Source organism: Arcobacter sp. YIC-80, assembly GCF_044841725.1.
GTDB lineage: Bacteria > Campylobacterota > Campylobacteria > Campylobacterales > Arcobacteraceae > Arcobacter_B.
The window spans coordinates 115,343-173,013 of sequence record NZ_JBJBSI010000007.1 but is presented as its reverse complement, the minus strand read 5'-3'; the positions used below and the strand labels follow the sequence as shown (position 1 = coordinate 173,013).

At 27.3% G+C, this 57,671-nt stretch carries 53 protein-coding genes (2 of these 53 running past the window's edge); 46 read left to right on the top strand and 7 right to left on the bottom strand.

What is annotated here, in order from left to right; translation table 11 throughout:
- The 3 genes in view from ACH5BK_RS10810 to ACH5BK_RS10800 are tightly spaced (at most 55 nt apart) and all read right to left on the bottom strand, a layout consistent with a single transcriptional unit that may run on beyond the window.
- On the bottom strand, positions 1-235 hold the beginning of the coding sequence (locus ACH5BK_RS10810; protein ID WP_404303645.1) for a serine hydroxymethyltransferase. The gene continues 1,028 nt to the left of window position 1, outside the view; only the first 235 of its 1,263 coding nucleotides appear in the window; the start codon lies at positions 233-235; the stop codon falls past the left edge of the window.
- Between the two features lie 55 nt (positions 236-290).
- A complete protein-coding gene (lysS, locus tag ACH5BK_RS10805) occupies positions 291-1,814 on the bottom strand; it encodes a lysine--tRNA ligase (protein ID WP_404307262.1) in 1,524 nt (507 codons plus the stop codon).
- A 9-nt stretch (positions 1,815-1,823) separates the two neighbouring features.
- Positions 1,824-2,615, bottom strand: a complete 792-nt coding sequence (locus tag ACH5BK_RS10800; RefSeq protein ID WP_404307258.1) for a CvpA family protein — start codon at positions 2,613-2,615, stop codon at positions 1,824-1,826.
- A 102-nt stretch (positions 2,616-2,717) separates the two neighbouring features.
- Here ACH5BK_RS10800 and ispG point away from each other — a divergent pair, with 102 nt between their 5' ends.
- The 41 genes from ispG to ACH5BK_RS10595 all read left to right on the top strand — a co-directional run bounded on the left by ispG (position 2,718) and on the right by ACH5BK_RS10595 (position 48,445).
- Positions 2,718-3,779 (top strand): flavodoxin-dependent (E)-4-hydroxy-3-methylbut-2-enyl-diphosphate synthase, encoded by a 1,062-nt coding sequence (ispG, locus tag ACH5BK_RS10795; RefSeq protein ID WP_404307256.1) that lies wholly within the window; start codon positions 2,718-2,720, stop codon positions 3,777-3,779.
- A complete protein-coding gene (locus tag ACH5BK_RS10790) occupies positions 3,779-5,224 on the top strand; it encodes a replicative DNA helicase (protein WP_404307254.1) in 1,446 nt (481 codons plus the stop codon). The genes ispG and ACH5BK_RS10790 overlap by 1 nt, the downstream gene beginning before the upstream one ends.
- 76 nt (positions 5,225-5,300) lie before the next feature.
- Positions 5,301-5,711 (top strand): prepilin-type N-terminal cleavage/methylation domain-containing protein, encoded by a 411-nt coding sequence (locus ACH5BK_RS10785; RefSeq protein WP_404307252.1) that lies wholly within the window; start codon positions 5,301-5,303, stop codon positions 5,709-5,711.
- A 141-nt stretch (positions 5,712-5,852) separates the two neighbouring features.
- Positions 5,853-8,573, top strand: a complete 2,721-nt coding sequence (locus ACH5BK_RS10780; RefSeq protein ID WP_404307250.1) for an SLBB domain-containing protein — start codon at positions 5,853-5,855, stop codon at positions 8,571-8,573.
- Position 8,574: 1 nt separating this feature from the next.
- Positions 8,575-9,522, top strand: a complete 948-nt coding sequence (locus ACH5BK_RS10775) for a Wzz/FepE/Etk N-terminal domain-containing protein (protein WP_404307248.1) — start codon at positions 8,575-8,577, stop codon at positions 9,520-9,522.
- Entirely contained in the window at positions 9,503-11,641 is a 2,139-nt protein-coding gene (locus tag ACH5BK_RS10770) for a YjbH domain-containing protein (protein WP_404307246.1), read from the top strand. Before ACH5BK_RS10775 ends, ACH5BK_RS10770 begins: the two co-directional genes overlap by 20 nt.
- A 66-nt stretch (positions 11,642-11,707) precedes the next feature.
- Positions 11,708-12,022, top strand: coding sequence for a hypothetical protein (locus ACH5BK_RS10765; protein ID WP_404307244.1), 315 nt, complete (start codon positions 11,708-11,710; stop codon positions 12,020-12,022).
- Between the two features lie 154 nt (positions 12,023-12,176).
- Positions 12,177-13,556: a phosphomannomutase/phosphoglucomutase gene (locus ACH5BK_RS10760; RefSeq protein ID WP_404307242.1), complete on the top strand. Its 1,380-nt coding sequence runs from the start codon at positions 12,177-12,179 to the stop codon at positions 13,554-13,556.
- Between the two features lie 2 nt (positions 13,557-13,558).
- Positions 13,559-14,392, top strand: coding sequence for a UTP--glucose-1-phosphate uridylyltransferase GalU (galU, locus tag ACH5BK_RS10755; protein WP_404307240.1), 834 nt, complete (start codon positions 13,559-13,561; stop codon positions 14,390-14,392).
- An 82-nt stretch (positions 14,393-14,474) separates the two neighbouring features.
- Complete coding sequence (locus tag ACH5BK_RS10750) at positions 14,475-15,689, top strand: glucose-6-phosphate isomerase (RefSeq protein ID WP_404307238.1); 1,215 nt, start codon at positions 14,475-14,477, stop codon at positions 15,687-15,689.
- Positions 15,690-16,718, top strand: a complete 1,029-nt coding sequence (locus ACH5BK_RS10745) for an SDR family oxidoreductase (RefSeq protein WP_404307236.1) — start codon at positions 15,690-15,692, stop codon at positions 16,716-16,718. It abuts the gene before it with no gap.
- Positions 16,719-16,741: 23 nt separating this feature from the next.
- Complete coding sequence (gene tviB, locus ACH5BK_RS10740; protein WP_404307234.1) at positions 16,742-17,989, top strand: Vi polysaccharide biosynthesis UDP-N-acetylglucosamine C-6 dehydrogenase TviB; 1,248 nt, start codon at positions 16,742-16,744, stop codon at positions 17,987-17,989.
- A 3-nt stretch (positions 17,990-17,992) separates the two neighbouring features.
- Positions 17,993-18,865 (top strand): glucose-1-phosphate thymidylyltransferase RfbA, encoded by an 873-nt coding sequence (rfbA, locus tag ACH5BK_RS10735; protein ID WP_404307232.1) that lies wholly within the window; start codon positions 17,993-17,995, stop codon positions 18,863-18,865.
- A complete protein-coding gene (gene rfbB / locus ACH5BK_RS10730) occupies positions 18,858-19,901 on the top strand; it encodes a dTDP-glucose 4,6-dehydratase (protein ID WP_404307230.1) in 1,044 nt (347 codons plus the stop codon). The genes rfbA and rfbB overlap by 8 nt, the downstream gene beginning before the upstream one ends.
- On the top strand, positions 19,898-20,971 hold the full coding sequence (locus tag ACH5BK_RS10725) for a DegT/DnrJ/EryC1/StrS family aminotransferase (protein WP_404307228.1): 1,074 nt from the start codon (positions 19,898-19,900) through the stop codon (positions 20,969-20,971). The genes rfbB and ACH5BK_RS10725 overlap by 4 nt, the downstream gene beginning before the upstream one ends.
- 1 nt (position 20,972) lies before the next feature.
- Positions 20,973-22,166 carry an acetyl-CoA carboxylase biotin carboxylase subunit family protein gene (locus tag ACH5BK_RS10720; RefSeq protein WP_404307226.1) on the top strand — a complete coding sequence of 398 codons (1,194 nt, stop codon included), beginning with the start codon at positions 20,973-20,975 and terminating at the stop codon, positions 22,164-22,166.
- Positions 22,167-22,168: 2 nt separating this feature from the next.
- Positions 22,169-23,122, top strand: a complete 954-nt coding sequence (locus tag ACH5BK_RS10715) for a hypothetical protein (RefSeq protein ID WP_404307224.1) — start codon at positions 22,169-22,171, stop codon at positions 23,120-23,122.
- Positions 23,119-23,967, top strand: coding sequence for a formyltransferase family protein (locus ACH5BK_RS10710; protein ID WP_404307222.1), 849 nt, complete (start codon positions 23,119-23,121; stop codon positions 23,965-23,967). Before ACH5BK_RS10715 ends, ACH5BK_RS10710 begins: the two co-directional genes overlap by 4 nt.
- 47 nt (positions 23,968-24,014) lie before the next feature.
- A complete protein-coding gene (locus ACH5BK_RS10705) occupies positions 24,015-24,203 on the top strand; it encodes a hypothetical protein (protein WP_404307220.1) in 189 nt (62 codons plus the stop codon).
- A 21-nt stretch (positions 24,204-24,224) separates the two neighbouring features.
- Entirely contained in the window at positions 24,225-25,346 is a 1,122-nt protein-coding gene (locus tag ACH5BK_RS10700; protein WP_404307219.1) for a hypothetical protein, read from the top strand.
- Positions 25,347-25,352: 6 nt separating this feature from the next.
- The gene (locus tag ACH5BK_RS10695; protein WP_404307217.1) at positions 25,353-26,861 is read left to right on the top strand and encodes a lipopolysaccharide biosynthesis protein; all 1,509 of its coding nucleotides are present in this window, start codon (positions 25,353-25,355) and stop codon (positions 26,859-26,861) included.
- Positions 26,858-27,742, top strand: a complete 885-nt coding sequence (locus tag ACH5BK_RS10690) for a glycosyltransferase family 2 protein (RefSeq protein WP_404307215.1) — start codon at positions 26,858-26,860, stop codon at positions 27,740-27,742. Before ACH5BK_RS10695 ends, ACH5BK_RS10690 begins: the two co-directional genes overlap by 4 nt.
- 6 nt (positions 27,743-27,748) lie before the next feature.
- Positions 27,749-28,273, top strand: coding sequence for a serine O-acetyltransferase (locus tag ACH5BK_RS10685; RefSeq protein WP_404307213.1), 525 nt, complete (start codon positions 27,749-27,751; stop codon positions 28,271-28,273).
- A complete protein-coding gene (locus ACH5BK_RS10680) occupies positions 28,270-29,268 on the top strand; it encodes a hypothetical protein (protein ID WP_404307211.1) in 999 nt (332 codons plus the stop codon). The genes ACH5BK_RS10685 and ACH5BK_RS10680 overlap by 4 nt, the downstream gene beginning before the upstream one ends.
- A gap of 25 nt (positions 29,269-29,293) precedes the next feature.
- Positions 29,294-30,082, top strand: coding sequence for a glycosyltransferase family 2 protein (locus ACH5BK_RS10675; RefSeq protein ID WP_404307209.1), 789 nt, complete (start codon positions 29,294-29,296; stop codon positions 30,080-30,082).
- Positions 30,083-30,085: 3 nt separating this feature from the next.
- A complete protein-coding gene (gene asnB, locus ACH5BK_RS10670; protein WP_404307207.1) occupies positions 30,086-31,906 on the top strand; it encodes an asparagine synthase (glutamine-hydrolyzing) in 1,821 nt (606 codons plus the stop codon).
- A complete protein-coding gene (locus ACH5BK_RS10665; protein ID WP_404307205.1) occupies positions 31,894-33,024 on the top strand; it encodes a glycosyltransferase in 1,131 nt (376 codons plus the stop codon). Before asnB (ACH5BK_RS10670) ends, ACH5BK_RS10665 begins: the two co-directional genes overlap by 13 nt.
- Entirely contained in the window at positions 33,012-34,910 is a 1,899-nt protein-coding gene (asnB, locus tag ACH5BK_RS10660) for an asparagine synthase (glutamine-hydrolyzing) (protein WP_404307203.1), read from the top strand. The genes ACH5BK_RS10665 and asnB (ACH5BK_RS10660) overlap by 13 nt, the downstream gene beginning before the upstream one ends.
- Positions 34,903-36,015, top strand: a complete 1,113-nt coding sequence (locus ACH5BK_RS10655; RefSeq protein ID WP_404307201.1) for a glycosyltransferase family 4 protein — start codon at positions 34,903-34,905, stop codon at positions 36,013-36,015. Before asnB (ACH5BK_RS10660) ends, ACH5BK_RS10655 begins: the two co-directional genes overlap by 8 nt.
- Positions 36,012-36,872, top strand: a complete 861-nt coding sequence (locus ACH5BK_RS10650) for an NAD-dependent epimerase/dehydratase family protein (RefSeq protein ID WP_404307199.1) — start codon at positions 36,012-36,014, stop codon at positions 36,870-36,872. The genes ACH5BK_RS10655 and ACH5BK_RS10650 overlap by 4 nt, the downstream gene beginning before the upstream one ends.
- Positions 36,869-37,831, top strand: coding sequence for a glycosyltransferase family 4 protein (locus ACH5BK_RS10645; protein ID WP_404307197.1), 963 nt, complete (start codon positions 36,869-36,871; stop codon positions 37,829-37,831). The genes ACH5BK_RS10650 and ACH5BK_RS10645 overlap by 4 nt, the downstream gene beginning before the upstream one ends.
- Before the next feature lie 124 nt (positions 37,832-37,955).
- The gene (locus ACH5BK_RS10640; RefSeq protein ID WP_404307195.1) at positions 37,956-39,692 is read left to right on the top strand and encodes a polysaccharide biosynthesis protein; all 1,737 of its coding nucleotides are present in this window, start codon (positions 37,956-37,958) and stop codon (positions 39,690-39,692) included.
- 146 nt (positions 39,693-39,838) lie between these two features.
- Positions 39,839-41,269, top strand: a complete 1,431-nt coding sequence (gene rfaE1 / locus ACH5BK_RS10635) for a D-glycero-beta-D-manno-heptose-7-phosphate kinase (protein WP_404307193.1) — start codon at positions 39,839-39,841, stop codon at positions 41,267-41,269.
- A complete protein-coding gene (gene gmhA / locus ACH5BK_RS10630; protein WP_404307191.1) occupies positions 41,262-41,831 on the top strand; it encodes a D-sedoheptulose 7-phosphate isomerase in 570 nt (189 codons plus the stop codon). The genes rfaE1 and gmhA overlap by 8 nt, the downstream gene beginning before the upstream one ends.
- Positions 41,812-42,360 (top strand): D-glycero-beta-D-manno-heptose 1,7-bisphosphate 7-phosphatase, encoded by a 549-nt coding sequence (gene gmhB, locus ACH5BK_RS10625; RefSeq protein ID WP_404307189.1) that lies wholly within the window; start codon positions 41,812-41,814, stop codon positions 42,358-42,360. The genes gmhA and gmhB overlap by 20 nt, the downstream gene beginning before the upstream one ends.
- A 9-nt stretch (positions 42,361-42,369) precedes the next feature.
- A complete protein-coding gene (gene rfaD / locus ACH5BK_RS10620; RefSeq protein WP_404307187.1) occupies positions 42,370-43,371 on the top strand; it encodes an ADP-glyceromanno-heptose 6-epimerase in 1,002 nt (333 codons plus the stop codon).
- Between the two features lie 47 nt (positions 43,372-43,418).
- The gene (gene galE / locus ACH5BK_RS10615; RefSeq protein ID WP_404307185.1) at positions 43,419-44,435 is read left to right on the top strand and encodes a UDP-glucose 4-epimerase GalE; all 1,017 of its coding nucleotides are present in this window, start codon (positions 43,419-43,421) and stop codon (positions 44,433-44,435) included.
- A gap of 97 nt (positions 44,436-44,532) precedes the next feature.
- Positions 44,533-45,087 carry an adenine phosphoribosyltransferase gene (locus tag ACH5BK_RS10610; RefSeq protein ID WP_404307183.1) on the top strand — a complete coding sequence of 185 codons (555 nt, stop codon included), beginning with the start codon at positions 44,533-44,535 and terminating at the stop codon, positions 45,085-45,087.
- Between the two features lie 10 nt (positions 45,088-45,097).
- A complete protein-coding gene (trpB, locus tag ACH5BK_RS10605) occupies positions 45,098-46,306 on the top strand; it encodes a tryptophan synthase subunit beta (RefSeq protein ID WP_404307181.1) in 1,209 nt (402 codons plus the stop codon).
- Positions 46,307-46,320: 14 nt separating this feature from the next.
- Positions 46,321-47,037 carry a DedA family protein gene (locus ACH5BK_RS10600; protein WP_404307180.1) on the top strand — a complete coding sequence of 239 codons (717 nt, stop codon included), beginning with the start codon at positions 46,321-46,323 and terminating at the stop codon, positions 47,035-47,037.
- On the top strand, positions 47,027-48,445 hold the full coding sequence (locus ACH5BK_RS10595; protein ID WP_404307178.1) for a leucyl aminopeptidase: 1,419 nt from the start codon (positions 47,027-47,029) through the stop codon (positions 48,443-48,445). The genes ACH5BK_RS10600 and ACH5BK_RS10595 overlap by 11 nt, the downstream gene beginning before the upstream one ends.
- A 20-nt stretch (positions 48,446-48,465) precedes the next feature.
- Here the strand turns inward: ACH5BK_RS10595 and ACH5BK_RS10590 are convergent, their stop codons facing one another.
- On the bottom strand, positions 48,466-49,269 hold the full coding sequence (locus tag ACH5BK_RS10590) for a DNA ligase (protein ID WP_404307176.1): 804 nt from the start codon (positions 49,267-49,269) through the stop codon (positions 48,466-48,468).
- A 173-nt stretch (positions 49,270-49,442) separates the two neighbouring features.
- On the opposite strand from ACH5BK_RS10590, the gene ychF reads away from it, so the two are divergent.
- Positions 49,443-50,546 carry a redox-regulated ATPase YchF gene (gene ychF / locus ACH5BK_RS10585; protein ID WP_404307174.1) on the top strand — a complete coding sequence of 368 codons (1,104 nt, stop codon included), beginning with the start codon at positions 49,443-49,445 and terminating at the stop codon, positions 50,544-50,546.
- A 48-nt stretch (positions 50,547-50,594) separates the two neighbouring features.
- Positions 50,595-51,416 carry an HDOD domain-containing protein gene (locus ACH5BK_RS10580; protein ID WP_404307172.1) on the top strand — a complete coding sequence of 274 codons (822 nt, stop codon included), beginning with the start codon at positions 50,595-50,597 and terminating at the stop codon, positions 51,414-51,416.
- A gap of 20 nt (positions 51,417-51,436) precedes the next feature.
- Here the strand turns inward: ACH5BK_RS10580 and ACH5BK_RS10575 are convergent, their stop codons facing one another.
- Genes ACH5BK_RS10575 through ACH5BK_RS10565 form a run of 3 tightly spaced genes read right to left on the bottom strand, consistent with a single transcriptional unit; the run spans position 51,437 to position 54,752 of the window.
- Positions 51,437-53,836, bottom strand: a complete 2,400-nt coding sequence (locus ACH5BK_RS10575; RefSeq protein ID WP_404307170.1) for a hypothetical protein — start codon at positions 53,834-53,836, stop codon at positions 51,437-51,439.
- A gap of 43 nt (positions 53,837-53,879) precedes the next feature.
- Positions 53,880-54,494, bottom strand: a complete 615-nt coding sequence (gene recO, locus ACH5BK_RS10570; RefSeq protein WP_404307168.1) for a recombination protein RecO — start codon at positions 54,492-54,494, stop codon at positions 53,880-53,882.
- A gap of 3 nt (positions 54,495-54,497) precedes the next feature.
- Positions 54,498-54,752 (bottom strand): hypothetical protein, encoded by a 255-nt coding sequence (locus tag ACH5BK_RS10565; RefSeq protein WP_404307166.1) that lies wholly within the window; start codon positions 54,750-54,752, stop codon positions 54,498-54,500.
- A gap of 126 nt (positions 54,753-54,878) precedes the next feature.
- On the opposite strand from ACH5BK_RS10565, the gene ACH5BK_RS10560 reads away from it, so the two are divergent.
- From ACH5BK_RS10560 to ACH5BK_RS10550, 3 genes are all read left to right on the top strand, one after another.
- On the top strand, positions 54,879-55,190 hold the full coding sequence (locus tag ACH5BK_RS10560) for a pyrimidine/purine nucleoside phosphorylase (protein ID WP_404307164.1): 312 nt from the start codon (positions 54,879-54,881) through the stop codon (positions 55,188-55,190).
- 157 nt (positions 55,191-55,347) lie between these two features.
- Complete coding sequence (locus ACH5BK_RS10555) at positions 55,348-56,292, top strand: cytochrome-c peroxidase (protein ID WP_404307162.1); 945 nt, start codon at positions 55,348-55,350, stop codon at positions 56,290-56,292.
- Positions 56,277-57,671: the 5' portion of an EAL domain-containing protein gene (locus ACH5BK_RS10550; RefSeq protein ID WP_404307160.1), read on the top strand. It continues 639 nt past the right edge of the window; the window shows 1,395 of its 2,034 coding nt (coding positions 1-1,395); its start codon is at positions 56,277-56,279; the stop codon falls past the right edge of the window. Before ACH5BK_RS10555 ends, ACH5BK_RS10550 begins: the two co-directional genes overlap by 16 nt.

Here is a 57,671-nt window from a genome sequence, read left to right as displayed (position 1 = left end):
CTAATTGTTCAGCTTTATCTGCGAATTCACATCCACCATAATATCTTTTGTATGGATAACCTTCTGCATATTTATTAGTAAATACAGAACCCATTGCTTCCATAACTGCTGGTGAAGTAAAGTTTTCACTAGCAATCATTTCTAAGTGTGTTGTTTGTCTTTCTAACTCTTGCTCAACGATATCAAATATCTCTTTATCTGCTGTCTCTAAGTTTGCGCTTGATATGTAGCTCATAGTACTTCTCCTATATATTTATTCACTCAATTATTAAAAATGAGTATTTTAGCTTTTAATTTTCTTCTTCACTGTGAAGATCAATTTCATGTTTTATTGGTTTCATCGCTGGGAATAATAATACATCTCTAATTGAGTGCTCATTTGTAAGCATCATAACTAGTCTGTCAATTCCAATTCCTTGACCAGCACAAGGTGCCATTCCATAAGATAATGCATTTACAAAATCTTCATCCATTTCATGTGCTTCATCATCCCCACCAGACTCTTTTGCAGCCATTTGACCTTCAAATCTTTGTAGTTGATCTAATGGATCATTAAGTTCTGAAAAGGCATTTGCTATTTCTTTTCCAGCAATAAATAATTCAAATCTATCAGTTAAGTGTGGCTTTTCATCACTTCTTCTAGCAAGTGGTGAAATTTCAACTGGATATTCTGTGATGAACGTTGGGTTGATAAGTTTATCTTCTACATATTCATCAAATAGTTCACCTTGAAGTTGTCCTAAATTCATAGCTTCATTTACTTCTAAATTTTTTTCTTTCATGAAAGCAATGATTTTATCTTTGTCTTCTGTAATATCAGCTGGAACACCACCAATAGTTGTAAGAGATTCAATTAATGGAACTTCACTAAACTTAGTAAAGTCAATTTCTAAATCTCCATAAGGTAAAGTTGTAGGTAGTTCTAAATGCTCAAATAAAAACTCAAAATACTCTTTTGTAAGTTCAATTAAATCTTTATATGTTTTATAAGCCCAATAGAACTCAATTGACGTAAATTCAGGGTTATGTGTTGCATCCATACCTTCGTTTCTAAAACATCTATTTATTTCAAATACTGCTTCAAATCCACCAACAATACATCTTTTTAAATATAATTCAGGGGCAATTCTTAAAAATCTATCAACTCCAAGTGAGTTATGATGAGTAACAAATGGTTTTGCATTTGCTCCACCTGCAATTGGGTGCATCATTGGAGTTTCAACTTCTAAGAACCCTTTATTTTCAAAAAATCTTCTAGTTAAAGAAATAACTCTTGATCTAATATGGAAAGTTTTTCTTACTTGTGAGTTCATAATTAAGTCTAAATATCTTTGTCTATATCTTAACTCTTTATCTTGAATACCATGGTATTTTTCTGGTAATGGAGAAATGGCTTTTGTTAATATTTTTAAGCCATCAACGTGAAGTGATAACTCACCTTTACCTGTAATAAATGGATATCCTGATACTTCAATAATATCTCCAACTTCTACAGTTTTTTTGAAAATATCATTATAGAATCCCTCAGGAAGATTATCTCTTGCTACATAAATTTGTAAAATACCTGATTCATCTTCAATTTTAAGAAATGAAGCCTTACCCATTAGTCTGAAAAATTTAATTCTTCCTGCAACTGTATAATGTCTATTTTCATCTCTTTTATCTTCATGATTAAAAATATCAGCATTTACATTTAAATATTTACTAATAGTTGTGTTTCTTTCACTGTTATTTGCATAAGGATTAACTCCTAAATCTCTTAATTTATCTGCTTTTTCAATTCTTTGTTGTATATATTTATTTTCAAACAATATAAAATCCCTTTATTTATTTTCTTCTGTATTTTCTGTATCTGCTATGCTTTTAAGTTTTTCTTTTGCTGTGTCTATTTGCTCTTTTGTATCTTCTTTAGTCTCTTCAAATGATTTCTCAACTTTATTGATAATCTCTTTTTCAACAGTTTGTTTAACATTATCTACTGTTTCTTCAACACTTTTAGTAACTTCTTTTTTAGTTTCTTCTAATGCTTCTTGTACTTTTTGTGATGTTGGTTTTCCTTGAGATGAAGTAACTTCTTTTGTAGTTTCTACAACTTTATCAACTGCTCCACCAACTGAATTTGTTATTGTTGTTGTATCTAATTTGATGATATATGAACCAACACTTATTAAATGTGGCATTACAATAGAACTTTTTGTTTTATCATCAATAGCCTTTTTAAATGACTCAACTTGATATAATGCATAAGCAATAACAGAGAAAATTAGGAAAATTTTTCCTGCTCCAAAAATAAAACCAAAAATTCTATCAAATATTCCTAGCCCACTAGCATTAAATATTTTACTTACAATCATTCCTAAAAGATAAACAAGAACCCAAAATCCTATAAGTCCTACTATAAAACCTATTAATTTAATAGTTGTTTCATTTTCTAAAGCTAAAAATGGAGCTATTAAGTCTCCGATATCTTTTGAAATTCTTGAGGCAACAAAAATTGCACCAATAATTCCAATAATTCCAAAAACTTCTTTGATAAGACCTCTAAAAAGCCCTTTAAGACCTAGTACTAAAGTAATACCAAGTATTACCATATCAAAAATAGTAAACTCTTGCATAGATTTCCTTTACATAATATGCGATAGTATATCTAATCAATTCATAAGAAAACTTTAAAAAGTTTTTGTCAAAATTTAATCTTTTTTAGATAAAATCCTTTTATGATAAAAAGATACCCAACAAAACAAATAAAAGTAGGAAATGTACTAGTTGGTGGTGATGCACCAATTCCTGTACAATCAATGACATTTACAAAAACAAGTGATGTTAATGCAACTGTAGAACAAATAAGAGCTTTACATTTTGCAGGAGCTGATATTGTGAGAGTTGCAGTACCTGATATGGATGCTGCTAATGCTTTAAAAGATATAAAAAGTCAAGTTGACTTACCTTTAGTTGCTGATATACATTTTAAATACAAACTAGCATTAAAAGCAGCAGAAGTAGTTGACTGTATTAGAATTAATCCAGGAAATATAGGTGATAAGAAAAGAGTAGCGGAGGTTGTGAAAGCTTGTCAAGAAAGACAAATTCCTATTAGAATTGGAGTTAATTCAGGATCTTTAGAAAAACAGTTTGAAGATAAGTATGGACAAACTCCTGAGGGAATGGTGGCAAGTGCTGATTATAATATTAAGTATTTAGAAGATTTAGGTTTTACAGATTTAAAAGTATCATTAAAAGCAAGTGATGTTCAAAGAACAGTACAAGCTTATAGAATGTTAAGACCTATGAATAATTATGCTTTTCATTTAGGAGTTACAGAAGCTGGGACTCAATTTCACTCAACAATCAAATCTTCGATTGCATTAGGTTCACTTTTACTTGATGGTATAGGAGATACTTTAAGAGTTTCTATGACAGGTGAATTAGAAGAAGAGATTAAAGTAGGAAAAGCAATTTTAAAAGATGTAGGAATTGCAAAAGAGGGACTAAATATTGTATCTTGTCCTACTTGTGGAAGAATTGAGGCTGACTTAGTAAGTGCAGTAGCAGAAATAGAAAAAAGAACAAATCATATAAAAACACCTTTAGATGTTTCTGTTATGGGATGTGTTGTAAATGCAATTGGAGAGGCAAAAAGTGCTGATGTGGCTATTGCTTTTGGAAAAGGAAGTGGTTTAGTTATGAAAAGAGGTGAAATCTTAGCTAAACTAAAAGGTGATGAACTAATAAATAAGTTTGTTGAAGAAGTTGAACTTGAAGCACAAAAAAGAAAATAATGGATAGTGTATATAGTATAAATATAGAAAGAGCTGTATTAAGCTCTATTTTATTTAATCCAGATGAACTAGAAGAAATTTTAGGAGTTTTAAAAGCAAAAGACTTCTATCTTCCTGCTCATCAAAAAATTTATGAAGTAATGATAAAACTTCATGAAGAAGATATGCCTATTGATGAAGAGTTTATTCGAAAAAGACTTGATCAAAAAGAAGTAGATGATTCTATTTTAATAGAAATACTTTCTGCAAACCCAATTACAAATACAATTGCTTATGTAAAAGAGATAAAAGATGGTTCAATAAAAAGAGAGTTGTCAACACTAGCAACTACTATTAAAAAAGTAGCAATCGAAGAAGAAATACCTGCAAATGATGCTTTAGATACTATTCAAGGTGAGTTATATAAAATTTCAACTGATAGTGCTACAAGTGAATTAAAAGATATGCATGTTATTACAGGTGATACACTTTCATATATAAAAAGAATGAAAGAACTTGGAAATACTCATCTAATAGGTGAAACAACAGGTTTTGATGCACTTGATAGAAGAACAACAGGATTAAATGAAGGAGATTTAGTAATTATAGCTGCAAGGCCTGCGATGGGGAAAACTGCCGTTGTTTTAAATATGGCTTTAGCAAATGTTGAAGCTAATAAAGGTGTTATTTTCTTCTCACTTGAAATGCCTGCTGAACAACTGATGTTAAGAATGCTAGCAGCTAAAACTTCTATACCTTTACAAAATTTAAGAAAAGGTGACTTAGATGATAGACAATGGTCTAATTTAAGTGCAGCTTTTGATGATTTAAATACTAAAAAACTATTTGTTGATGATGGTGGGAGTATTAATATTAATCAATTAAGAGCAAGAGTAAGAAAACTTGCTCAAAATGAAGATAATAATATTTCCTTAGTTGTGATTGACTACTTACAGCTTATGCAAGGTACAGGAAATAAAGATAGACATCAAGAAGTTTCTGATATTTCAAGAGGACTTAAGATGTTAGCAAGAGAGATGAAAATACCTATTGTTGCTCTTTCTCAGTTAAATAGAGGTTTAGAAAATAGACCTGATAAAAGACCTATGTTATCTGATTTAAGAGAGTCAGGAGCTATCGAGCAAGATGCAGATATTATCATGTTTGTTTATAGAGATGATGTATATAAACAAAGAGATGAAGCCAGAAAAGAAAAAGAAGCAAAAGATAAGGGTGAAGAATATAAATCTAATTTTGTTGATAAGCCTGTTGAAGAAGCTGAAATAATTATAGGTAAGCAAAGAAATGGTCCTATAGGTACTGTAAAACTTGATTTCCATAAGGCTTTAACAAAATTTGTCGATAAACCAGATGATAACTATCATGGTGCTCCTGTAGAAGTTGTATTTGAAAATGTAGCTGATGTAGAAAAAGAAACTAATGTGGATGTTCCTGATATACTATAAAAATATAATTAATTTTATTATAATTTAAACTAACAAACAATATAATCTTTTATATTACTTTATAAAGGATTATATTATGAAAAATGCATTCTCTTTACTTGAATTGATTTTTGCAATTTTAATCATTGGAATTATTGCTTCTGTAGCTGTTCCAAAGTTTATTGACTCAAAAGATGAAGCTTTAGCTTCAACCATAAAAAGAGATATTGTAAGTGCAACAACTGCTATTCAAAGCTATGCTATGCTTGATGATAATTTATCAAATATTAATCAGGCTATTGTTTTAAGTAAAGCAAATTGGACTGTTGTTTCAAGTAAAGCTACTTTTAAAGAAAACAGTAAAACTTGTGTCACAATTGAAGTAAAAACAGATGATTCTGGAAGTAAAACCTTAAAAATTGATATTGATGATACATCAACAGGTTCTGTATGTCAAAAACTATTAAGTGATAAATATGGAATAGAAGATATTGATTACAAATTATAGTCTTTTAAAAGAGTAAATAAATCCACTTTTTTATCTAAAAAAGGTAAGGGTTTATTTACAATAAAAACTCTATTTCCTCTTAATGAAAACTTTTATCATTTTATGATAATATATCCCTAAAAAATTTACGAGGAATCTTTAATGAAGGTTATATACAGTTTACTACTTATGTGTAGTGTTTTGTTTTCAGCTACACTAACACCTACTCAACTGGAACTAGCAAAAGCAGCTGGTTATAGTGAAAGTGATATCAAAAAAGAATTATTAAAAAAAGATAATTCAAAACAGAAAGTTCAAAAAGAACAAATTATTGAAAATGATATTGAAATAGATGAAAAAAATAGTAAGCTAAAAGAAGAAAGTGATAAAGTTAAAGAAAGTGACGAAACTAAAGAATCTGAAAATAAATATTTATCAGAAGAGAAGTTAGATAGATTTGCTTCATTATTTTTTAAAAATAAGAATAAATTAAACCCTTATAGTATTCCAACTCCATCAAACTATACTCTAAATTATGGGGATAAAATATCACTTAAAATTTATGGTGGTGCAAATGAAGATTTTGTTTTAGATGTAAATAAAGATGGTAATATCAATATTCCTCAAGTAAAAGAATTAAAAGTTATAGGTCTAAATTTTCAAGAAGCAAAAAAACTTATAAAAGAAGAGACTAAAAAAGCATACCCTAATAGTACAAATATTTTAGTTGATATTTCAGAATTTTCATCTATTCAAGTTACTATTTCAGGATTAGTAAATGCACCTGGACTTTATAACCTTTCGTCATTTTCTACTATAAAAGATGCACTTATTTCAAGTGGTGGCATTTTAGAAAATGGCTCATATAGAAATATTTTACTTAAAAGAGCAGGTAAAATTTATAAATCATTTGATTTATATTCTCTTGTAAGATATGGAGATGCAAGTAGTGATACTATCTTAAAAAATGGTGATATTATTTTAGTAAAACCTATTAGCAAAGAGATTAAACTAACAGGTGATGTAAACTACAATGCAATTTTTGAACTAAAAAAAGGTGAGGGGTTTAGAACCTTATTTAATTTTGCAGCAGGTTTTAAAGCAAAAGCAAACCAAAATGCAATAAGTCTTAAAAGATATGAAAATGATACTATTAAAGTTTATACTTTAAATAAAGAAGAACTATATAGATTTACTCCAAAAAATGGTGATGAAGTTCATGTATACTCTACTAGTATCTTAGGTGCAAATCTAGTTAAAATATCTGGAAATATTATAGCACCTAGTGAAAAAGAACTTCCAACTGATAATAAATTATCAACACTTTTAAAAAATGAACTAAAACAATTTGGAGAAAATGGATACTTTAAAGAGGATACAAACTATAATTTTGCAGTTATAAAAAATGACAATAGCATAAAAGGTTTCAACCTTAAAAATGTACTTACTAAAAAAGAAGATCATACTATTAAAGCAGGTGATGAAATCACTATTTTTAAAAATTCAGATTTAAAAGAAAAACCTTACATTTATGCAAAAGGTGAAGTTGTAGATGACAGTAAAAGAAAGTATGACTTTTATGATGGGATGAGTGTTGCTGATCTTTTTGGTTTAGTGAAATTTAATAGTGAAATTTTTGAAGAAGTTGAAAAAAATAGTAATCTTTCAAAAAATGATGTTTTAGATGAAGATGGTAAGCTAAGAAAAGCTGTAAGAGTTGATAAAACTAAAGTTCAAATCACAAGACTTCATGAAAATAAAAAATCTACTTTTTTAGTAAACTTAAGAGAAAACAAAAATTTTAAACTTAAAAAATATGATGAAGTAAGATTTTTCGATTTTTCTGCTGTAAATGATAAAATGAGTGCAACTATAAAAGGTGAAGTATTTATTCCTGGTACTTATGATATAAATGAAAATACAACTATAAATGATATCGTAAATATTTCAGGTGGACTTACAAAAAAAGCTTTAAAAGCTAGATTTGAAGTAGTTAGATATTATACAGAGGATTATCAACGAAAAAGAAGAGTTTTAGCTTTAGATATGAATAAGGCTTTAAATTTAAAAATTAAAATCTTCCCAGATGATGAAATTACTATTTTTCCAATAGCAAATTGGAATGATAAAAAATATGTAAATATTAAAGGGTTAGTTAGATATCCTGGTAAATATGCAATAGAAGAGGGTGAAAAACTTTCAAGTGTGATTTTAAGAGCTGGTGGGTTTTTACCAAACGCTTTTGTCGAAGGTGCAGTATTCACAAGGGAAGAAGTTAGAGAACTTCAAGAAAAAAGACTTCAAGAAACACTTGATAGACTTGGAAATCAAGTTCTTAAAGCTAGTACATCAAGTGAGAGTTTAGGTGAAGAAAAAGATGAAACATCAAAAAAACTTCAGGCAATTAAGCAACTCGAAAATGAAGCAAAAAGAAATAAACCTATAGGAAGAGTATCTTTAAATCTATATTATGATTTAAATAGATTTAAAAAATCACCTTATGATATAACTTTAAAAGATGAAGATACTTTATATATTCCATCTATTAGTGACACAGTATCTGTTGTTGGAGAAGTTTTAAATCAAAATACTTTTGTATTTAATAGTGATTTAGATACAGATGATTATTTATCAAAGGCAGGTGGTGTAACTGAACTTGCAAATGAAGATTATATATATATTGTTAAAGCAAATGGTGAAACAGTAAAATATGAATCAAATTATTTTTGGGGTAATGATAAGAAAATATTCAAAGGTGATACTATTGTTGTTCCTATGGAGTTTGATATGTTCTCTGATATGAAATTTGCAAAAGATGTATCAAGTATTCTTTATCAGTTTGCTATTACAGCTGCTTCACTTAAAACAGTAGGTGGTATCTAGAATGAGTGAGAATAATAGTGTGAATAATCAAGCTTTATACATAGAAGAAGATGAAATAGATTTAAAAGAGCTTTTTAATACTATTTTAAAATATAAATACAAAATATTATTTTTTGTATTTATAGTAACTGCTATTACGTTTATATATGTTTTAAGTATCCCAAATTCATATAAATCAAGTGTAGTCTTGTCTCCTCAAAGTGAACAAAAATCAGTTGGAGGAGGTTTGTCATCTTTAGCTTCTTTAGCAGGTGTTAGTCTTGGTGGAGCAAGCTCTAAAGATCCAGCTGTTATGATGCAAACAGTTTTAGGAGATTATAGTTTTAATGAAATGATGATAGAAAAATATAAACTTACTTCAAAGCTAGAGAGTCAAAAGAATTTAGTATTTGCTTTAGGTCTGGATACTGTTTATAATATTTTTAATTCAAAAGATGACAATACAGAAGATAAAAGATCAAAAGAAGAAAAAATTTACTCAACTATAAATACTTTGAATTCAGTTCTTTCTATTTCAAGCGATAAAAAATCAGGACTTATTACATTAAGTGCTGAACTTCAAGATAGATATTTAGCAAAAGAGCTAGTAGATATATATTTAAAAGAGATAGTTCTTAAGGTTAGAACTTCTGATATGAAAGAAATAGATGAACAAATCAAATATTATAATAAAGAATTGAGTTCAACTTATGATGTATCTTTAAAAGAACAATTAAGTAAGTCTTTATCAGGACTATATCAAAAGAAAGTATTTTCTCAAGCAAATGACTATTACTTTGTATCAAAAGTAGTTGATAGTAGAGTATCTTATATAAAAGAAAAAAGTAAACCTAAAAGAGCTTTAATACTTGTTGTGTCTTTCGTTACTTCTTTTATTCTTGGTATTTTTTTAGTATTTTTTTATGAGTTTATAAGAAGTGAAAAAACTGATGAAGTTAAAAACTCTTAGCTTCTTTCTTTTAAGTGCAAACTTACTTTTTGCAGTTAAAACTCCTGAAAATATTACAGGTACATATAGTGGTAATACAGGTGTTTTTGAAACACCAAATGCCAGAATCATGAAAGATTGGTCTATGAGGCTTTTTCTAAATGAAGATAAACCTTATAGATATTATGGTGTTACAGCAACACCTCTTCCTTTTTTAGAAGCAAATTTTCATATGACACAAGTATCTGGAGTTGATGGTTTCTCTGATAGTGAGGGATATGGAAGTTATAAAGATAAATCTTTAAGTGTAAAAATTCTATTGAAAAAAGAAGGAGAATTTACTCCTTCTTTAGCTATTGGTGCTGATGATATTTGGGGTACATCTTTATATACTTCAAAGTATATAGTAGTAAGTAAAAATATAGGTTATTTTGATATTTCACTTGGATATGCAAAAGGACGACTTGGAGGTGAAGATCTTAAAAAATATGAATCCTCTTCATCTGATAATTCAGGAAGTTTTGATAATAACTCTATAAATTTTCTAAAAAATACAGATTGGGGTGGAGGTAAACCCTTTGGCTCAGTTGTTTTTAATGCAACTCCTTCTTTTTCATTCATGGCAGAGTATGCACCTATAAATTATAAAAAAGATAAAGTGAATCCTTATACTGTAGGTGATTATGAACTTCCAAAGTCAAAGTTTAATTATGGATTAAAATACAAATATAGCAATAACTCTATTTTAAATTTATCATACCAGAGAGGAAATACCATATCCTTTGGATATACCTATCAATTTGGCTTTGATAGAACTGGTATGTTTGATCATATTCCTGATCCAAAATGGAAAGCAGATAATGAAAAAAAAGCAGAATATAAAAATCTAAATGAAAAAGAGTTGTCAGATAAATTATCAAAAGAAGTAGCAGCCGAAAAATTTAAGTATGTAAAAACAGCTGTAAATGACAATAGTATTTGGACAGAAATAGATAACCCAAGATATTATAATGAGTTAAAAGCAGCAGGTCGAGCAATCTCAACTATAGATGAAGTCGCACCTAAAAAGTATGATACTATATATCTTACTTTAAAAGATCAAGAAATCAAAAAGAAAACAATCAAAGTAAATAGAGCTGAATTTGATATGTATGAAAAGCAAAAAGTAAGTGATTCTTATATGAAAGATGCAATTGTTATTTCAAATGATATTGATGGTATGTATGAAAAATTTGCAAAAGGAAAAGATTTATATATAAGTGATTCTATAAATAAAAAAGGTTTTACCTATAGTTTTCAACCAAAGGTTAGAACTGTATTAAATCATAAAGATAAACCCTTTGCTATGAAGTTAACACTTAGGGCAAAAGCAGGTTATGAATTTAATGATAACTTTAGTTTAGATACTTCTTTTGAACAACCTTTTTATCACACTGGAAAAAATCTTTCTAGTGAGCCTCTTGAAAATGATAGACTATCTCTAAGAAGTGATATAACTAAACATTTTGTGTATAATGACACACAAATGTCATATTTAAATTTAGGATATAAAACTAATGCTCCTTTTGATTCTTTGTTTAAAGTGGATTTAGGATATTTAGAATATGCTTTTGCAGGGGTAGATGTAGAATGGTATAAACCTCTATTTGATGAAAAATTAGGAATAGGACTTCAATATCAATCTGTTTATAAAAGAGAAATCGAAGATATGTTTGCTATAAAAGATGATTATAGATATGATGCAAAGTTTTTAAATATATATTATCTTCTAAATCAAAAATATGATTTACATTTAGGAGCAAAAGTTGGTCAGTTTTTAGCAGGAGATAAAGGTATAAAGTTTAATATTGAAAGACATTATAAAAACTTTACTTTAGGAGCTTATGCTACTGTAACTGATTCAAGAAAAGTTTTTGAAAATGAAGAAAATAAAGGATATATCGATAAAGGTATTTATTTGATAGTTCCATTAGAAGTATTTACATATAAAAATCTAAAGAAAAGAGTTTCATTTGGTCTTAGCCCATGGACAAGAGATGTTGGGCAAGTTGCTGGAACATTTAATTCTTTATTCCCTATGAATAGTAGTGAAAATAACACACAAATTATGAAAAAGTACATAAATAATCTAAGGGAATAAAAGAAAATTTTTATTTTTAAAAAAATTATGGTAGAATAATGCAAAATTAAAAAAAGGATATTTTTTATGAAAAAATTATTATCAATTGTTTTCGCTTCTTCTTTATTTGTAGCTAGTGCAGTAGCTCAAACTTCTGGTGCAGCTGGTGCAGGTGCTGGAACAGGTGCCGGTTCTGCTGGAGCAGGTGCTGCGGGTGCTGGAGCTAGTGGAGCAGGAGCAGCTGCTGGTGGAGCTGCTGCCGCTGGTGGAGCTGCTGCTGGAGCAGGTGTTGGAATTGGTGCAGCTACTGCTGCCGCAGCTGCCGCAGCTGCTGGTATTGCTGCTGCTGTAGCAGGAGATGATAATACAACTCCTTCTCACTCTGCAACTTCTCACCATTAATCAGAGTTAAGAAACCCATTATTGGGTTTCTGCTTTTTTTAACTTAAACTTTTGTAGAGAATTAAACTGCAAAATTTATACTAATAACTTAAATAACGCTTTATAAAAACTTAGATATACTTCCTTCAAAATATAAATATATAGGAAAATAAAAATGCCTGCATCAATTTTCAGGGAATATGATATAAGAGGTATCTTTGAGAAAGAACTAAACGAAGATATAGTAAAAAAAATAGGTTTTCATCTAGCAAATAAACTAAAACAAAAAGTATCAAGTGCTAAATACATGGCTGTTGGATATGACGCAAGAACACATTCACCTATTCTTAAAACTTGGCTTAGTAGTGGTATAAATAAAGCAGGACTTGAAGTACTTGATATGGGACTTGTTCCAACACCTGCAAACTATTTTTCAAACTATATAAAGTTTGAAGAAAAGCAAGTTGATGGTTCTGTAATGATTACAGGTTCACATAATCCACCTGAATATAATGGTTTTAAAATCACTCTTGATAAAGCTCCTTTCTTTGGAGAAGAGATTTATGCTCTTGGAAGAGAAATTTTAGAAGATACTCAAACTATAGAAGATAATACTAAAACTATAAATATAAATGCAAAAGATAAATATATAGATTATATAGTAGAACATTTTTCAAACCTAAACTTAAAAGATAAAAAGTTTATTTTTGATTGTGGAAATGGAGTTGCAGGTGTTGTTTTAAGAGATATTCTTAACAGACTTGATATTTCTTATGATATTTTATATGAGGAACCAGATGGAACCTTTCCTAATCATCATCCAGATCCAAGTGATGAATCAACATTAAAAGATATAAAAGAAAGTTTAGCTACTGGTGAATATGACTTTGGATTTGCTTATGATGGAGATGCAGATAGAATAGCACTTTTATCAAAAAAATATAACTTCAAAGGGGATATTTTAGCTATTTTCTTTTCACGATTTATAGATAATCCTACAGTTATTGGTGAAGTAAAATGTAGTCAAATTATGTATGATACTATCAATACTTATGGAAAAGCTGTGATGTATAAAACAGGTCATAGTAATCTAAAAGTAAAAATCAAAGAGTTAGAAGCTTCTTTTGCAGCTGAAGTATCAGGTCATCTTTTCTTCAATGATAGATATTTTGGATATGATGATGCTATTTATTCTACATTTAGAGCTTTAGAACTTATTTCTGATGGTTTTAATTTTGATAAAGAGTATGAGGCTTTACCAAAAGTATACAGCACAGATGAGATAAATATCGCAGTAACAGAAGATACAAAATTTCCTTTAGTTGAGAAACTAAAAGCTTCACTTGAAAATCCACCAAGTTTTATGCCAAAGATAAAAGATATTATTACAGTTGATGGGATAAGAGTAAACTTCGAAGATGGATGGGGATTAGTTAGAGCTAGTAATACTACTCCAAAACTTGTGACAAGATTTGAAGCAAAATCTCAAGAAAATGCAAAATTATATGAAGATTCACTTATGAGACTTTTTGAGCAAATAAAAGAAGAGGTATAAAAATGATTAAAAAATGTTTGTTCCCAGCAGCAGGTTATGGTACAAGATTTTTACCAGCTACAAAAGCAATTCCTAAAGAGATGTTGCCAGTTCTTACAAAACCACTTATTCAATATGGAGTTGAAGAAGCATTAGACGCAGGATGTAGCACTATTTCAATAGTTACATCTAAATATAAAAAAGCCATAGAAGATCATTTTGATACAAATACTGATATAGAAAACTCAATAAAAGGTTCTTCAAAAGAAGAACTTTTAAGTGATGTAAATAAGATTATTGAAACTACAACTTTTTCTTATACTAGACAACTAGAAATGAAAGGTTTAGGTCATGCTATCTTAACAGGTGAAACTCTAATCGGAAATGAACCTTTTGCAGTTATATTAGCTGATGATTTGTGTGATAATACTACTAGTGAAGGTTCAGTTTTAAAACAAATGATAAAACTATATGAAAAATACCAGTGTTCGATAGTAGCTATAGAAGAAGTACCAAAAGATAAAACAGATAAGTATGGTGTAATTGATGGTGAACAAATAGATGAAGGTATTTTTAGAGTATCAAATATGGTAGAAAAACCAGAACCAAAAGATGCTCCTACAAACCTAGCAATAATAGGAAGATATATCTTAACACCTGATATTTTTGATATTTTAAGAGATACAAAACCAGGAAAAGGTGGAGAGATACAAATAACAGATGCCTTACTTGAACAAGCAAAACAAGAAAAAGTGATAGCTTATAAGTTTAAAGGGAAAAGGTTTGATTGTGGAAGTGTAGATGGCTTTGTGGAAGCAACTAATTATTTTTATAATAAAACAAAAGAAGTGAATTAATCAACTTCTTTTTAAGTTGTAACAAAATAATCTTAGAGTATAATGTTAGTTAAAAATTAAATTGCCAAGAGGAAACTAGTCTTTGAAATATGAAAAGAATTTCTATCAAATCAAGTCAAACAATGAGATTTTTGAAAAGATAGTAGAAGAGAAAAAAAGTATAGGTTACTATAGCCTACCTTATCAAGATATTTCAGAGATATTAAGTTTTTCAAAAACTGTAAATCAAAAAAATATAGTAGTAGTAGGTATAGGTGGAAGTAGCTTAGGAACTTATGCAATAAATAGCTTTTTAAGAAATAAAGCAAATGATAAGAAACTTCACTTTTTAGAATCAACAGATCCTCTGGAACTTAAAAAAAGAGTTTCATATATAGAAGATATAAATAATACTTTATTTATCATCATCTCAAAATCTGGTACAACAATAGAAACTATTTCAGTTTTTAAGTACCTTCATAGTTTAGTAAAGATAGATAAATCAAATTGTGTGTGCATAACAGAAAATGATAGTAAACTAAACTCTTACGCAAAAGCTAATGACATAAAAACTTTTGAGATTCCAAAAAATGTAGGTGGAAGATTTTCAGTATTTTCTCCTGTAGGACTTTTACCTTTATCTATAATGGGAATAGATATAGAAAAACTGCTAGATGGATGTAAAGAAGTAAACGAAAGCTTTTTTAAAAAAGAAGAGTATTTTGACTCTATCTTTGAAAAAGCTAGATTTATGGTAGAAAATAAAAACAGATTTAATATAAATGTAGTTTTTTCATACTCTTCTCTTTTAGAAGGCTTTAATAAATGGTATATCCAATTATGGGGTGAAAGTTTAGGAAAAGTAAATATTAATGGAACAAGACAAGCCCTAACTCCTATAGGACTAATAGGTCCAGTAGATCAGCACTCTTTTTTACAGCTAATTATGGAAGGTGTGAGAGATAAAACAGTTACATTTATAAAAGTAGAAGACTTTGAAGAAGAAACAGTAATACCTGACATATCAATTCCTCATTTAGAAGAGTTAGATTATATAAATAATATCAAGTTTAAAGACTTGATAAACATGCAAGCTGACTCAACTATAGAAGCTGTACAAAAGAGTGCTAACATCCCAACAGATGTGATTACAATAGAGAAAGTAGATGAATTTAATATAGGAAAACTTATGTATTCCTATCAACTATTAACATCAATAGTAGGAAGCTTTATGCAAATAGATACATATAATCAACCAGGTGTTGAAGAAGGTAAGATTATTTTGAAAAATAAGTTTAGAAATGAGGATGTGAAATAAATGAAATATCAAAAAATAAAAGAAAAACTACGAAGTAATCCAAAGACATGGTTAATCACAGGTTGTGCTGGATTTATAGGTTCAAACCTTTTAGAAACTCTTCTAAAATTAAACCAAAAAGTAATAGGTTTAGATAATTTTTCAACTGGTCATCAATATAATTTAGATGATGTAAGAAATTGTGTTTCAAATGAAGAATGGGAAAATTTTTCTTTTATTAAAGGTGACATTTCTGATTATGATACTTGTGATATTGCTTGTAAAAATGTAGATATTATCTTAAATCAAGCTGCATTAGGCTCAGTTCCAAGATCAATAGATAATCCAGTAGTATCAAATAACTCGAATGTAACAGGTTTCTTAAATATGTTAACAGCCGCAAAAGAAAATAAAGTTCAAAGATTTGTATACGCTTCATCTTCATCAGTTTATGGTGATAGTGTTGAACTTCCAAAAGTAGAAGAAAGAACAGGTAATCTTTTATCACCTTATGCTGTTACAAAATATGTAAATGAGCTATATATGAGAGTATTTTATAAATGTTATGGCTTTGAATCAATTGGACTTAGATATTTTAATGTATTTGGTAGAAGACAAGATCCAAATGGAGCGTATGCAGCAGTAATGCCAAAATGGATTTCTTCAATATTAAACAGTGAAGATGTTTTCATAAATGGTGATGGTGAAACATCAAGAGATTTTACATATATAGATAATGTTATTCAAGCGAATATTTTAGCAGGAACTACAACAAATAAAGAAGCTTTCGCTCAAGCATTTAACACTGCTGCAGGTGGAAGAGAAACACTAAACAATTTATATAATGCAATAACAAATGGTATAAAAGAAAAATTACCAGAACTAGAAGTAAAAGAAGCAATATATAGAGACTTTAGAGCAGGAGATATAAGACACTCAAATGCAAATATTAATAAAGCAAAAGAACTATTAGGATATGAACCAACTCATACACTTGAAACAGGCTTACAAGAATCAATAGCTTGGTATATAGAGAACTTAAAGAAATAAATATTAATTGGAGAGATAAATAAATGAATAAAATTTGTGTAATAGGTCTAGGATATGTGGGGTTGCCATTAGCCGCAGCATTTTCTTCAAAATATGATGTAGTAGGATTAGATATATATAGTGAGCGAATTGATGAATTATCACGTGCATTTGATAGAACATTAGAATTAAATGAATCACAATTGCAAGAAGCTATTGATAATGGTATAAAATTTACTTGTAATATAGATGACATAAAAGATTGTAATACTTATATAGTAACAGTACCAACTCCAATTGATAAAAATAAAAGACCAGATTTAACTCCTTTGATAAAAGCAAGTGAAACTGTAGGAAAAGTTTTAAAAAAGGATGATATTGTTATTTATGAATCCACAGTTTATCCAGGAGCTACGGAAGAAGATTGTGTACCAGTACTTGAAAAGTTCTCAAATCTAACTTTCAATAAAGATTTCTTCTGTGGTTATTCTCCTGAAAGAATTAACCCAGGTGATAAAGAACATACAGTAACTAAAATTTTAAAAGTAACAGCTGGTTCAACTCCCCAAATAGGAAAAAAAGTTGATGAATTATATGCAAGTATTATAACAGCTGGTACTCACTTAGCTCCAACAATCAAAGTTGCAGAAGCAGCAAAAGTAATAGAAAATTCTCAAAGAGATATAAACATAGCATTTGTAAATGAATTAGCAATTATTTTTAATAAACTAGGTATTAATACAAATGATGTACTAGAAGCAGCAGGAACAAAATGGAACTTTTTACCATTTAAGCCAGGATTAGTTGGAGGTCATTGTATTGGTGTAGATCCATACTATTTAACACATAAAGCACAATCAATAGGATATAACCCAGAGATTATTTTAGCAGGAAGAAGACTAAATGATAATATGGGTATATATGTAGCTAATCAAGTAATAAAACTAATGATCAAAAAAGGTCATAAGATAGAAGGTTCTAATGTATTGATGTTAGGTATTACTTTTAAAGAGAATTGTCCAGATATAAGAAACTCAAGAGTAATAGATGTAATAGAAGAATTACAAGAGTTTGGATGTAATATAGATGTATATGATCCATGGGCAGATGTTGAAGAAGTAAAACATGAATATTCTTTAGATTTAGTAAAAGAAATAGATACTTCAAAATATGATGGAATAATATTAGCTGTTGCTCATGATGAGTTTAAAACTTTAGATTTATCAAATACTAACGATGCTGTTGTATTTGATATTAAATCTATTATTGATGACGTTGATGGGAGATTGTAAAATATGAAAGGAATAATACTAGCAGGTGGAAGTGGAACAAGACTCTATCCTATTACTAGAAGTATAAGTAAACAACTACTTCCGATATATGATAAGCCAATGATTTATTATCCATTATCTGTACTTATGTTAGCAGGTATAAAAGAAATACTTATAATCTCTACTCCAGAAGATATAAATAAGTTTGAAGAATTATTAGGTGATGGAAGTGATTGGGGAATAAAACTAGAATATAAGGTTCAACCAAGTCCAGATGGTTTAGCTCAAGCATTTATCTTAGGTGAAGAGTTTATTGGAGATGACTCAGTTTGTTTAATCCTTGGAGATAACATATTTTATGGGCAAGGATTTTCTCCTATGCTTAAAAAAGCTTCCTTATTAGATGAAGGTGCAGTTGTATTTGGATATCAAGTAAAGGATCCAGAAAGATTTGGTGTAGTTGAATTTGATAAAGAAAAAAATGCTATATCAATAGAAGAAAAACCTGAAAAACCAAAATCAAACTTTGCAGTTACGGGACTATATTTTTATGATAATAGTGTAATAGAAATAGCAAAAAATGTAAAACCATCTCATAGAGGTGAACTTGAAATTACTACTGTTAATGAAGAATACCTAAAAAGAGAAAAACTTCAAGTAGAACTTTTAGGTCGTGGTTTTGCTTGGTTAGATACAGGAACTCATGATAGCTTAATAGAAGCTGGTCAATTTGTACAAACAATCGAACATAGACAAGGTTATAAAATAGCTTGTCTTGAAGAAATTGCATATAATAATGGTTGGATAACAAAAGAAAAAATACTAGAAATAGCAAAACCACTTTCAAAAAATGGATATGGGCAATATCTAATTGATTTAGTGAGAAATGATGTTTAATAACTATAATAAAACTATACTTGTAACTGGATGTGCTGGATTTATAGGTGCAAACTTTGTACCATACTTTTTAGAAAAATATGAAGATTACAATATAGTTAATTTAGATCTTATAACTTATGCAGGAAACTTAGAAAACCTTAAAGAATGTGAAGGTAATCCACGATATAAATTTATACAAGGTGATATTTGTAATAGAGAATTAGCAGAATTTATTTTTAATGAATATGATATTAGAGGTGTTATTCACTTTGCAGCTGAATCTCATGTAGATAACTCTATTAAAAATCCAGGAGTGTTTGTAGAGACAAATGTAAATGGTAGTTATACTTTAGTAGATGTAGCAAAAAAATACTGGATGAATAAACCATTTGAATATAAAACTGAATATGTTGATTGTAGATTCCATCATATTAGTACAGATGAAGTATATGGAACACTAAGTGATGATCCAAATGACCTTTTCACAGAAGGTACACCTTATGCACCAAATTCTCCATATTCTGCTTCTAAAGCATCAAGTGATATGATTATTAGATCTTATGTAGAGACATTTGGAATGAATTGTGTTATCACAAACTGTTCAAATAACTATGGACCAAAACAACATGATGAAAAACTTATTCCTACAATTATAAGAAATGCCTTAAATAATAACCTAATTCCAATTTATGGAGATGGAAAGAATATTAGAGATTGGTTATATGTACTAGATCACTGTAAAGGGATAGATATAGTTTATCATACAGGTAAAAAAGGTGAGACATATAATATAGGTGGAAGAAATGAGAGAACAAATTTACAAATAGTAGATAGAATTTGCACTATTCTAGACCAAGAAGTTCCAAAAGCTAATAATTCTTCATATAAAGATTTAATTACATTTGTGGAAGATAGAGCAGGTCATGATAGAAGATATGCTATTGATGCAACTAAGTTAGAAAATGAACTTGGTTGGAAAGCTGATGAGAATTTTGATAGTGGGATTGTTAAGACTATTGAGTGGTATTTGAATAAATATGGAATAAATAAATGATAAACGTAACAAAAACATATCTTCCAAGCAAAGAAAAATATAAAAAATACATAGATGAAATCTATGAAAATGCATGGTTTACAAACAATGGTCCTCTTGTTCAAAGACTTGAAAAAAGACTTGCCAAGTATCTTGGAGTAAAAAATATTATATTAGTTTCAAATGGTACAGTTGCTCTTGAAATAGCTTATCGAACACTTGATATAAAAGGTTTTGCTATAACTACTCCCTTTAGTTTTGTAGCAACGACTAGTTCTCTAGTGACAAATAATATCTTACCAATATTTGTAGATATAGATAAAAACACATTTAATCTTGACTCGAAAAATATAGAAAAACTTATCACTCCAAACACATCAGCTATAGTTCCTGTACATGTATTTGGAAATGCTTGTGAAGTAGAAGAGATAGAACAAATAGCAAGTAAACATAAATTAAAAGTAGTTTATGATGCAGCACATGCTTTTGATGTGAAATATAAAAATAAAAGTGTATTAAATTATGGAGATATCTCAACTCTTAGTTTTCATGCAACAAAACTTTTTCATAGTATAGAAGGTGGAGCTTTAATAATAAACGATGATAATCTTGTACAAAAAGCTAGATATCTTATAAACTTTGGTATAGAAAACCAAAAATCAATACCACATCTAGGAACAAATGCAAAGATGAATGAGTTTGAAGCAGCTATGGGCTTATGTGTACTAGATGAAATAGAAAACATAAAAAACAGTAGAAAAGAAGTATATGAGACTTATCAAAAAGAACTAAAAAATTTGCTAGAGTTTCAAGAGCAAAATGAAAATGCTACGCAAAGCTATAGCTATTTTCCTGTAGTTTTCAAAAGTGAAGAAGAACTTTTAAAAGTACAAAAAGCTTTAAATGAAGAAAAAATATTTCCAAGAAGATATTTTTATCCATCACTTGATAGTCTCGATTATATAGAACCAAAACAGATGTGCAAAATATCAAGAGATATAAGCAAAAGGATACTTTGTTTGCCTATTTATGCTGAATTAGAAAAAGATGTTCAAAATACTGTTATTAAAACTATAAAGGAAAACTTATAATATGCAAAAAAGAATACTTTTTTTAGGTGGTTCTAAATTTCAAATTCCACCAATTAAATATGCAAAAGAACAAGGTCATTATGTAATAACTTGTGATTATTTACCTGAAAATCCAGGACATAAATTTGCAAATGAGTATCACAATGTTAGTACTACAGACAAAGAAGCTGTATTAGAATTAGCAAAAAAACTCAATATTGATGGAATTGTTGCTTATGCTTCTGATCCTGCAGCTCCAACGCAAGCATATGTAGGAAATAAACTTGGGCTTCCTTCAAATCCCTATGAATCAGTAGAAATATTAGCAAGAAAAGATTTGTTTAGGAATTTTTTAGAAGAACATAATTTTCTAGTACCTAAATCAAGAAGCTTTTATAACTTAGAAGATGCAAAAGATTGGCTTGATGAACTTACTTTTCCAATTATTGTAAAACCTGTTGATTCTTCAGGTAGTAAAGGTGTAACTAAAGTTGAAAAAAAAGAGGATGTTAATAATGCTTTTGAGTATGCTCTAAGTTTTTCAAGAGAAAAGAAAATTGTATTGGAAGAATTCTTTGTAAGAGATGGATATCAAGTTGCAGGTGATGGATTTGTTGTTGACGGTATTTTAGTCTTCAGATGTTGGGCAAATGAACACTTTGATAAATTATGTAATCCATTAGTTCCTATAGGTGAAAGTTTTCCTTCTATTATGAATGATTATACTTTAGAACAATGTCATAGTGAAACCCAAAGACTTTTAGATTTACTTAATTTAAAAATGGGTGCATTAAATTTTGATTTTCATTATAATAAAAATGGAGATTTTTCATTTCTAGAGCTTGGTCCTCGTAATGGAGGAAATCTTATTCCTGAGGTTATAAAATACTCTACAGGAATTGATTTAGTAAAATACACAGTAGATTCAGCTTTGGGCTTAGATTGTAGCGATTTGATTATGAGAGATACAAAAGGATTTTATTCTAGTTATATGTTACATTCTATAACGGATGGAATAGTAAAAGACATTTGGTATAGTGATGAAATAAAGAAAAATATTATAGAAGAAGTCATTGATGTAAAAGTTGGTGATAATGTTTATAAGTTCGATGGTTCAAATCATACATTAGGAACAATGATAATGAAATTTGAGACAAAAGAAGAGATGCTTGAAAAGATGGATAATATGGAAAAATATTTAAAAGTGATTGTATAATAATGAAAGAAATAGGCGGATACTTTGAACTAGAGTTAGCAAAAGCTTTAGAGTACTATGAAAACTTATTAAAACTAAACAGTGGAAGAAATGCTTTTAAATATATTCTAAAAGCACAAAAAACAAGTAAAGTTTATATTCCAAACTATATATGTGATAGTGTTGTAGAACCACTTGAAGAATTAAATATAAAATATGAATTTTATAACATAGATGAAAACTTTGAAATAATCCAAAATATAATACTAAAACAAGATGAAAAGCTTTTTTATGTAAACTATTTTGCACTAAAATCAAGCTACATCAAAAATCTAGTAAAAAAATATAGCTCTAATTTGATAATAGATAATACACAAGCGTTTTTCGAAAAGCCTATTGATAATATTGATACTATATATAGTCCTAGAAAGTTTTTTGGTGTAAGCGATGGAGGATATCTAAGTACAAATAAATTTTTAGATAAAACCCTAGAAAAAGAAAAATCATATACTCACTCAATACAGCTTTTAGGACGAATTGATAAAAATGCAAGTTCATTTTATAATGATTATCAAAAAGCAGAACAAAGACTTATAAATCAACCTATAAAACATATGTCAAGACTTACACAAAAAATACTAGCTTCTGTAGATTATGAAAAAGTTCAAAAAAAACGAAAAGAAAATTTTGAGTATTTGCATAAAGAGTTAGGAAATATTAACCAATTAAAAATAGAAAACAATATTGATTTTGTACCGTTTGTGTATCTGTTGATGATAGAAGATAAAAGTTTAAGAGAAAAACTTATCAAAAATAAGATTTATATTGCTAAATATTGGAATGAAGTTTTAGAAAGAAAAAATATTTCAAGTGTGGAAAAAAACTTTGTAAATCAAATCATACCTTTACCTATTGATCAGAGGTATAATTTGGAAGATATGAATAGAATAATTAAAGTTATAAGAGAGAAAAAATGAAAAAGAAAAAAGTAGTATTTATTGGAAATCGACCAAAGATATTAGAAGAATTATTGAAAAATAATGATTTAGAAGTTATAAAAGCCTTCGTAATTGAACAGCCATTAATTGAAAATGTAGAAAATTTAGATATAGAGCGATTAAATAGTGTGGGGGATAAAGACAGATTAATTAACTTTTTAAAAGATTCAAAATATGATATTTGTGTATCTGCTGGATGTTCTTACATATTACCTAGAAGCAAATTACCTTCATCTAGTGTATTCCTCAATTGTCATCCTTCAGTTTTACCATATGGAAAAGGTATTCACCCACTTAATGAGTGTTTTTTATCAGGCAACAATATTGCTGGTGCAACGATTCATTTACTTGTTGATAAATTAGATGCAGGAGATATTCTAAATCAATCAAGTTTTGAATTGACTGATGAAATTGATGTAAGTGTTTTATATGGATTTATATTTGATCTTGAAGCTGAGTTATTAAGTAAAACTATTATAGAAATTATAAAAAACAATATGGTAGTTGAAGCAATACCACAAAGGGGTGAAGTAACTTACTACTCAAGAGAAAAAGAAAAAAGAAAATTTAGTGCTAAAGATATTACAGTTGATGAGTTTATTAGAAATACAAAAGCTTTTTCATCTTCTAATTTAGGAGTATATCTTTTAACTGATACACAAAAAATATTAGCTTTTTCATCAGAAAAAATTAAAAATAATTTTATATTAAAAAGATATAAGAATATTGATAAAGGTAAAATAATTTTTCAAAATAATGATGTAATTTTAGTAAAACTTGAAGATGGCATAGTAAAAATTAATAAATTTCAAATAGATAGTTGAGAAAATAAAGGGATATAAAAGATACTCATAAACTACATCAAACAAAGATGGAGAATAAAAACAAAAAAAGTGAAGATTATGATTTGTTCTATTATAATGAACTTGATGAAAGTAAAAAGCTAGTATCAAAATACATTGTAAAATATTTTATATCAAAATATCCACCATTTAGTCAATATATTGAGTATCAAAAATATGACTTAGATGGTAAACTTTTAGAAGAAAAAAGAATTTAAAAAATAAAAAAGAGAGATAAATTGAACATGGCAGATTATCATCCTTGTGAATCAGAAGTATTTGGAATAGAAAACTATTCAAATCTTATAAGTAGTGATACTCATCTCGATGATATAAAAGATCATGTAATAAAAGAAAATTCAAAAATTCAATATAAAGATATCATTTTTGATGATATGGTATCTTTTCAAGAAGTTTTACAAGAAACCTCTATAGATATAAAATATATAGAGATTATTGGTTGTATATTTGCAAAAGATGTATTTATTGACAAAGAATTTGATAGTTTGACTTTAAAAAACTGTTGTTTTGAAGGTAAATTTTATATAAACTCTCAATACAACAATCCTAGTGAGGCATTTAAAATAGATACATTAGGTATACAAGATACTAAATTTCATGCAAATTTTAAGCTTCATAACTGTGAGATAAAAAACTTCACTCTCAAAGATACAGATTTTGAAAAAAATGCAGACTTTTTCAAATCAAAATTTTTGACAAGCAAAGATATAGTTTTTCATGCTATAAACTTTAGAGCTTTAGCTTTGTTTGGTGATACGGTTTTCAAAGAGCATTTACTTTTTAAGTATGTAACATTTGGTGGCTACAGCCATTTTAGACAAGCAGAGTTTCAAAAAGGTTTAAACCTTGAATATGCAAATATAGAAAAAGAGATGAATTTCTTTGGTATAAAAAAACTAGATGAAAAAGAATCTATAGCAAAAACCACACAAGAAACATATAGAACAGTAAAATACCAACTTCAAAAAGTAGGAAATATAATAGACTCAAACAAATACCATGCTTTGGAGTTGGAAAAGAAAAGACAAAAAGCTTGTGATAAGAGTTGTAAAGATTGGAGATTTTTAGCTGATTGTTTAGTTTTAAATATTCATAAACTATCATCAAGCTATTCTACAAATTGGATTTTAGCTTTAGGATGGATTTTTGTTATTGGAATTGGGTTCAATTTTTATCTGACACAAGAGTTTTTTAGTATGAATATATTTAAATATATTTCATTTCTGACAAATAAAGAAGACTTTAGTGCCAACTATTTAGCATTTGTTTCAAATAAAGTAATACTAGGGTATTTATACTATCAGTTCGTAACAGCTATAAGAAAAGATACTAGGAAGTGATAAATAATGTCTAAAACAAGCCTCAAAAAAAACACCATAGCCAACTACTTAGGACAGTTTTATAATATGTTTATAGGAATAGCAATACTTCCTGCGTATATGACATATTTAGGAGCTGAAGCTTTTGGTCTTATTGGTTTTTTTACTATGCTTTCTGCTTGGATGATGTTACTTGATGTTGGTCTTTCTGCCACTATATCAAGACAATCTGCAAGTTTAAAACACTCTTTAGAAGGAATGCTTGAATTTAAGCAAATACTTAGAAGTGTTGAGTCAGTTTTTTTAGTCATAGCTTTAATCATAGCTATAGGTGTTTGGAGTGCTGATAACTTTATATCAAACACTTGGTTAAATATCGAAGTACTAGATAAAAATGAAGTTGCTTATTGTATCTCTTTGATGGGTATTATGATAGGGTTTAAATGGATAGTAGGTCTATACAAAGGTGCTATAAATGGCTTTGAACAGCAAGTATGGATAAACATCTATGGAATAAGTATAAATTCACTTAAATTTATAGGTGGCTTTATCCTTGTAAAGTATATCTCCCAAAGCCCAAGTAGTTATTTTGAATATCAATTAGTAATAGGAATCATAGAATTATTAGTAATACACAATAAAGTTTATAAAATAGTTCCAAAATCAGAAAACTTTATAATGCCATCTGTTATAATGCTAAAAAAAATCATGCCTTTTGCACTAGGTATAGCATATACCTCAGGTATATGGATAGTTTTGACACAAATAGACAAGCTACTATTATCAAATATCTTACCACTAACAGAGTATGGATATTTTACCCTTGTAGCAGTTATAGTGAGTGGTATGGCAGTTTTATCAGGTCCTATTGGAACAGCAGTACAACCTCGTATGACATCACTTATAAGTACAAATAAGCAAGATGAAGTGATAAGGCTTTATAAGAAAGCAACACAGTTTGTGTCTGTTATCGGTTTTGCAACAGCTGGTACCGTTGCAGTGTTTTCAACTGAACTACTTTATGCTTGGAGTGGAAATATGGAAGCGGCTTTATGGGCTGGACCAGTTTTATTTTGGTATGCACTTGGAAATGGTTTATTGATGGTACTAGCATTTCAGTATTATTTACAATTTGCACATGGTAATTTAAAGTACCATATATGGGGAAATACTTTATTTGGTTTTATTCAAATCATAGCTATGGTTATAGCTGTTTATACTTATAGTGCTATTGGAGTTGCTATTACTTGGTTTGCATTACAAGCTATATTTTTACTTGTGTGGCCTGCGTACATACACAGTAAGTTTGCAAAAGGAATACATAAAGAGTGGATGCTAAAAGATGTATTACCAGCTATGGTATCTACTATAGTAGTACTTTTAGGATTTAAACTTTTAAATCTAGATTTATTAAGTTTTGGAAGAGTTGAGCTTTTCGCTTTGCTTTTTTGTATAGGAGGGGTTGTCTTGGGTATAAATGCATTGGTAGCAAAAGATACTAGAAAAATGATTTTAAAAAGGTTTGGTAGAAGATGATAGAGAATCCTAAAGTGTCAGTATGTGTAGTGACATATAATCATGAAAAATATATAAGAGAATGTTTAGAAAGTATAGTTACTCAAAAGTGTGATTTTGACTTTGAAGTGATAGTGGGAGAAGATTGTTCTACTGATAATACAAGAGCAATAGTACAAGAATATGCAGATAAATATCCTGATATCGTAAAGCCTTTGTTTCATGAGAAAAATGTAGGAGCAAGTGATAATTACATTTATGTTCATGAACAAGCAAAAGGTAAATACATCTGCCATATAGATGGTGACGATTATGCACTTCCTGGAAAACTTCAAGCACAAGCTGATTTTATGGATAAAACACCTGATTGTAATATTTGTTTTCATAGGGTTAGTGGATTGTATAATGATGGAACTATCAAAGATGATTTAGTAGATTATGAAAAAATAAAAGATGGTTTTACTAGAAGTGATATTTTAATGTATATGGCAGTAGGTGCAAATAGTTCCAAAATGTATAGACAGCAGGTTATAAATTTTGAGATTCCTGAGTTTGATGTTTTAGATTTTTATGCAAATATTGAGCAAATAGAGAATAAAAAAGCATATTTTGTAAATGATAGAATATATGGTGTTTATAGAATAGGTACAGGTATATCAACTAGTTCTAAGATTATAATAAAAGACTTGATTATTAAAACACTATATAGAGCATTAGAAAAATATCCTAATGAAAAACCATATATTAATTCTGAATTTTTAGTACTTTTTATGTTAGATTTAAAAAATAAAAGAGATTTTAAAGATTATTTATATGGATATTTAAAAACATTTACACTTCAAGGAATATTTTTAACAATAAATACTTGGAAAATTAGAAGAATGTTTAGACTAGGGAGTTAAAATAGTATGTTTGAAAATATAAAAGAAGATATTAAAATAGTTTGTTATGAAAAAAAATTTTTAAATTATTTAAAAGTATTAATTTTTAGTCATACAATTCATTTAATTATGTTATTTAGATTTGGATTTTTTTTACAATCAAAAGTACCTGTTATAGGAAAAATAAGTAGTAAGATAATTGAATATATTATACGAATACTTTATGCTAGTGATATATCCTGCCAAGCTAAAATAGGAAAAGGATTAAATATAGCACATGGTCATGATATAGTAATAGGATCATCTGTAATAATAGGAGATTATTGTAAGATTTTCAATGGAGTAACTTTGGGAAATAAAAATACTGAAACTACAATTGTAGAGCAACCAATTTTGTGTGATAATGTAATTGTATCGACAGGTGCAAAAATTCTTGGTAGAGTAAAACTAGGTAAGGGATGTGTTATAGGAGCGAACAGTGTTGTTTTGAATGATATTCCAGACAATACTGTAGCTGTTGGTATTCCTGCTAAAGTTATAAAAAATATATGAATATTCATAAAAATGCAACTTATTTTACATTCTTTTCTTTACTTGTATTTATAAGTGTATCAACGGGATTTGATTTTTATGCACATAGTGTAAGTTACTATTTTTACAATGAACAGATAAATTATAGTGATGTATTGTTTTTTGATATAGTTCAACCTAGGTACTTGTTCTTAAGTATTATTTATGAAATATTTTCTACTATTGGTATTCCACTAGGGTATGTTGCACTTTTTATGATAGCTTGTCCTGTATATTTTATCGTTAAAGCTATAAAACCAAATATTAACAAGAGAGGAGATAAAAGATATACTTTGTTTCAGGTAGTAATACTTTCTTTTTTATTGTTTTCTTCATTTTTTTATTCAGGTATATCTTTAAGTTTATTATGGTTGTTTGCTGCAGTTGTATCAAGAAAACCCATTTTTTTATTAGGTGGATTATTTCATCCTGTGGCAATTTTTCTATCAATAGTTTTGTTCTTTTTTACTTCAAGAAAAATGTTATTTGAATATTTATTCTTACTAATTTTATTTTATTTATTATTGTACTCATCAAACAATTTTAATTTATTTAATTCATTTGGTTACGAAAATATTCGTTTTAATTTAGAACTATATTCATTAGCTGTTTTATTTATACAAGTTTTAGAACGAAAAACAAATGAGATATTACAATTATTAATTATTTCTGTAGTTGTTGTTATAGTTTTTCGTAAGAGTAATAGTAAAAATATTTTTACTATTTTACTAAGAAAAATAATTGGGTTTGGAAATAGAATTTATTTTAAAGACCAAACTATACGGTATGGTTTTATTGTATTAATCTTCATTTTGCATCTATACATGTTTCAAAAGCAAAGCTTATTAAATTCAATTTATACTTTCGATATAGTTAACCCTGTATATATAAGCTGGTTTGATTTTGGGAAAAAAGATTTAAACATTGATTATTGGGATTTATACTGTGAAAGGTATTGGGATGGCAATGGATGTTAAATTATAAATATAAAAGGATGTGTATATGTTTTTAAGTTTTGTAGTGCCAACTTACAATAGGGCATGTTTAATACAAGAAACACTAGATTCAATATTAAACACTCAGTTTGAAGTTGAATATGAAGTTATTATTGTAGATGATTGTAGTAGTGATAATACACAAGAAATGGTTAAAAATAAATATAAAGATGAATTTACAGAAGGGTTATTCCAATATTATTATTTAGATGAAAATATTGGTGTAACCGGAGCTAAAAATTATGGGGCAGTTATTGCTAAAGGAAAATGGGTAGTGTTTTTGGATTCTGATGATTTATTTATAAAGGAATCAAAAGATGCATTTTTAACAGAACTAAAGAATAATGAGAAATGTGGATCAGTATTTTTTAGATGTAATACTTTTGATGATAAGTTACTTGGAAAAGATTTTCATAAAAATGAATACTATGATTTAAAAAAGTATTTGACAGTTGGATTTCCAGGTGAATGCTTACCAGTAATAAAAAAAGATTTTGCTATTAAGTTTCCATATGAACAAAAGCTTAGAGGTTTTGAAAGTGTATCTTATTTTAGGATGCTAAAATCTAATGTAAAAATATGTATATCGCCAATTATAGCAAGAAAATACAGAACTGAAAATGAAGATAGATTATCAAATTTTAAAGGTAGATTAAAAAGATCAAAACAAATGTTTGAAGGTTATAATATGTATATGAAAGAGTATCAGACGATTGATTATAGTATACCTTTTTGCTTAAAATTAAGATTGGTTAAATATTTTTTAATGAAATTAATATCAAAAATCATAAGGTAAATTATGTGCGGAATCTATGGAATAAATAAAAAACAAACAAAAGAAAAATTAAATACTATCTTAAATCTGGCAGATTTTAGAGGTCCTGATTTTACAGGATTTACTATATGTGATAACTACTCTTTTGGACATAATCGCTTAGCTATTATAGACTTAGATAGTAGATCAAATCAACCTTTTATAAAAGATGATTATGAAATAGTTTTCAATGGTGAAATATACAACTATCTTGATATAAAAAAAGAATTAGTTTCTTTAGGGTATGAGTTTAAAACAAATTCAGATACAGAAGTTTTATTAATTGGTTATATGGAATATGGAGAGAAAATTCTTGATAAGCTAAATGGTATGTTTACATTTGTAATTTATAATAAGATTGAAAATATATTTTTTGGAGCAAGAGATAGACTTGGTAAAAAACCTTTTTATTACTATAAAAAAGATAGTGTATTTGAGTTTGCCTCACAGTTAAAACAAATCACATTTGAAAAAGATTTAAAAATAAATAAAAATTGTGAAAAGCTATATTTTAGATATGGATATGTGCCTGAACCTTATACTATCTTTGAAGATGTATATAAATTAGAAGCAGGACATAGTTTCACTTATGATTTAAATAATTTTGAATTTACTAAAAAACAGTATTGGGATATTTCTACATCAAATGAACATTTTACAAACTCTTATAAAGATATAAAAGAGAAATTAAAAGACTTAATTGTAGATTCAGTAAAACAAAGAATTCATAGTGATGTACCTGTTGGAGTATTTTTAAGTGGAGGGGTTGATAGTAGTTTAGTAGCTTCAATAGTAGTAAAAGAGTTAGGACAAAAACTTGATACTTTTTCTATTAAGTTTTCTGATAGTGAATTTGATGAATCAAATATAGCAAAAGAGGTAGCAGGTTTATTAGGTACAAAACATTATACTTTAGAGTTTAAACCAGAAGATATGATAGATTTGATTGAAAATTTAAATGAATATTATGATGAACCTTATAATGACTCTTCTTCTTTAGCTATGATGATACTTTCAAGAAAAACTAGAAAATATGTAACTGTAGCACTCTCTGGAGATGGTGGAGATGAACTTTTTTGGGGATACAACAACTACTTCAGAATGGTAAAAGTTGAACCTTTGTATAGACTCCCAAAATTTGTAAGAAGTTTAGGAAGTAGTATTTTAAATAAATCATCAAATTATCGAATCAAAAAAATAGCAGAAGGCTTAAAAATAGATACCCTAGAAGAACTATTTTTATATAGTGGTAGATTGTTTGATTTTGAAAAACTATTTAATCAAAAAAACATTTTATGTCAAGATGAATACAAAAAATATCTATATAGTCAAAAAGATTTTTTTGAAAGAATATCAGATTATGATATAAAAACATATATGAATGGTGATATATTTACCAAAGTAGATAGAGCAACTATGGCATATAGCTTGGAAGCTAGAACACCACTTGTTGATTTTAGAGTTGTAGAGTTTTCACAAAAAATTCCTTATAAATATAAATATAAAAAAGGCAGTGGAAAAAATATCCTAAAAGATATACTTTATGATTATCTTCCAAAAGAGATTTTTGATAGACCAAAAAGTGGTTTTACAGTTCCTTTAAAAAACTGGTTTAGAAATGAACTTAAAGAGTATGTTTACGAAACACTTAGTGAAAAAAATCTTCAGAAAATAGATAATATAAATATAAGCTATGTAAAACAAATGATAGAAAGCCATATGAATGGAAAAGAAAATAATTATCATCAAATATGGACTTTGATAACTTATATAAAGTGGAAGGAGAGGTATCTTTGCAAAAAATAGTAATATTAATAAACTCTTTAGAATCAGGTGGTGCAGAAAGAGTTGTAAGCAATCTATTAAATTTATGGGTAGAAAAATATGAGTGTTATCTTATTTTAATACATAATTATAAGTTTTATGAATTAAATTCAAAAGTTACTATATTTAGCTTAAATGAATCAAAAGAATATTCAGGAATAAAGAAATTGTTTAGATTACCAATTCTTGCATATAAATTAAATCAAATTATTCAAAAAAATAATTTTAACCAAATTATAAGTTTCTTAACAAGAGCAAACTATATAAACATATTATCAAATATTTTTATAAAACACAAAACAATAGTAAATGAAAGAGCTATGCCATCGCTTCAATATCAATATGGATTAAATGGAAAGATAAATAGATTTTTGATTAAATCTCTATATTCTAAATCTGACTTGTGCTTATCTAACTCTCATGGGAATATGATGGATTTGAAAAATAATTTTAATATTGCTAATCTATCTTATGTTCATAACCCTTTTAATTTAGAGATGATACAAACAATGTCAAAAAAAGAAATTGAAATAGAGAAAAAAAGATTTACCTTTGTGACAGTTGGAAGACTTGATAAAGGGAAAAATCATAAGTTAATAATGGATGCTATTAAAAATATTGATGCTGATTTATGGATAATTGGAGATGGAAAGTTAAAAGAAGAACTTCAAAGCTATATAAAAAAACTTAATCTAAATGATAAAGTATATTTGTTGGGAAAAAAAGAAAATCCTTTTGCCTATATTTCTAAAGTAGATTGTTTTATATTTACTTCAAATCATGAAGGTTTTCCTAATGTATTAGTTGAAGCATTGGCTTGTGGATTGCCAATTATAAGCACTGATTGTCAAAGTGGACCAAGAGAAATATTAGCTCCAAATAGCGATGTAAGTTTTCAACTAAAAGATAATGTAGAATTTGCTGAGTATGGGATTTTGAGTCCTGTAAAAAATGTAGAAAAAATGAAAGAAGCTATGAGCTTAATAATAAATGATGAAAGTTTACGAAAAAATTATCAAGAAAAATCAAAATTTAGAGCAAATGATTTTAAAATAGAAGAGATAATAAAACAATATGAAGAGATACTATGTGTGGAATAGTTGGATATATAGATAAAAATAAAAATATAGATACTTTAAATGATATGCTTAAAATACAATCATATCGAGGTCCAGATGATAGTGGAGTGTATTTTGATGAAATGAGTGGAGTTCATTTTGGACATAACAGACTTTCGATTCAAGATCTTAGTTCTCATGGACATCAACCTTTTATAAGTGATTGTAAAAACTATGTGATAGTGTTTAATGGGGAAGTTTATAATTTTAAAATTATAAGAGTTGAACTTGAAGAGTTAGGATATAAATTTATCTCAAATAGTGATACAGAAGTTATACTTTATAGCTATAAAGAGTGGGGTATACAATGTCTTGAGAAGTTTATCGGAATGTTTGCATTTTGTATTTTGGATAAAGTTGAAGATAAACTATTTTTGATACGAGATAGATCTGGTGTTAAACCACTTTATTATTATATAGATAAAGATCAATTTATGTTTTCATCTGAAATTAAATCTTTTCACAAACATCCAAAATTTAGAAAAGAACAAAGTTTGGAAGTATTACCTTACTTTTTTCAGTTTGGATATATTCCTGCTCCTTATACAATATTTGAAAACTGTTTTAAGCTGGAATCTGGACATTATTTGGAGCTAAAAATTGATGGTTTAAAGTTTAAAATTACAAAGTATTGGGATGTAAATGATTTTTATCTAAAAGAAAAATTTGCTAAAAGTGAAGATGAGATTTTAAAAGATGTTGAAAAAATACTTGATGATGCTATTGATTTAAGAATGGTGTCTGATGTACCTGTTGGAGTATTTTTAAGTGGAGGATATGATAGTTCACTTGTGGCATCACTATTAGCTAAAAAGCAAGAGAAAAAGATAAATACCTTTACTATAGGTTTTGATAATGAAAAGTACAATGAAGCAAAACATGCTAAATCAATAGCTGAATATTTAGATACAAATCATACTGAGTACTATATGAAAAATAGGGACATGTTAGATCTAGTAGAAAAACTGCCATTTTATTATGATGAGCCTTTTGGGGATAGTTCAGCACTTCCTACTATGATAGTATCAAAGTTGGCTAGACAAAGTGTAACCGTAGCTTTGAGTGCAGATGGTGGAGATGAAGCTTTTTGTGGATATAGTAAATACTTTTTTTTAAATAGGTTTCAAAGTATTTTCTCAAATAGTTTCAAAAGAGAAGTTTTGAAAACTGGATTAAATCTATTTAGTGTAAATAATGTTGAATACATAAATAAAAAACTACCAAAAAAACTAAAACAAACAAATATTAAAGATAAATATACAAAATTTCAAAGAGCGATAAATAGCAGTAGCTTAGAAGAGATGTTTGAAAGTGCAAGTAGTTATGTAGATAAAAATGAAATTATTAGATTTTTAAAAGTTGAAAAAAATCAAGATTTATTTAAAAAATGGGGAAAGGTTGGAAATATAGAATTCTTAAATCAAATGATGGCTGTTGATTATAAACTCTTTATGAATGACGATGTGCTTACCAAAGTAGATAGAGCAACAATGAGTGTAAGTCTAGAAGGAAGAGAACCTTTGATCGATCATCGGATAATAGAGTATTTGGCAAGAGTACCATTTGATATAAAATATAAAAATAGACAAGGTAAATATTTACTTAGACAAGTTCTTTATAAATATTTGCCAAAAGAATTAGTTGATAAACCAAAATCAGGATTTCAGATACCCTTAAATGAATGGTTAAGAGATGAGTTAAAGCCTTTAGTATTAAAATATTTAGATGATAAAAAGTTAGATGAAAATATTTTTAATATTGAAGAAATAACACAGTTAAAAAAAAGATTTTATGATGGAGTTGATATAGGTACAACTATTTGGTTTATTTTGATGTATCAGATGTGGAAGGAAAAGTGGCTTGACTAAAAAAATTCTATTTATTGTAAATGTGGATTGGTTTTTTATATCTCATAGATTACCTTTAGCCTTAGAAGCTTTAGACAAAGATTATGAAGTTCATATATCTTGTGGAATAACTGATAAAAAAGAGTATTTAGAAAAGTTAGGATTGATCGTTCATCCTCTTAATTTATCGAGAAGTGCAGTAAGTATAAATGGAGAAATAAAAGTTTTTAGACAAATACATAAGATTTTAGAAGAGATAAGTCCAAATATTACTCATTTTGTTACTATAAAACCAGTTTTATATGGTGGAATTGCTTCAAGATTTTTAAATATTCATAAAAAAGTATTTTCTATATCTGGACTTGGATTTATATTTATAAAACAGGGGTTTAAAGCTTCGATAGTAAGAGGTTTAATAAAAATAATGTATAGATTTGCTTTAGGAGGAAAGAATTCTCATGTAATAGTGCAAAATCCTGATGATAAAAAAGTAGTAAATTCTATAGTAAAAGTGCCTATTACTTTAATAAGAGGTTCTGGAGTTGATTTAAGTGAATATAAATACATAGAAGAAAATAATGAAAATATAAAAGTATCTATGGCTTGTAGGCTTCTAAAAGACAAAGGTGTACTTGAGTATGTAGAAGCTGCGAAAATTATAAAACAAAAATTACCAAAAATAGAGTTTGAGCTATATGGTGACATAGATATTCATAATCCAGCTAGTTTAACCAATAATGATATAGAAAAAATAAAAAAAGATGGATGTATTAAAGTATATGGTTTTAGAAGTAATATATCAAAAGTATTTAGTGATTCAAATATAGTAGTACTTCCATCATACAGAGAAGGATTACCCAAAGTTCTTATAGAGGCAGCTGCTAGTGGAAGAGCTGTTGTTACTACAGATGTTACTGGATGTAGAGATGCTATAGAGTCAAATATTACAGGATTACTTTGTAATTTAAAAGATTCAAAATCTTTAGCTGAAAGTATAGAAAAATTAATAGTTGATAATAAATTAAGAAATAGTATGGGCAAAGCAGGAAGAAAACTTGCTATAAAAGAGTTTGATATAAATAAAGTTATAGAAAAACATTTTGATATTTATGAAGGTAAAGTATGAAAAAATTATTAATCACTGGTTCATCAGGATTTGTTGGAAACTATTTTATAAATAAATATAAAGATAAATACAAAATAAAAATCTTTAGTTTTCTGAAAGATGATATAAATAATTTAGATTGTAGTGATATAAATATAGTTTTTCATCTCTCTGCACTAGTTCACCAAATGGGTGGAGCAAGTAAAGAAGAATACGAAAAAGTAAATGTGTCTCAAACCTTAGATTTAGCTAAAAAAGCAAAAAAATCAGGTATAAAACATTTTATATTTATGAGTACAGTAAAAGTTTATGGTGAAGAAACAAGTGATGTTTATACTGAAAACACTATTTGTAAACCAGAAGATGAGTATGGTAAGAGTAAATTAAAAGCTGAAATTGAACTTCAAAAGTTAGAAAATGAAAATTTTAAAATAAGTATCATCAGAACACCAATAGTGTATGGATATGGAGTAAAAGCAAATATCAAAAACCTTGTAAATCTTACAAAGAAAATTTCTATATTACCTTTTGGAGAGATAGAAAATAAAAGAAGTATGGTTTATATAGGAAACCTTTGTCATTTAGTAGATGAGATAATCACTCAACAAAAATCAGGAGTTTTCTTAGCCTCTGATAATGAACCTCTAAACACTACTAGTCTTATTAAATTAATAGCAAAAAGTTTAGATAAAAAAGTATATCTAATAAAAATACCTTTTTTTGAAACATTATTAAAGATAGTTAAACCATCATTTCATAAAAGACTTTATGGAAGTTTGGAAGTTGATAATAGTATCACAAAAGAGAAATTAGGACTTAAAAATCCAGTTAGTGTTGAAGAGGGGATAGAATTTATGATAAAAGGTGAAAAGCTTTGACTTATATAATTTTACTTTTAATATCTTTTAGTCTTACATATTTTATAAAAGAGTATGCAATAAAAAAGTCACTAGTTGCAACTGTAAATGAAAGAAGTTCTCATACTGTTCCAACTCCACATGGTGGTGGGATTGCTATTTCAGTTACTTGGCTGATAGGTTTGTTGTATTTGTTTTTTACAAATGAGATAGAGTCAAATCTTTTTTATGCACTATTAGTTGGAATAGTTATTAGTATAGTTAGTTTCTTTGATGACTTGTATGAACTAAGTCCAAAGCTTAGATTAATGGTTCAAGCATCAGTTGCTATTTTAGGTCTTTATTTTCTAGGTGGTTTTGATGTATTAAGTTTTGGTGTTTTTGATATATCTTTTAATGTATTTACAAATATTTTTGCTTTTCTTATGATAATTTGGTTTATAAATCTTACAAATTTTATAGATGGAATAAATGGTTATGTGGGAAGTGAGTTTGTATTTTTATCGATTGCCGGATTTTTGCTTTTTTCAAATAGTATATTTATTGTATTAGGTGTAGCAGTATTAGGCTTTTTATATTGGAACTTTAATAAAGCAAAGATTTTTATGGGAGATGTTGGAAGTACTCTTCTTGGGTATAATATAGCTATTTTTACTATTTATTATGCAAATATTGAAAGTACAAATTTTTGGGTATGGATAGTTTTATTTTCAGTATTTTGGTTTGATGCAACACTTACACTTTTAAGAAGAAAATTAAATGGTGAGAAGTTAAGCCAAGCTCATAAAAAACATGTTTACCAAAGACTTACACAAGCTGGCTGGAGTCATTTTAAGGTTACTAATTTTATGATTGTATTAAATATATTTATTTTTGCACTTGTATATTTTATACCAAATATTGCTATTAATTTTGTAATAACTTTAGTAGTATTATATGTGACTATGAAGTTTGTTGATAGTAAGAAAAAGTTTGAATAATGAATTTTATCAAATTAAAAAAAGAAAAAGTTATTTTATCAAAAGTAGATGAAACCCTAAGATCTTTTAGTGAAGTTTTAAGCCCTTTTGAGTATAATAAATCTTATTATTAAAAGGCAATACTATGTTTTCGATAGATAAAAGAATTTTAAATTTTTTAGTTATTATATTTCTTACAATATTTACTTATTTTTGGACTAGCTTTATATTTAAAGTTCCTTTTGATTGGGCTATTTTAACTTTTATTATAGCTGTTAGGATTGTATCTTCTGTTGTTATATTTAGAGACTATTCACTTAGTTGGTCAAAGTCAACTCAAAAAACATTTTTAATTAAGAGTTTTGTATATATAGTTGCTTTTTTAGTTTATGTTCCTTTTTTATATGGTGATTTAAGATTTGCTTTTTTAGCAAGTGAACTTTTCTTTTATCTTTTTAGTATAAACTTTGCTATGTATCTTTACTATTTTTTAATAAATAGAAGTAGTATTGTAAAAACAAAATCTTTAGTTGTCTTTGGTGCAGGAAAAGCTGGTATCAAACTAGAAGAAGAGTTTAAAGATAGTGAATATAAAATAAAATACTTTGTTGACGATAATAAAGTTCTTCAAAAAAGAACAATAGATTCTATTCCTATTTTATCACTTAAAAAGCTAAAAAGAACTCTAAAAAAAGATGAAAAGTATGATCTTTTAGTTATAGCTATGCCAAGTGCAAATAAAGATAGAATTAAAGAGATATACGATAGGTTAAGTTCTTGTTTTAAAGAAGTTAGAATTTTACCATCACTTGATGAGATATTAAAAGATGAAGATTTTAAAAAACAACTAAAAGACATAACAGTAGAAGATTTACTAGCAAGACACCCAAAAGATTTAGATAAATCTAAGATAGAAAATTTTATCAAAGAAAAGACAGTACTTATTACAGGTGCAGGTGGTAGTATAGGAAGTGAGATCAGTAGACAGTGTGCTAAGTTTGGTGCAAAAAGACTTATTCTTTTAGATCATAGTGAGTTTAATCTTTATAGTATTACAGAAGAACTATCTTCTTATAAAATAAATTCAGTTATGAAATCAGTTTCTAGTAAAGATAGTTTAAAAGAGATATTTGAAAATCATAAGATTGATATAGTTATACATGCAGCTGCATATAAACATGTACCACTTGTAGAAGAAAATATTGAAGATGCTATAAAAAATAATATCATTGGTACTAAAAACTGTATTGATTTAGCAGTTGAATATAATGTAAAAAAGTTCGTACTTATCTCAACTGACAAAGCTGTAAGACCTACAAATGTTATGGGAACAACAAAGCGTATTTGTGAACTTTATGCACAAAATAAAAACACTATTGATAATACAGAAATAGTAGCAGTTAGATTTGGAAATGTACTTGGTAGTAGTGGAAGTGTAATACCAAAGTTTAAAAAGCAGTTAGAAAAAGGTGGACCTATTACTGTAACTCATCCTGATATTACGAGATATTTTATGCTTATTCCAGAAGCTTGTGAGCTTGTACTTCAAGCAGCAAGTATCGGAAAAGGTGGTGAAATCTTTATTTTGGATATGGGGGAGCCTATAAAGATAGTTGATTTAGCTAAAAAAATGATTGATTTAAGTGGTAAAGAAAACATTGATATAGAATTCACTGGTTTAAGACCTGGTGAAAAACTATATGAAGAGTTACTTATCAATGATAGTGATAAAAAAACTGAGTATGAATCAATCACAGTAGCTTCTCCAACTTATTTTGATATAAATGAGTTAAATGAAAAAATAGATAAACTATTTGTTAAAAAAGATAAAATAAAAGCTTTAAAAGAGATAGTTCCTGAATTTGATCATAAACTAAACTAAAAGAGAAAAATAATTTTTCTCTTTAAAATATAAATAAAGTTTCTTTTTTATCACTTGACTTCATCCTACATTTACATAACAGTAGTTATAATATTTCATCGAAAATAACTAAAATATCATCTAAAAGGAGTAGCTAAAAAAGCTACATGGAAACTATAAATCTAAAAGATAAAAATCCAAATATTCTAGTAATAGGTGATCTTATGATAGATCACTATTTGTGGGGTTCATGTGATAGAATATCACCTGAAGCTCCTGTTCCTATTTTGAAAGTAACAAATGAAACAAATGTTTTAGGTGGTGCAGGAAATGTGGTAAATAACCTAAAAGCATTAGGGGCAAATGTTGGCGTTTTAAGTGTTATTGGTGATGACGAGATAGCAAATGAATTAAAATCTATGCTTGAAAGTATAGATGTAAACAATTTTTTAGTTATTCAAAAAAATAGAGAAACTTCAAAAAAAAGCAGACTAATAGCTTCAAATCAACAAATCATAAGATATGATAAAGAAACAACAGTCAATATAGATAAAAGTAGTGAAGATAAAATATTAAAGCTTTTAGAAAAGCATATAAAAAATTATGATTTAGTTTTGCTTTCTGATTATGGAAAAGGGGTCTTAACAAACTCTCTTACAAAAAATATCATATCTTTAGTGAATTCAAAAAACAAAAAAGTTTTAGTTGATCCAAAAGGTAATGATTATTTAAAATACAAAAATTCGTATCTTTTAACACCAAACAAAAAAGAAGCTAGCCTTGCTACAAACATAGAAATTTGTGATGATAAAACCTTACAAAAAGCTATTTTAAAACTTAAAAATGATTATAATTTAGAAGTGTCTTTGATTACTTTAAGCGAAGAGGGTATTGCTATATTTGATAATGAACTTAGTGTAAAACCTACAGTTGCAAGAGAAGTTTATGATGTTACAGGTGCAGGAGATACTGTTTTGGCTTCTGTTGGATTTGCTATTTCTTGTGGATTTGATATACATAAAGCTGTATCTTTTTCAAATTTAGCTTCTGGTGTAGTTGTGGGTAAACTAGGAAGTGCTACAGCTACGCTTGATGAAATTATTGAGTATGAGAAAAGTTTAAATCAAAACTCAAGTTCTTCTCAAATAAAAACTAAAGATGAGATGATAAATCTTTCAAAAGAGTTAAAACAAAAAAATAAAAAGATTGTTTTTACAAATGGTTGCTTTGATATTTTACATGTGGGTCATATCAAGTATCTTGAAGTTGCAAAAAGTTTTGGTGATGTTTTGATTTTAGGATTAAATACAGATAATTCTGTAAAAAGATTAAAGGGGGAAAGCCGACCAATAAACTGTCAAGAAGATAGAGCTTATACTTTGGCTGCTTTAAAAAGTGTTGATTATGTAGTTTTTTTTGATGAAGACACACCTTATGAATTAATCAAAGCTCTAAATCCTGATATACTTGTAAAAGGTGGAGATTATAAAGGAAAAGAAGTAGTAGGTCAAGATCTAGTAAAAGAGCTTAAGCTTGTTGATTTTGTAGCAGGAAGAAGTACTACTTCTACAATTCAAAGGATTAAAACAAATGCCTAATAAAGTTTTAGAAGAATTAGAAAGTCATTTATCTATAGTAAATAGTGTGATAAATAGTATGGAAGTTAAACTAAATGAAGCCTCAAATATTATACTTCAAACACTAAAAAACGGAAATAAAATCTTGATATGTGGAAATGGTGGAAGTGCAGCTGATGCACAACATATAGCCTCAGAACTTACTGGCAGATATAAAACAAACAGAAAAGCACTTCCTTGTATAGCACTTACAACTGATACAAGTGCATTAACTTCTATAGGAAATGACTTTGGATATGAGAAAGTATTTTCAAGACAAGTTGAGGCTTTAGCAAATAAAGGTGATTTATTTATTGGTATTAGTACTAGTGGAAATAGTCAAAACATAATCACTGCACTTCAAACAGCAAAAGCTTTAGGCTGTAGTACTCTTGGTTTAAGTGGAAACAATGGTGGAGATATGAATGAGTTTTGCGATTTAAACTTAATAGTTCCAAGCTTTGATACTCCTAGAATTCAGGAAATGCATATTTTATTTGGACATATTTTTTGTCAGTTAATTGATGATGAATTTACAAACTAAAAACAAGATCATTTTTTTAGATAGAGATGGTGTAATAAATATAGATAAACATTATGTTTATAAAATAGAAGATTTTGAATTTAAAGAAAAAGTATTTGAAACTTGTATCTATTTAAGAGATTTAGGATATGAATTCATTATTCTTACAAATCAGTCTGGAATAGCTCGTGGATATTATAATAAAGATGACTTTAATAGACTTACTTCATGGATGTTAAAAGAGTTTGAAAAAAATGGTATAGAAATAAAAGATGTATTTTTTTGTCCCCATTTGCCAAATGACAATTGTAATTGTAGAAAACCTAAAATAGGTATGATAGAACAAGCTAGTACTAAATATAGCATAGATTTTGAAAAGTCTTGGATGATTGGAGACAAAATCTCTGATATGCAACTTGCAATAAATGCAAATATTAAAAATGCAGTTTTTGTAAAAAACAGTAAAGAAAAACCACTTGAAATAAAAGCTCTAAATATAAAACATATAATATCTTGTTTTGATGAAATAAAACAAATAATAAAAAATTAAAGGTAAAAGATGAAGTACTCAAATATTAATTTTAATAACAAAACTATTTTAATTACTGGTGCAGCAGGTTTTATAGGTTCTAACCTTTGCTTTTATTTTCAAAACAACTATCCAAAAGCAACTATAGTAGCTTTTGATTGTTTTAGATCAAATGATAAGTTTTCAAATGGCAATCCAAAAAGTTTTGGGCATTATGAAAATTTGTTAGGTTTTAAAGGTATTGTTATAAGTGGTGATATAAATGACAAACAAGCCTTAAAGAATTTAGAAGAAAATTATACCTTTGATTATATTTTTCATCAAGCTGCTATTTCAGATACAACAGTTTTAGAACAAGATATTATGATGAAAACAAATGTAAATGCCTATGAGGATTTACTAAAAATAGCTATAAATCATGGTGCAAATATGATTTATGCAAGTTCAGCTGCAACTTATGGTAATAGTGAAAAATTTGAAGTAGGCTATGAATCTCCAAATAATACTTATGGTTTTTCAAAAGTTATGATGGATAATATTACTTATAAATATTTAAAAGAAGATTTAGATATTAAAATCGTTGGTCTTAGGTATTTTAATGTGTATGGAGAAAGGGAGTTTCATAAAGGCAAAACATCTTCAATGGTAATACAATTTGCACATCAAATATTAAGAGGTGAGATACCAAAGCTATTTGAAAAAAGCGATGAGATTTTAAGAGATTTTATTTATATAGAAGATGTAATCCAAGCAAATATAAAAGCTTGTACTCCTAAAAAATCAGGAGTTTACAATGTAGGTACTTCAAAGCCAAGAAGTTTTGAAGATATTGTAAATATATTACAAGATTTACTTGAAGTTCCAAAGAAAAAAGAGTATATAAAAAATCCATATATGGGTTCATATCAGTTTTTTACTCAAGCAAATATTGAAACTACAAAGAAGTATTTAGAATATGAACCAAGATACTCATTAGAAGAGGGAATAAAAGAATATTTACCCCAAATAAAAGAGTCTTTAAAGTTAAAGTAATAAAAAATAAATTATAATAAATGAAGTTATGAAATAAAGGAAAAATATTGAAAGTACTAGTAACAGGGGCAGCAGGATATATTGGAAGTCATACTTGTATTTCTTTGCATGAAGCAGGCTTTGATTTTGTAGTTTTTGACAACTTATGTAACTCTTCACAAGAGAGTTTAAAAAGAGTTGAAAAAATTATAGGAAAAGAAATTGAGTTTGTAGAAGGTGATATTAGAGATAAAGATGCTTTAGATGAGGTCTTTTCAAAGTATGAGATAGATTCTGTTATCCATTTTGCAGGTTTGAAAGCTGTAGGTGAGTCTGTTTCTAATCCTTTAGAATATTATGATAATAATATAAATGGTACTTTAGTTTTATTGGATGTTATGAAAAAACACAAGTGTAAAAAAATAGTATTTTCTTCTTCTGCTACAGTTTATGGAGACCCTCATTCAACACCTATAAAAGAAAATTTTCCAGTGGGAGCTACTACAAATCCTTATGGTAGAACAAAATATTTCATTGAAGAGATATTAAGAGATGTTTATATCTCTGATAATGAGTTTAAAATAGTTCTTTTAAGATACTTCAATCCAGTTGGAGCTCATAAGTCAGGAACTATAGGGGAAGATCCAAATGGAATACCCAATAACCTTATGCCATTTATAGCCCAAACTGCTGTTGGGAAAAGGGAGTTTTTAAGTGTATTTGGTGGAGACTATGATACTCATGATGGTACAGGTGTTAGAGACTATATTCATGTTGTAGATTTAGGAACAGGACATGTAAAAGCATTAGAAAAGATTGATAGTATCAAAGAGGTTTTAACTGTAAATTTAGGAACGGGTAATGGCTATAGTGTTCTTGATATGGTAAAAGCTTTTGAAAAAGCAAGTGGTAAAAAAGTAGCTTATAAAATCGTAGATAGAAGAGCAGGGGATATTGCAAAATGTTTTGCAGATCCTAGTTATGCAAAGAAAGTTTTAGATTGGGAAGCAAAAAAAGGTATTAGTGAAATGTGTGAAGATACTTGGAATTGGCAATCTAAAAATCCAAACGGATATAAGTCTTAATAGAAAATAACCTCATATCACACTGCAATTATAAAACAATAATAAACTTTTAGCTAAAATATTTCCTAAATATCATCAAAATAAAAAGGGAAATATTTTGGGTTCAAAAAAACTAAATGAAGATGACAAAAGATTATTATTAGACTCTATAAGAGATGTAGAAGACTTTCCAAAGCCTGGTATCATTTTTAAAGATATTACTACACTATTAAATAACAAAGAAGCCTTTACTTTACTTATGAAACACTTAGAAGATAGATACAAAGATTATAACTTAGACTATATTGCTGGTATTGATTCAAGAGGGTTTATTTTTGGAGCTGCTTTAGCTGATAGATTAGGAATAGGTTTTGTTCCTGTTAGAAAAAAAGGAAAACTTCCAAGTACAACTGTTTGTGAAAAATACGAGTTAGAATACGGTTTTGATGAGGTAGAATTACATCTTGATGCATTTAGGGGAGATACTCATGCAAGAGTACTTTTAATAGATGATATTATTGTAAGTGGTGGTACGGCTTATGCTGCTGCAAAACTTATAAATAAGCTGAATGTTGATTTAGTTGAAATGTGTTTTTTAATGAACATTCAGATTTTAGATGGAGCAAAAAAACTAAAAGAAGTAGCACCAGTTTATTCAGTGCTAGATGTATAAAGAGAGAAATATGAACGATTATATACCAAAACCAAGCAAACATGACCCAGATCATTTGGGACAGTTCGGCATTTTTGGAGGTCAGTATGTACCTGAAACATTAATGCCAATTTTAAAAGAATTAGAAGAAGAATATAATAAATATAGATTTGATAAAGAGTTTTGGGCTGAGGTAAATGAACTTTTAAGAGATTATGTAGGAAGAGAAAACCCACTTTACCATGCAAAAAATATTAGTGAAGAAATAGGTGCAAAAGTATATTTAAAAAGAGAAGATTTAAATCACACAGGTGCACATAAAGTAAATAATGTAATAGCTCAAGGGCTTCTTGCTAAAAAACTTGGAAAAACAAAAATTATTGCAGAAACAGGAGCAGGGCAACATGGTGTTGCTAGTGCAACTATTGCTGCGCTTTTAGGTTTAGAATGTACTGTTTTTATGGGTGCAAAAGATGTTCAAAGACAAGAGTTAAATGTATTTAGAATGAAGCTTTTAGGAGCAAAAGTAATAGCAGTAGAATCAGGTAGCAAGACTTTAAAAGATGCTATGAATGATGCTATTAGATATTGGGTTACAAATGCAAGAGACACTTTTTATGTAATAGGAACTGTAGCAGGACCACATCCTTATCCTTTAATGGTTAGAGATTTTCAGGCTATTATTGGTTATGAAGCAAGAAAACAGATTTTAGAAAAAGAAGGTAAACTTCCAGATTATGTTCTTGCTTGTATAGGTGGAGGATCAAATGCAATTGGAATGTTCTCACATTTTATAGAAGATGAAGATGTTACTTGTATTGGTATTGAAGCAGGTGGTTTAGGACTTGACACAAATAAACATGGATGTTCCCTAGAAAAAGGACGACCAGGGGTTTTACATGGGCAATGCTCTTATCTTTTACAAGATGAAAATGGTCAAGTTTTAGAAGCACACTCTATGAGTGCAGGACTTGACTATCCAGGGATTGGACCAGAACACTCTTATCATAAGGATATGAAAACAGTTCAATATGACTCAGTTACTGATGATGAAGCTTTAGATGCTTTTGTTTGGTTAAGTCAAAAAGAAGGTATTATTCCAGCTTTTGAATCTTCTCATGCTATTGCTTATTTGAAAAAAGCAAAGGATAAATTTCAGGGTAAAACAGTGATTATTAACCTATCAGGAAGAGGTGATAAAGATATGATACAAGCAAAAAGCTTGTTAAATTTCGATTAGTTTTAAGGGTTTTAATGGAACAATTTTTTAAAAAACTTCAACCTCATTCAGGAAAAATTTTAGCTGTAGTTGTAATAACATTTTTTTCATACTTAGGATATAACCTCTATCATGCTCCTGTTTCAGGCTTTGAAAATAAGTTTGTTTATTTATTAAAAGAGTATGGATATATTATTCTTTTCGCATGGGGTATGCTTGAGGGTGAAGCTGGTCTTATTATGGCTGGACTTTTATCTCATACAGGAGATATGAATCTTTATATTGCTATTTTTATTGCAGGACTTGGTGGTTTTGCAGGAGATCAAGTCTATTTTTATATAGGAAGATTTAATAAGTCTTATGTGCATAAGAAATTTAAAGGTCAAAGAAGAAAGTTTGCTTTAGCTCATTTACTTTTGAAAAAGTATGGTTGGCCTATTATTTTTATTCAAAGATATATGTATGGAATGAGAACTATCATTCCTATTTCAATAGGACTTACAAGATATAGTGCTAAAATGTTTGCCTTTATTAATCTTATTTCAGCTTGGTGTTGGGCAGCTATTACAATTGTTCCTGTATGGTACTTTGGTGAAGAGATTTTAAAACTATTACATTGGGCAAAAGAGCATTGGTATTTTGCCTTACCATTTGCACTGGCTTTTGGTGGAAGTATAATATATTATTTTAATAAAGCAACAAAAAAAGTAGAAAGAACAACTTTAGGAAAGGAAATAAATAGTGAAAATTAGTATAAATACAAAAAATTATAAAAAAATAAAAGCAGATTTAGAGATTATTTTAATCAATGAAATTGAAGAAACACAAGATAAAGAACTTTTGGAGAGTTTAGATTTTAAAGCAGTAGATGAGGCTTCTATCTTACTTCCTGAATCGAAAAAGATATATGTAGGTTATGAAGATGATACTTATGATAGCATAGCTATTGCAATAGCAACAGCTGTAAAAAAACTTCAATCTACAAAGTATAAAACAGCAAAAGTAGATTTAACAAAAAGTAATTTAATTGAAAATACAAAAGGCTTAATTGAGGGTGCTTTACTTGGTGCATATACTTTTGATAGATATAAATCAGAGAAAAAAGAAAAGAAAAAACAAGAACTTATTTTTGTAGTAGATGATGAAAATGCTATTGAAGAAGTTTTAAATGACTCAAAAGTTATAGCAAAAGCTGTAAATAAAGCAAGAGACATGGTAAACTCAACTCCTCAAGATTTTTATCCTATGGTAATGGCTGACTTAGCAAAAGAATTAGCTGATGATGCAGATATTGATTGTAAAGTTTATGGTGAAAGTTTTTTAGAAAAAAATCACATGAATGCAATGTTAAGTGTTGGTAGAGCATCTGTTCATGAGTCACAACTTATTCATCTATCATATAAACCAAAAAATGCAAAGAAAAAAATAGTATTAGTTGGTAAAGGTCTTACTTATGATTCAGGTGGATTATCACTTAAACCAGCTGATTTTATGGTTACAATGAAGCTTGATAAAGCAGGTGGTTGTGCAGTTATAGCAACACTTTGGGCAGTTGCTAAACTTGGACTTCCTTATGAAGTACATGGAATAGTTGGAGCAGTTGAAAATATGGTAGGTGGAGATGCTTATAAACCTGATGATGTTTTAGTTGCTAAAAATGGTAAAACTATTGAAGTTCGAAATACAGATGCAGAAGGAAGACTAGTTCTTGCTGATTGTTTATGTTATGCACAAGATGAGATTGAAGATATTGATTATATTTTTGATTATGCAACACTTACAGGTGCTTGTGTAGTTGGTGTTGGTGAGTATACTACAGGTATTATGGGAAATAGTGATATTTTAAAAAGAAATGCTGTTTTAAGTGCTTTAAAATCAGGTGAATATGCAACAACTTTAGATTTCAATAGATATCTTAGAAAAACTATTAAATCAGAAGTAGCTGATATTTGTAATATTGCAAACACAAGATATGGTGGAGCAATTACAGCAGGTATTTTCTTAGATAATTTTATTTGTGAAGAAAACAAAGATAAATGGATTCACTTTGATATAGCAGGACCTGCTTATGCTCAAAAAGCTTGGGGATATAATCCTTATGGTGGATCAGGAGCGGGTGTTAGAATGACTATAGAGTTTTTAAAGAGTTTAGATAAATAATTTTATAAGAAGAAGCAAGTTTATTCGCTTCTTCTTACTCTTAAAAATGAAGCAAATTTTGGCTTGCCATATTTTGTAAACCCATAATATTTAAAGGTTACCATTTGATTTACTTTAGGATGATTAAGTCTTTGTTTATTTGTAAAACCACCACCTAAGTTAAAAATCACTTCATTTTTAAGTTTTAGTTTTAAGCTTTTAAATTTTCCATCATCATGTTTATTTATTCCTATTACTAATCCTTCCATATCAGAAAATTTTTTTACTTTTAATATATTTTTACTTTTACCTACAAAATAGGACAATTTAGGGTTTTTTAGTATTATTCCTTCTGCTTTTAAATTTACAAGGTTATTTAGATGTTTTTCTAAGTGTTTTTTATTTTTACAAATTATTTGTGGAATAATTTTTATATATTTATTTTTATTTTTTGTTTGCCAATTTTTTATTTTTTCTAATCTTTTTTTGAAATCTCCTTTTTGATTGGGAACTTCAAAAATATTGTATGTGATTTGAGACCAGCTTTTTGAAGGTGTTTTATCTAATACTATGTTTTGAATATTTTCAAAGTCATTTCTTTTTGTCCATAATTCCCCATCAAGTTCGAATTTTGGAAAATTCTTTGTAAACCACATTGGTGCATAAATTTTATTACCATTTTTACTTAAGAGTTCTTTTCCAGTCCAGTATGCTCTTATTCCATCAAGTTTTTCACTCATGTACCAATTTTTTATATTATGAGTACTATTTTGGTATATCTCAGGTTTTTGTAGTTGATTTGAGTACATAAAATTAATAAGTAAAATTAATATAAGAAACTTCATTAGCTAATCCATTTAAATAATTAAATAAATTATAATATAAAGTTTATTAAAATTAGAATTTTATCATAAAAACATAATGAATTTTTAGATAGAATAGCTTTTTAAAAATAAAGTAGAATCTAGAAAAATATTTAAAGAAAGATTTTTTTAGATTTTAGTAATAAAGGAAATAAATGGGATTAGGTGTAGGAATCGTAGGACTTCCAAATGTAGGTAAATCAACAACTTTTAATGCTTTAACAAAAGCACAAAATGCAGAGGCACAAAACTATCCATTTTGTACGATAGAACCAAATAAGGCAGTTGTTCCAGTACCTGATAAAAGACTTGATGAGTTAGCAAAAATTGTTGACCCAAATAAAATACAACATTCAACTATTGATTTTGTTGATATTGCAGGACTTGTAAGAGGTGCTAGTAAAGGTGAAGGACTTGGAAATCAATTTTTATCTAACATTAGAGAAGTTGAAGTAATCTTACACATGGTTAGATGTTTTGATGATGGTAATATTACTCATGTTGAAGGTGATGTAAATCCAATTAGAGATATTGAGATTATTGAAACAGAACTTATATATGCAGATATCACACAATGTGAAAAGAAAATTGAAAAATTAAAAAAACAATCAAAGGGTTCTAAAGAAGCTACTGCAATGCTTGTTGTAGCAGAAGCTTTAATGGCTCACTTAAGTGAATTACAACCTGTTAAAACTTTTGAAGATATTGAAAATGATTTATTTTTACAAATGGATAAAGAGTTAAGGTTTTTATCAAATAAAGATGTGATTTATGGTGCAAATATGGATGAAGATTCTTTAATGGAAGGTACAAATGAGTATGTTGAAGCTCTAAAAGAGCATGCAGCTACTGTAAATGCTGATGTAATCACACTATGTGCTAAAATTGAAGAAGAATTAGTTGGTATGGATGATGATGAGGCAAAAGAATTATTAACTGATTTAGGGGTTGAAGAATCAGGATTAGAACAAATTATTCATAAAGCTTTTGATAAATTAGGTTTAATGAGTTATTTCACAGCTGGTAAAGTAGAAGTAAGAGCATGGACTATTAGAAAAGAAACAAAAGCACCACAAGCAGCAGCTGTTATTCATAATGACTTTGAAAAAGGTTTTATTAAAGCTGAAGTTATTTCTTACGAAGATTTTGTAACTAATGGTGGTGAGGCTAAGTGTAAAGAACTTGGAAAACTAAGACTTGAAGGTAAAGATTATGTTGTTCAAGATGGTGATGTAATGCACTTTAGGTTTAATACATAATTGATAGATTTTGTGTTAACATATAAATTATTTTAGTAGGAGTTTAACTTGTCATCTATAAGCATATTAGAAAAAATAGAATCTCTTCCTCCACTTCCTAAAACTATTAGTGAAATAGAAGAGTTTAGAAGAAAAAGTGATAAAGAAGCATTTGAATTACTTCAAATTGTAGAAAAAGATGCTTTGATTATTTCTACATTATTAAAAATTTCAAATTCAGCAATGTTTGGATTTAGATCTAAAGTAGAAACACCAAGTAGAGCTATAAATTTATTAGGAATTAATTTTACTATTTCTATTGCAATAGGTGGAACAGTACAAAATCTACTTATGTCAAATTTAGAGCCTTATAGTATAAATAGTGATGATTTTATGAGAGCATCAAATTTATCATCAACATTAGCTCATTTGTGGGTATCAAAATTTGATTATGATTTAAAAGAAGAGTTATTACTTCCTGCTCTTTTACAAGAAGCAGGTAAATTTATTTTAGCTGATATTATTGTTTCAGATAAAAAAACTGAGATATTTAAAACAAAGTTAGCACAAGGTGAAGAAGTTGCTGCTGTTGAAAAAGAGTTAGTTGGTTTATCAACTTCTGAAATTACAGCAAAAATATTTAGACATTGGAAGTTAAGTGATAATTTAATTGATATGATTGAGTATGTTGATGATGTTGAGAAATGTTCTCCTTCAATTAAACAAAAAGCCCAAATATTAGATGTAATTAAAACAGCTTGTAATGTAACAGATCCCTTAAGTGATGAAAACTGTGAAAAAGCGATAAATAAAGCTACAAAATATGGCTTACATACTAAATCTTTAGAAAAAGCTATAGAAACACTTCAAGATAGACTTTTAGATGAATAATTAAGGTTTAATTACCTTAATTATTTAAATTCATAAAATCCACTTTTACTATTTTTAGCTAAAGCAATACCATATTCTGATTTTTCTAGGATATTATAATTCTCTCCCCATGTTGCAGATATTTTAAGTTTAGGCTTTATTATTATATTTTTATAGTTAATTTCAACTTTTTTGATTTTTTCAATTATATTAGAGTACTCTTTTTCATTTGTAATAATTCCTAATGAAGGCCCATATATTCTATATGTAACTGCTAATTCATTTATTTGTAGTGCAAAATGTTTGAAAATTTCATTGCCATTTTCATAGTCATATTTCTTATTGATTTGTTCTAGGTTTTCAAAAAATATTTCTATAAAAACTATTGTTTCATTCTCTTTTTTTTCTAAGTCCTCTTTTAATTTATTTTTATTAAAAGTTTTTGTTACCGAGTCAATATATATTGGAATACTTTTTATATAACTTATGATGATATTCTTTAAATTTTGTTGTATATAAGACTTGTTTTTTTTATAAATTTCTTGAAATATATCTTCATATACACTTGAATATGCTATTCTTAACTTATAACCTTCAAATAAATGTAGTTCTGTTTTTTTGTAACCTAAATCTACTAATTTACACTTCTCTTCACACAAGCCTTCAACTGCACAAAAGATTAATCCATGAAATATTTCATTTGATATAAACTCTTCTATATTTTTATCTAAAGAGTCATTACTTAAACCTTCTTTTGTAAATATTTCACTTACAATATTAGTTAGTTTTTGATTTATATTATACTTTAAGTTAATTTCAAAATCATTTGAATACTTTTCTATAAGTTTATTTCCAATATCTTTAAATTTAGAAGATGAGTTTATTGTTTCAAATATCTCCAAATCTTTTGCATGATTTTTGCCTAGATTAAGTAGTACAATGTCATTTAGTTGATTATAGTGACTTTTTAGTTGTAATTTACCATTTATATTTATATATTTATAGAAAAACTCTTTTGTAATTTGTAAAGATTTTTCATCATTATAATAAGAATAATAAACAGATAATGATAAATAAAGTTTAAAATAATTAGCCATTAAATGTGAGGCTTTTTTATTTTTTTCTATATATGAAGTTACTTTAGAGTGCAAAAAGTTTTTGATTGTTTCATTTTTTGTTTTGGTTAATTTAAGAATAATTATATCACATAAAGACAATTTGTAATATTCATAATAATCATTTTCAAATTTATCCTTTTGTATTAAAATTTCTAATGTTTTTATTAGTTTATCATCTTTTATTTTTTCTGAATATAGAATAATTAGTAATATGATTTGCATATTATTTATATTGAATTCTTTCTTTTTTAAAAATTCTTCTACTATTTCTAAATAGTTTAAATTATTATTTGTTTTTAAATTGTAGATATACGAAAAGTTTTCAAGTAAATTATTGCTAAATTCCTCAATACTATTTATCTCTTCTTTCTTTTTATGAGTTATGATTTTTTCATAAAAAGATAAAATATCTTTGAGTTCTGTTATTATATTTGTATCTTTTAAGTTGTAATTATCTTTAAGTTTATATGTTAAATTTGATAATAAAATGCTAATAGAACTTAAAAGTATAAGATAGTTTTCTTCTTTTTTTTCATCTTCTGAATAAAGAGTGCTATTTAATACTTCATATCCATCATATATTTTTTTAAAGTTGAAATAAAACTCTTTAATTAGGTATTTATAGTCTTTGTTTTCAATCTCTATGTAAGGTACATGAGAATACATAAATAAAAAGTTTCCAAGAATATTATTTAAGATATTTATTTTGCTATTTTCTAGTTTTATTTTAAATTTTGTTATATTTATTGTTTCTGTTATTAAATCAATTATATCTTTAATATCTTTCTTTCGATAAATATCATTTGAATTTAATGTACATATTTTATTTAAACACTCTAGTAGTAATTGATATTGTAAAAAAGAAGTTTCAAAATGGTTTTCTTTTTGCTTTTGTATTGTATCTTCATATTTTCTAAAAAGTGAAGCCAAGTTATCTAAATCAAATACATTATAACTTTTAAATAATTTATAATCTTTACCAAATGATAAAAGGTTTAATAGTATTACTATTTCTTTGAAAAAAACTATTGAACTATTATTTAGTATTTCTTCAAGTCTATTTTGAATATGATTTGTAAGGTATGCTTTAAAGTGAATATTATTATTTATCTCATCTTTTATATCTAAGGGAATATCTTTTTCATCTAAAAATAGTTTTGAAATATATTCAATAAGAGCATTATAGTCATCATTGATATTATACATAAAAGATTTATTTGTATTTGTTTGAATATTATATTTATTTAATAAATTTTCAACAACTAAGTCTTCATTATCCATATCTAGGTAATAGCTAGCATCATTTGACGTTATACTTGACATAAAAACTCCTATGTTAACGTCTTATATTATAGTACTTTTTTACTTATAAACCTTGCAAAATTATATTCCAAAGATATTCAACTTCTTCATCTGTAAAGCTAATGAGCTTTTTTTCTTCAAATAATTCTTTTATTTTTTTTATATCAAATACTTTACTATATGTACATTTAGCATGAACGGGTAAAAAGCTTCTTACTAAAGATATATCTTTTTTTATAACATTTTCACAAAGTAAACATTCATAATTTGTATGAAGCCTACCTTCATGTTCAAGTAAATTTATATAAGTTTCACAGATTGCTCTTAGTGCATTTTGTTTAATCATTATATGAGTTAAATAATCTAGTAAATAAAAATAATATGAGTCTATTTCTTCTAAGTCTTTTAAGTGTGGATGAAAAAGTTTAATAAATCTTTGCCAGCAATACATCTTTTCATAATCTAAAATCCATTCAAAACCTAATTGAATAACATCTTTAAGTCTGGGTATATTAGCTCTTGTATTTTCTAGTTCAAAATCTATTTTATACCCAATATTTATATTAGAGTGTCTTGCACCATAGAATCTATAGGTTGTATATAAATGATTTTCTGTAAGAATAGTAACAATTAAGTCATCATCTTTTACAGGCTTTATATCAATAATATAACCTTGCAATTATTATTTTTCCTCTAACATCTCATTTATTTCTTCAATAATCTCTTGGCACTCTTCATCATCAATATTACCCTCATCTAAATCTTTAAGCATTTCTTTAAAATCATCTCTCATTTCTTGAATTGCAGAAAGTTCTTCTTTTGTTCTTTCATTATCTTTTTTAGAAGCAATTAATTCAAATAACTCATCAATATAATCTTCAACATGAGTTAGTACATCATTTTTTATAAGTTGTTCTAATTGTTTTTGGATAGTCATTTTTTCCCTTAATGTATAATACAGGGATTATAACAAAAAACAACTACTCTTTTGCTTGAATATTCATTTAAAATATATTTTAAATATGATATGATAATTATAAATAATTATGTAAGGAAAATGTAAATGGCAGAATTTAATAATGTATCTATTGCAAAAGCTGCAAATATTTTATTTGAAGGAAATATTACAAGCAGAAGTATTGAATTTGAAGATGGTTCTAAAAAAACATTAGGAATTATGTTAGAAGGTGAGTATGAGTTAAATACTGTTCATTCGGAGATTATGGATATTCAAAGAGGTAAACTTGAAGTTATGTTACCAGCAGAAGATTGGGTAGAATATGAAGGCCCAGCTACTTTTGAAATTCCAGCAAATTCAAAATTTAAATTAAAAGTACATTCATTAGTTGATTATTGTTGTTCTTTTGTAAAATAAATTTTTCTTAACAATGCGGTTATAATCGCATTGTAAAAGAAAAAAAATCTTAAAAAATAAATATTATTTATTATCCAATAAAAATAATAATAACTTGTAAAAAACCCATTAAAACATCTTTATTTTAAGCTTTAAATAAATATAATAATTGTTAGATATGATTATTATTAGCAAAATACAAGTTCTTTTATTTTTAGTTTTATTATTGTCCACTTTAAAGGCACAAGAAATATTTAAACCCTTGCCAACTCAAATACAATATGATGTAGAAAAGGTAAATTTAGGTAGAGAATTGTTTTTTGAACCTTTGCTATCTAAAAATAAGAAAATATCATGTTCTTCATGTCATAATCAATATGGAGCAGATAAACTAAAGTTTAGTTTTGGAGATGATAATAGATTAGGTAATATAAATACTACAAGTGTTTTTAATAGTACTTATAATTTAAGTTTTTTTTGGAACGGAAGAGTTTCTTCATTAAAAGAACAGCTTCTTGATGGTCCTATTTATAATAATCATGAAATGAACAGCTCTAAAAATCTTATTCTAAAAAGATTAAATGAATCACAAAAATATAGAAAATTGTTTAAAACTGTTTATAATAGAAACCCAAATTTTGAAGATGTAATTGATTCTATAGTCGCTTTTGAAAAAACATTAATCACTCCAAATTCAAAATTTGATAGATACTTACGAAATGAAATAAAATTAAATAAAGATGAAAAAAAAGGTTTTGATCTTTTTAATTCTTATGGTTGTGTATCTTGTCACAATGGAATAAATATTGGTGGAAACTCATATCAAAAATTTGGAACAATAATTGACTATAAAAGTAGTGATGATCAAAAACTTTGGACAGATAGATTTGCATATACAAAAATGCCAAAAGATAAGGATGTTTATAGGGTTCCTAGTTTAAGAAATGTAGTTAAAACATCGCCATATTTTCATTCTGGAGATATAAAAGAATTAAAAGATGCAATAAGTTTAATGGCTTATTATAATTTAGGAATTATGTTAGAAGAAAAAGAACTTCAATTAATAGAGGCATTTTTAAATACTTTAACAGGTGATTTGCCTAAAACATGGATAAAGAAATAGTTATGAAAAAACTAAACTATAGAGTTTTTGGGATTTTTATTTTATTGATTGGAGTATTTTTATTTGCAATAAATCTAAAAAATGATTTAGATAGATTTAATAAAAATTATAATCATCTAATTGAAACAAGCTATAAAATTAAATACAATACTATTAGTCATTTACAAGAAATAAAAAATTCAATAATTTTTTTACACTATAATAATGATAATATTGTTTTAAAAATAAAAGAAAATAAAAAACTTATTAGGGAACTTAAATATCTTTTTAACTATTCACATACCTTTGATTTAATAAATAAGTTTAAACTTCAATATAAAGAGTTTGAAGATTTAACTTATGATTTTATGAGAAAAAATGCAGAAGTTAAAAACTCTCTTAGTAATTTAAATAGAAATTTAAATATCTCAAATAATTTTGATTTTGAATACTCTTTAAGATTAATTGATATTATTTCTAAGTTTATGCTTATAAATGGTTCTTTTGATATTAATAAAAATATAAGTGATGAGCAATACTTGTTTTTTAAGTCGTATAAAGCAAATGAGTCAAAATATGCTTTAATGTTTACTCATATTGACTTACTTTATAAAAGTATTCCTAAATTAAAAATTATATTAAAAAAACTTCAAAATGCTAAAATATATGAAACTAATGAAAAAATATTTACAATGTTAGAAAAAGAATCTAATATTTTAAGAAGAGAAATAAAATTAAAGTTTTATATAATACTTTTTGCATATATATTTTCTATGATTCTTATTTTATATTATATTTCTAAATCAATTAAAGATAATAAAAATATCCTAAAACTCAAAACAGAAAATGAAAAAAAGCTTTTTTATGATAGCTTAACAGGACTTTTAAATAGGACTTCATATTCTTTAGTTTCACGAAAAAAAAATAGAACATTAATTTTAATTGATATTATTGATTTTAATAAAGTGAACTCATTAGTTGGATATGAAGGAGGGGACTTTTTATTAAAAGATATAGCTAAGATATTAGATTCTAAATTTGATAAAGTGTATAGAGTTGGAGTTGATCATTTTGCTATTTTATTTGAAGACAAAAGTTTAGATGATTTAGTTCGATTATCTAAAAACCTTTTATTAGAACTTGATAATAATAAGTTTGTATATAGATCAATAGAAGTTCCTGTAAGTGTAAATATTGGAATCTCAAATATTCGCTCTTACTTAAAAAATGCAGAAATTGCTATTTCTAACTCGAAAAAAAGTTTTAATAGGGTTAGTATTTATAAAAAAGAAATGAGTGAAAAAGAAGAAACACTCAAAAACTTTAATATGTTAACTCAAGTAAAACAAGCTATAGATGAAGATAAAATAAGACCATTTTTTCAAGGAATTATTGATTTA

What these genes read in the sequence shown, in the direction of transcription:
- ACH5BK_RS10710 (WP_404307222.1), top strand. Translation starts at nt 23,119, where the DNA reads ATGAAAAAGAAAAAAGTAGTATTTATTGGAAATCGACCAAAGATATTA.
- ACH5BK_RS10590 (WP_404307176.1), bottom strand. Translation starts at nt 49,269, where the DNA reads ATGAAGTTTCTTATATTAATTTTACTTATTAATTTTATGTACTCAAAT.
- ychF (WP_404307174.1), top strand. Translation starts at nt 49,443, where the DNA reads ATGGGATTAGGTGTAGGAATCGTAGGACTTCCAAATGTAGGTAAATCA.
- ACH5BK_RS10715 (WP_404307224.1), top strand. Translation starts at nt 22,169, where the DNA reads ATGAAAGAAATAGGCGGATACTTTGAACTAGAGTTAGCAAAAGCTTTA.
- ACH5BK_RS10690 (WP_404307215.1), top strand. Translation starts at nt 26,858, where the DNA reads ATGATAGAGAATCCTAAAGTGTCAGTATGTGTAGTGACATATAATCAT.
- asnB (WP_404307203.1), top strand. Translation starts at nt 33,012, where the DNA reads ATGTGTGGAATAGTTGGATATATAGATAAAAATAAAAATATAGATACT.
- tviB (WP_404307234.1), top strand. Translation starts at nt 16,742, where the DNA reads ATGAATAAAATTTGTGTAATAGGTCTAGGATATGTGGGGTTGCCATTA.
- ACH5BK_RS10760 (WP_404307242.1), top strand. Translation starts at nt 12,177, where the DNA reads ATGCCTGCATCAATTTTCAGGGAATATGATATAAGAGGTATCTTTGAG.
- ACH5BK_RS10685 (WP_404307213.1), top strand. Translation starts at nt 27,749, where the DNA reads ATGTTTGAAAATATAAAAGAAGATATTAAAATAGTTTGTTATGAAAAA.
- ACH5BK_RS10720 (WP_404307226.1), top strand. Translation starts at nt 20,973, where the DNA reads ATGCAAAAAAGAATACTTTTTTTAGGTGGTTCTAAATTTCAAATTCCA.
- asnB (WP_404307207.1), top strand. Translation starts at nt 30,086, where the DNA reads ATGTGCGGAATCTATGGAATAAATAAAAAACAAACAAAAGAAAAATTA.
- ACH5BK_RS10745 (WP_404307236.1), top strand. Translation starts at nt 15,690, where the DNA reads ATGAAATATCAAAAAATAAAAGAAAAACTACGAAGTAATCCAAAGACA.
- rfbA (WP_404307232.1), top strand. Translation starts at nt 17,993, where the DNA reads ATGAAAGGAATAATACTAGCAGGTGGAAGTGGAACAAGACTCTATCCT.
- galU (WP_404307240.1), top strand. Translation starts at nt 13,559, where the DNA reads ATGATTAAAAAATGTTTGTTCCCAGCAGCAGGTTATGGTACAAGATTT.
- ACH5BK_RS10780 (WP_404307250.1), top strand. Translation starts at nt 5,853, where the DNA reads ATGAAGGTTATATACAGTTTACTACTTATGTGTAGTGTTTTGTTTTCA.
- ACH5BK_RS10725 (WP_404307228.1), top strand. Translation starts at nt 19,898, where the DNA reads ATGATAAACGTAACAAAAACATATCTTCCAAGCAAAGAAAAATATAAA.
- ACH5BK_RS10600 (WP_404307180.1), top strand. Translation starts at nt 46,321, where the DNA reads ATGGAACAATTTTTTAAAAAACTTCAACCTCATTCAGGAAAAATTTTA.
- ACH5BK_RS10565 (WP_404307166.1), bottom strand. Translation starts at nt 54,752, where the DNA reads ATGACTATCCAAAAACAATTAGAACAACTTATAAAAAATGATGTACTA.
- ACH5BK_RS10575 (WP_404307170.1), bottom strand. Translation starts at nt 53,836, where the DNA reads ATGTCAAGTATAACGTCAAATGATGCTAGCTATTACCTAGATATGGAT.
- ACH5BK_RS10675 (WP_404307209.1), top strand. Translation starts at nt 29,294, where the DNA reads ATGTTTTTAAGTTTTGTAGTGCCAACTTACAATAGGGCATGTTTAATA.
- ACH5BK_RS10650 (WP_404307199.1), top strand. Translation starts at nt 36,012, where the DNA reads ATGAAAAAATTATTAATCACTGGTTCATCAGGATTTGTTGGAAACTAT.
- ACH5BK_RS10785 (WP_404307252.1), top strand. Translation starts at nt 5,301, where the DNA reads ATGAAAAATGCATTCTCTTTACTTGAATTGATTTTTGCAATTTTAATC.
- ACH5BK_RS10555 (WP_404307162.1), top strand. Translation starts at nt 55,348, where the DNA reads ATGATTATTATTAGCAAAATACAAGTTCTTTTATTTTTAGTTTTATTA.
- ACH5BK_RS10695 (WP_404307217.1), top strand. Translation starts at nt 25,353, where the DNA reads ATGTCTAAAACAAGCCTCAAAAAAAACACCATAGCCAACTACTTAGGA.
- rfaD (WP_404307187.1), top strand. Translation starts at nt 42,370, where the DNA reads ATGAAGTACTCAAATATTAATTTTAATAACAAAACTATTTTAATTACT.
- trpB (WP_404307181.1), top strand. Translation starts at nt 45,098, where the DNA reads ATGAACGATTATATACCAAAACCAAGCAAACATGACCCAGATCATTTG.
- ACH5BK_RS10765 (WP_404307244.1), top strand. Translation starts at nt 11,708, where the DNA reads ATGAAAAAATTATTATCAATTGTTTTCGCTTCTTCTTTATTTGTAGCT.
- ispG (WP_404307256.1), top strand. Translation starts at nt 2,718, where the DNA reads ATGATAAAAAGATACCCAACAAAACAAATAAAAGTAGGAAATGTACTA.
- ACH5BK_RS10640 (WP_404307195.1), top strand. Translation starts at nt 37,956, where the DNA reads ATGTTTTCGATAGATAAAAGAATTTTAAATTTTTTAGTTATTATATTT.
- ACH5BK_RS10775 (WP_404307248.1), top strand. Translation starts at nt 8,575, where the DNA reads ATGAGTGAGAATAATAGTGTGAATAATCAAGCTTTATACATAGAAGAA.
- ACH5BK_RS10705 (WP_404307220.1), top strand. Translation starts at nt 24,015, where the DNA reads ATGGAGAATAAAAACAAAAAAAGTGAAGATTATGATTTGTTCTATTAT.
- gmhA (WP_404307191.1), top strand. Translation starts at nt 41,262, where the DNA reads ATGCCTAATAAAGTTTTAGAAGAATTAGAAAGTCATTTATCTATAGTA.
- rfaE1 (WP_404307193.1), top strand. Translation starts at nt 39,839, where the DNA reads ATGGAAACTATAAATCTAAAAGATAAAAATCCAAATATTCTAGTAATA.
- ACH5BK_RS10800 (WP_404307258.1), bottom strand. Translation starts at nt 2,615, where the DNA reads ATGCAAGAGTTTACTATTTTTGATATGGTAATACTTGGTATTACTTTA.
- ACH5BK_RS10680 (WP_404307211.1), top strand. Translation starts at nt 28,270, where the DNA reads ATGAATATTCATAAAAATGCAACTTATTTTACATTCTTTTCTTTACTT.
- rfbB (WP_404307230.1), top strand. Translation starts at nt 18,858, where the DNA reads ATGTTTAATAACTATAATAAAACTATACTTGTAACTGGATGTGCTGGA.
- ACH5BK_RS10790 (WP_404307254.1), top strand. Translation starts at nt 3,779, where the DNA reads ATGGATAGTGTATATAGTATAAATATAGAAAGAGCTGTATTAAGCTCT.
- ACH5BK_RS10560 (WP_404307164.1), top strand. Translation starts at nt 54,879, where the DNA reads ATGGCAGAATTTAATAATGTATCTATTGCAAAAGCTGCAAATATTTTA.
- gmhB (WP_404307189.1), top strand. Translation starts at nt 41,812, where the DNA reads ATGATGAATTTACAAACTAAAAACAAGATCATTTTTTTAGATAGAGAT.
- ACH5BK_RS10770 (WP_404307246.1), top strand. Translation starts at nt 9,503, where the DNA reads ATGAAGTTAAAAACTCTTAGCTTCTTTCTTTTAAGTGCAAACTTACTT.